The 57,671-nt window shown below is 72.9% G+C and carries 52 protein-coding genes, 1 tRNA gene, 2 pseudogenes and 2 riboswitches (1 of these 57 running past the window's edge); of the genes and pseudogenes, 28 read left to right on the forward strand and 27 right to left on the reverse strand.

The features are described from left to right. Positions 1-247, forward strand: a pseudogene (locus tag B056_RS0115895) (IS630 family transposase); the annotation flags it as partial. A gap of 54 nt (positions 248-301) precedes the next feature. Then, the gene (locus B056_RS40695) at positions 302-1,264 is read left to right on the forward strand and encodes a recombinase family protein (protein WP_268258373.1); all 963 of its coding nucleotides are present in this window, start codon (positions 302-304) and stop codon (positions 1,262-1,264) included. Here B056_RS40695 and B056_RS0115905 read toward each other — a convergent pair. The 4 genes from B056_RS0115905 to B056_RS0115920 form a co-directional block, all read right to left on the reverse strand. Further along, positions 1,229-1,313, reverse strand: a tRNA-Leu gene (locus tag B056_RS0115905). The genes B056_RS40695 and B056_RS0115905 overlap by 36 nt on opposite strands. Positions 1,314-1,642: 329 nt before the next feature. Next, positions 1,643-3,139, reverse strand: a complete 1,497-nt coding sequence (locus B056_RS0115910) for an MFS transporter (protein WP_018502855.1) — start codon at positions 3,137-3,139, stop codon at positions 1,643-1,645. Positions 3,140-3,329: 190 nt separating this feature from the next. After that, positions 3,330-4,196, reverse strand: coding sequence for a TauD/TfdA dioxygenase family protein (locus tag B056_RS0115915; RefSeq protein WP_018502856.1), 867 nt, complete (start codon positions 4,194-4,196; stop codon positions 3,330-3,332). Between the two features lie 56 nt (positions 4,197-4,252). Then, entirely contained in the window at positions 4,253-5,029 is a 777-nt protein-coding gene (locus B056_RS0115920) for an SDR family NAD(P)-dependent oxidoreductase (RefSeq protein ID WP_018502857.1), read from the reverse strand. A 1,145-nt stretch (positions 5,030-6,174) separates the two neighbouring features. Between B056_RS0115920 and B056_RS0115925 the strand changes: the two genes are divergently transcribed. The 4 genes from B056_RS0115925 to B056_RS0115940 all read left to right on the forward strand — a co-directional run bounded on the left by B056_RS0115925 (position 6,175) and on the right by B056_RS0115940 (position 10,349). Beyond that, positions 6,175-7,317 carry an LLM class flavin-dependent oxidoreductase gene (locus B056_RS0115925; protein ID WP_018502858.1) on the forward strand — a complete coding sequence of 381 codons (1,143 nt, stop codon included), beginning with the start codon at positions 6,175-6,177 and terminating at the stop codon, positions 7,315-7,317. A gap of 25 nt (positions 7,318-7,342) precedes the next feature. Continuing rightward, entirely contained in the window at positions 7,343-8,023 is a 681-nt protein-coding gene (locus B056_RS0115930; protein ID WP_018502859.1) for a peroxiredoxin-like family protein, read from the forward strand. A gap of 137 nt (positions 8,024-8,160) precedes the next feature. Next, positions 8,161-9,405 carry an acyl-CoA dehydrogenase family protein gene (locus B056_RS0115935; RefSeq protein ID WP_018502860.1) on the forward strand — a complete coding sequence of 415 codons (1,245 nt, stop codon included), beginning with the start codon at positions 8,161-8,163 and terminating at the stop codon, positions 9,403-9,405. Between the two features lie 44 nt (positions 9,406-9,449). Beyond that, positions 9,450-10,349, forward strand: a complete 900-nt coding sequence (locus B056_RS0115940; protein ID WP_018502861.1) for a class II aldolase/adducin family protein — start codon at positions 9,450-9,452, stop codon at positions 10,347-10,349. A 24-nt stretch (positions 10,350-10,373) separates the two neighbouring features. On the opposite strand, the gene B056_RS0115945 is transcribed toward B056_RS0115940, so the two are convergent. From B056_RS0115945 to B056_RS0115975, 7 genes are all read right to left on the reverse strand, one after another. After that, complete coding sequence (locus tag B056_RS0115945) at positions 10,374-12,761, reverse strand: molybdopterin-dependent oxidoreductase (protein WP_195905915.1); 2,388 nt, start codon at positions 12,759-12,761, stop codon at positions 10,374-10,376. A 66-nt stretch (positions 12,762-12,827) separates the two neighbouring features. Next, positions 12,828-13,907, reverse strand: coding sequence for an LLM class flavin-dependent oxidoreductase (locus B056_RS0115950; RefSeq protein ID WP_018502863.1), 1,080 nt, complete (start codon positions 13,905-13,907; stop codon positions 12,828-12,830). Then, positions 13,904-15,124, reverse strand: coding sequence for an ABC transporter ATP-binding protein (locus B056_RS0115955; RefSeq protein ID WP_018502864.1), 1,221 nt, complete (start codon positions 15,122-15,124; stop codon positions 13,904-13,906). The genes B056_RS0115950 and B056_RS0115955 overlap by 4 nt, the downstream gene beginning before the upstream one ends. After that, the gene (locus B056_RS0115960; protein ID WP_018502865.1) at positions 15,121-16,149 is read right to left on the reverse strand and encodes an ABC transporter ATP-binding protein; all 1,029 of its coding nucleotides are present in this window, start codon (positions 16,147-16,149) and stop codon (positions 15,121-15,123) included. The genes B056_RS0115955 and B056_RS0115960 overlap by 4 nt, the downstream gene beginning before the upstream one ends. Beyond that, entirely contained in the window at positions 16,142-17,110 is a 969-nt protein-coding gene (locus B056_RS0115965; RefSeq protein WP_020572524.1) for an ABC transporter permease, read from the reverse strand. Before B056_RS0115965 ends, B056_RS0115960 begins: the two co-directional genes overlap by 8 nt. Then, complete coding sequence (locus B056_RS0115970; protein ID WP_018502867.1) at positions 17,107-18,147, reverse strand: ABC transporter permease; 1,041 nt, start codon at positions 18,145-18,147, stop codon at positions 17,107-17,109. The genes B056_RS0115965 and B056_RS0115970 overlap by 4 nt, the downstream gene beginning before the upstream one ends. A 28-nt stretch (positions 18,148-18,175) precedes the next feature. Beyond that, complete coding sequence (locus tag B056_RS0115975) at positions 18,176-19,711, reverse strand: ABC transporter substrate-binding protein (RefSeq protein ID WP_018502868.1); 1,536 nt, start codon at positions 19,709-19,711, stop codon at positions 18,176-18,178. 737 nt (positions 19,712-20,448) lie between these two features. Next, positions 20,449-20,537: riboswitch (ZMP/ZTP riboswitch) on the forward strand. Positions 20,538-20,566: 29 nt separating this feature from the next. On the opposite strand from B056_RS0115975, the gene B056_RS0115980 reads away from it, so the two are divergent. From B056_RS0115980 to mce, 3 genes are all read left to right on the forward strand, one after another. Beyond that, positions 20,567-21,829 carry a serine hydroxymethyltransferase gene (locus B056_RS0115980; RefSeq protein WP_026239764.1) on the forward strand — a complete coding sequence of 421 codons (1,263 nt, stop codon included), beginning with the start codon at positions 20,567-20,569 and terminating at the stop codon, positions 21,827-21,829. A 427-nt stretch (positions 21,830-22,256) separates the two neighbouring features. After that, a riboswitch (cyclic di-AMP (ydaO/yuaA leader) is annotated at positions 22,257-22,424 on the forward strand. 280 nt (positions 22,425-22,704) lie between these two features. After that, entirely contained in the window at positions 22,705-23,472 is a 768-nt protein-coding gene (locus tag B056_RS0115985) for a peptidoglycan-binding protein (protein WP_018502870.1), read from the forward strand. A gap of 145 nt (positions 23,473-23,617) precedes the next feature. Further along, entirely contained in the window at positions 23,618-24,043 is a 426-nt protein-coding gene (gene mce, locus B056_RS0115990) for a methylmalonyl-CoA epimerase (protein ID WP_018502871.1), read from the forward strand. 127 nt (positions 24,044-24,170) lie between these two features. Here mce and B056_RS0115995 read toward each other — a convergent pair whose 3' ends face one another. The 4 genes from B056_RS0115995 to B056_RS0116010 form a co-directional block, all read right to left on the reverse strand. Then, positions 24,171-24,743, reverse strand: coding sequence for an LppP/LprE family lipoprotein (locus tag B056_RS0115995; protein ID WP_026239765.1), 573 nt, complete (start codon positions 24,741-24,743; stop codon positions 24,171-24,173). Between the two features lie 149 nt (positions 24,744-24,892). After that, positions 24,893-25,528 (reverse strand): DUF5134 domain-containing protein, encoded by a 636-nt coding sequence (locus tag B056_RS0116000; protein WP_230203026.1) that lies wholly within the window; start codon positions 25,526-25,528, stop codon positions 24,893-24,895. Between the two features lie 14 nt (positions 25,529-25,542). Continuing rightward, on the reverse strand, positions 25,543-25,776 hold the full coding sequence (locus tag B056_RS0116005) for a hypothetical protein (protein WP_018502874.1): 234 nt from the start codon (positions 25,774-25,776) through the stop codon (positions 25,543-25,545). 134 nt (positions 25,777-25,910) lie between these two features. Further along, positions 25,911-26,567 (reverse strand): response regulator transcription factor, encoded by a 657-nt coding sequence (locus B056_RS0116010; RefSeq protein WP_018502875.1) that lies wholly within the window; start codon positions 26,565-26,567, stop codon positions 25,911-25,913. A gap of 111 nt (positions 26,568-26,678) precedes the next feature. On the opposite strand from B056_RS0116010, the gene B056_RS0116015 reads away from it, so the two are divergent. Together B056_RS0116015 and B056_RS0116020 are read left to right on the forward strand one after the other, a co-directional pair. Next, positions 26,679-28,508, forward strand: a complete 1,830-nt coding sequence (locus B056_RS0116015; RefSeq protein WP_018502876.1) for a hypothetical protein — start codon at positions 26,679-26,681, stop codon at positions 28,506-28,508. Further along, entirely contained in the window at positions 28,499-29,245 is a 747-nt protein-coding gene (locus tag B056_RS0116020) for a response regulator (RefSeq protein ID WP_018502877.1), read from the forward strand. Before B056_RS0116015 ends, B056_RS0116020 begins: the two co-directional genes overlap by 10 nt. Here the strand turns inward: B056_RS0116020 and B056_RS0116025 are convergent. The 3 genes from B056_RS0116025 to B056_RS0116035 form a co-directional block, all read right to left on the reverse strand. Continuing rightward, a complete protein-coding gene (locus tag B056_RS0116025; protein ID WP_018502878.1) occupies positions 29,196-30,689 on the reverse strand; it encodes an aldehyde dehydrogenase family protein in 1,494 nt (497 codons plus the stop codon). The genes B056_RS0116020 and B056_RS0116025 overlap by 50 nt on opposite strands. 76 nt (positions 30,690-30,765) lie before the next feature. Further along, complete coding sequence (locus tag B056_RS0116030; protein WP_018502879.1) at positions 30,766-31,518, reverse strand: enoyl-CoA hydratase; 753 nt, start codon at positions 31,516-31,518, stop codon at positions 30,766-30,768. A 28-nt stretch (positions 31,519-31,546) separates the two neighbouring features. After that, positions 31,547-32,623, reverse strand: a complete 1,077-nt coding sequence (locus B056_RS0116035) for a thiamine pyrophosphate-dependent enzyme (protein WP_026239767.1) — start codon at positions 32,621-32,623, stop codon at positions 31,547-31,549. Positions 32,624-32,721: 98 nt separating this feature from the next. On the opposite strand from B056_RS0116035, the gene B056_RS40700 reads away from it, so the two are divergent. Continuing rightward, the gene (locus B056_RS40700) at positions 32,722-33,003 is read left to right on the forward strand and encodes a GlsB/YeaQ/YmgE family stress response membrane protein (protein WP_026239768.1); all 282 of its coding nucleotides are present in this window, start codon (positions 32,722-32,724) and stop codon (positions 33,001-33,003) included. Positions 33,004-33,102: 99 nt separating this feature from the next. On the opposite strand, the gene B056_RS40705 is transcribed toward B056_RS40700, so the two are convergent. The 4 genes and pseudogenes from B056_RS40705 to B056_RS0116050 form a co-directional block, all read right to left on the reverse strand. Further along, positions 33,103-33,366, reverse strand: coding sequence for a UBP-type zinc finger domain-containing protein (locus tag B056_RS40705; RefSeq protein WP_076784706.1), 264 nt, complete (start codon positions 33,364-33,366; stop codon positions 33,103-33,105). Positions 33,367-33,511: 145 nt separating this feature from the next. Next, positions 33,512-34,267, reverse strand: coding sequence for an alpha/beta fold hydrolase (locus B056_RS46060; protein ID WP_407672381.1), 756 nt, complete (start codon positions 34,265-34,267; stop codon positions 33,512-33,514). Further along, a pseudogene (locus B056_RS46065) lies at positions 34,250-34,834 on the reverse strand (GNAT family N-acetyltransferase); the annotation flags it as partial. The gene B056_RS46060 and the pseudogene B056_RS46065, both read right to left, overlap by 18 nt. Further along, positions 34,834-35,682, reverse strand: a complete 849-nt coding sequence (locus B056_RS0116050; protein ID WP_018502883.1) for an NAD-dependent protein deacetylase — start codon at positions 35,680-35,682, stop codon at positions 34,834-34,836. The gene B056_RS0116050 and the pseudogene B056_RS46065, both read right to left, overlap by 1 nt. Positions 35,683-35,787: 105 nt before the next feature. Here B056_RS0116050 and B056_RS0116055 point away from each other — a divergent pair, with 105 nt between their 5' ends. The 13 genes from B056_RS0116055 (at position 35,788) to hypB (ending at position 46,682) form a co-directional block, all read left to right on the forward strand. Next, the gene (locus B056_RS0116055; protein ID WP_020572527.1) at positions 35,788-36,081 is read left to right on the forward strand and encodes a HypC/HybG/HupF family hydrogenase formation chaperone; all 294 of its coding nucleotides are present in this window, start codon (positions 35,788-35,790) and stop codon (positions 36,079-36,081) included. Positions 36,082-36,116: 35 nt separating this feature from the next. Continuing rightward, the gene (locus B056_RS0116060; protein ID WP_018502885.1) at positions 36,117-37,178 is read left to right on the forward strand and encodes an NADH-quinone oxidoreductase subunit B family protein; all 1,062 of its coding nucleotides are present in this window, start codon (positions 36,117-36,119) and stop codon (positions 37,176-37,178) included. Then, on the forward strand, positions 37,175-38,965 hold the full coding sequence (locus B056_RS0116065; RefSeq protein ID WP_018502886.1) for a nickel-dependent hydrogenase large subunit: 1,791 nt from the start codon (positions 37,175-37,177) through the stop codon (positions 38,963-38,965). Before B056_RS0116060 ends, B056_RS0116065 begins: the two co-directional genes overlap by 4 nt. 5 nt (positions 38,966-38,970) lie before the next feature. Next, entirely contained in the window at positions 38,971-39,504 is a 534-nt protein-coding gene (locus tag B056_RS0116070) for a hypothetical protein (RefSeq protein WP_154677061.1), read from the forward strand. Beyond that, complete coding sequence (locus B056_RS0116075; RefSeq protein WP_018502888.1) at positions 39,501-40,187, forward strand: DUF5947 family protein; 687 nt, start codon at positions 39,501-39,503, stop codon at positions 40,185-40,187. Before B056_RS0116070 ends, B056_RS0116075 begins: the two co-directional genes overlap by 4 nt. Then, positions 40,180-40,821: a DUF6084 family protein gene (locus B056_RS0116080; protein WP_026239769.1), complete on the forward strand. Its 642-nt coding sequence runs from the start codon at positions 40,180-40,182 to the stop codon at positions 40,819-40,821. The genes B056_RS0116075 and B056_RS0116080 overlap by 8 nt, the downstream gene beginning before the upstream one ends. Beyond that, the gene (locus B056_RS0116085; protein WP_018502890.1) at positions 40,818-42,212 is read left to right on the forward strand and encodes a hypothetical protein; all 1,395 of its coding nucleotides are present in this window, start codon (positions 40,818-40,820) and stop codon (positions 42,210-42,212) included. Before B056_RS0116080 ends, B056_RS0116085 begins: the two co-directional genes overlap by 4 nt. 16 nt (positions 42,213-42,228) lie before the next feature. Next, positions 42,229-42,765, forward strand: a complete 537-nt coding sequence (locus tag B056_RS36740) for a hydrogenase maturation protease (protein ID WP_018502891.1) — start codon at positions 42,229-42,231, stop codon at positions 42,763-42,765. Between the two features lie 109 nt (positions 42,766-42,874). After that, a complete protein-coding gene (locus B056_RS0116100) occupies positions 42,875-43,147 on the forward strand; it encodes a HypC/HybG/HupF family hydrogenase formation chaperone (RefSeq protein WP_026239770.1) in 273 nt (90 codons plus the stop codon). Positions 43,148-43,216: 69 nt separating this feature from the next. Continuing rightward, positions 43,217-44,353: a hydrogenase formation protein HypD gene (hypD, locus tag B056_RS0116105; protein WP_018502894.1), complete on the forward strand. Its 1,137-nt coding sequence runs from the start codon at positions 43,217-43,219 to the stop codon at positions 44,351-44,353. Further along, positions 44,350-45,480 carry a hydrogenase expression/formation protein HypE gene (gene hypE, locus B056_RS0116110; protein ID WP_018502895.1) on the forward strand — a complete coding sequence of 377 codons (1,131 nt, stop codon included), beginning with the start codon at positions 44,350-44,352 and terminating at the stop codon, positions 45,478-45,480. The genes hypD and hypE overlap by 4 nt, the downstream gene beginning before the upstream one ends. A 17-nt stretch (positions 45,481-45,497) precedes the next feature. Continuing rightward, positions 45,498-45,830, forward strand: coding sequence for a hydrogenase maturation nickel metallochaperone HypA/HybF (locus tag B056_RS0116115; RefSeq protein ID WP_018502896.1), 333 nt, complete (start codon positions 45,498-45,500; stop codon positions 45,828-45,830). Positions 45,831-45,923: 93 nt separating this feature from the next. Beyond that, on the forward strand, positions 45,924-46,682 hold the full coding sequence (hypB, locus tag B056_RS0116120) for a hydrogenase nickel incorporation protein HypB (RefSeq protein WP_035751684.1): 759 nt from the start codon (positions 45,924-45,926) through the stop codon (positions 46,680-46,682). A 240-nt stretch (positions 46,683-46,922) separates the two neighbouring features. On the opposite strand, the gene hypF is transcribed toward hypB, so the two are convergent. The 4 genes from hypF to B056_RS0116135 all read right to left on the reverse strand — a co-directional run bounded on the left by hypF (position 46,923) and on the right by B056_RS0116135 (position 52,722). Then, entirely contained in the window at positions 46,923-49,352 is a 2,430-nt protein-coding gene (gene hypF / locus B056_RS36745; RefSeq protein WP_154677062.1) for a carbamoyltransferase HypF, read from the reverse strand. Further along, entirely contained in the window at positions 49,324-49,446 is a 123-nt protein-coding gene (locus B056_RS42785; protein ID WP_154677063.1) for an acylphosphatase, read from the reverse strand. The genes hypF and B056_RS42785 overlap by 29 nt, the downstream gene beginning before the upstream one ends. A gap of 18 nt (positions 49,447-49,464) precedes the next feature. Further along, positions 49,465-51,192, reverse strand: a complete 1,728-nt coding sequence (locus B056_RS39480; protein WP_018502899.1) for a YhjD/YihY/BrkB family envelope integrity protein — start codon at positions 51,190-51,192, stop codon at positions 49,465-49,467. A 141-nt stretch (positions 51,193-51,333) separates the two neighbouring features. After that, the gene (locus B056_RS0116135) at positions 51,334-52,722 is read right to left on the reverse strand and encodes an NAD(P)/FAD-dependent oxidoreductase (protein ID WP_018502900.1); all 1,389 of its coding nucleotides are present in this window, start codon (positions 52,720-52,722) and stop codon (positions 51,334-51,336) included. A gap of 30 nt (positions 52,723-52,752) precedes the next feature. On the opposite strand from B056_RS0116135, the gene B056_RS0116140 reads away from it, so the two are divergent. Then, entirely contained in the window at positions 52,753-54,528 is a 1,776-nt protein-coding gene (locus B056_RS0116140; protein WP_230203027.1) for a bis-aminopropyl spermidine synthase family protein, read from the forward strand. Positions 54,529-54,906: 378 nt separating this feature from the next. Here the strand turns inward: B056_RS0116140 and B056_RS0116145 are convergent, their stop codons facing one another. Continuing rightward, entirely contained in the window at positions 54,907-55,776 is an 870-nt protein-coding gene (locus B056_RS0116145; RefSeq protein WP_018502902.1) for an LLM class F420-dependent oxidoreductase, read from the reverse strand. A 183-nt stretch (positions 55,777-55,959) separates the two neighbouring features. Here B056_RS0116145 and B056_RS0116150 point away from each other — a divergent pair, with 183 nt between their 5' ends. Together B056_RS0116150 and B056_RS0116155 are read left to right on the forward strand one after the other, a co-directional pair. Beyond that, positions 55,960-56,586, forward strand: coding sequence for a copper resistance CopC family protein (locus tag B056_RS0116150; protein WP_018502903.1), 627 nt, complete (start codon positions 55,960-55,962; stop codon positions 56,584-56,586). Positions 56,587-56,592: 6 nt separating this feature from the next. After that, positions 56,593-57,671 carry the start of a cytochrome c oxidase assembly protein gene (locus tag B056_RS0116155; RefSeq protein WP_018502904.1) on the forward strand. 1,087 nt of this gene lie beyond the right edge of the window, so only the first 1,079 of its 2,166 coding nucleotides appear in the window; its start codon is at positions 56,593-56,595; its stop codon lies off the right edge, out of view.

Genomic DNA, 57,671 nt, shown 5'->3' on the forward strand with positions numbered 1-57,671 from the left:
CGATGGGCGGGTCGGGGTGTGGGCGGCGGCGAACAACGTCGAGATCGCCTACACCCCGACCAACAGTTCATGGCTGAACCGGATCGAGGCCCAGTTCACCGCCCTGCGCTACTTCGCGCTCGACGGCACCGACCACCGCAACCACCGGGCCCAGGCATCGATGATCCGCCGCTACCTCGGCTGGCGGAACCGCCACGCCGCGGACAAGAAACTCCGCACCATCGTCGCCAAGGCGAACGTTGCCTGATGCGGCACTAGCCCGTCAGCCCACGATCCGGTTCGTAACCCCCATCGCACCGGTATCGCATGGTCCAAAGCCGCGCTGCGTGTCATCCTGACCAACCCTCGGTACACCGGCCGGCAGGTCTGGAACCGCCAGCGCAAAGACGAAGTCCTCCTCGACGTCGAGGACGTCGCCCTCGGCTATGAGACCCGGATGCGGTGGAACGCCCCGGACGTTTGGATCTACTCGACGGCCGTCGTCCACCAGCCGCTCATCGACGATGAGACCTTCGCCCAGGTCCAGGCCCGCCTCGCTGCCAAGAAGCTCGACCCCAGCGGCCCTCGCGAACCCAAACGCACTCGACATCCCTACCAGCTGCGCGGCCGGATGCGCTGCGGAATCTGCCAGCGGCGGATGCAGGGCAGCTGGAACAACGGCAAGGCCCACTACCGCTGCGTCTACCCCGACCAGTACGCACTGGCCAACCACGTTGAACATCCCCGCAGCGTCTACGTCCGCGAGGAACTCATCGTCCCCCACCTCGACCGCTGGCTTGCCCGCGCCTTCACCCCACCCCAACTCCCCACCACCATCGCCGCCCTTACCGCCGCCCAAGACGACGACGCCGACATCGGTCAGGACGCCGATCGCGTCCAGGCCCGGCGGACCATCACCGACTGCGACGCCAAACTTGAGCGCTACCGGCTCGCCCTCGAAGCCGGCACCGACCCCACCCTCGTCGCCCGCTGGACCGCCAAGGCCAACACCGAACGCGCCGCAGCCCAAGCCCGCCTACGCACTGCTATCGGCCGCAGACGCATGACCGAGCAGGAGATCAGCGACATGGTCGCCGCTGCCGGCGACATCGTGGCCGTCCTTGCCGACGTCGACCCAGCCGACAAGGCTGAGATCTACACTCAACTCGGACTGGAACTTACCTACGAGCCAGGAGGTAACAGAGTGATCGCCGAGGCCAAGCCGTCGACGATCATGTACGAAAGAGAGTGTCCGAGGGGGGACTTGAACCCCCACGCCCCGTAAAGGGCACTAGCACCTCAAGCTAGCGCGTCTACCATTCCGCCACCCGGACAGGTGATGGTTCTGGGCTGCTCGCCCGCACCGGAGATGACTCTACACGGTCACGACGGCGACTGACGCTACGCCCGACCACCGGGCGATCAAGTGGCGACGTCAGACCCTCCGGTCCGCTCCCGCCCGCCTGTCGACCCGAGACGATCATCCTCACGGGGCCTGGGACTCGGCGGCTCGTGTGCCCCGCTCGGGCCGTCCGGGAGCCGCTCGCCGGGCTCGGTGCGGGGTCGACACCGCGTAGCCCCGAGTTCCGCGAGTGGGTGAACCGTACCGGTCGTGCGCGTACCCGCGGCCAGGAATCTCCCGTGGACGCAACCAGCACCCGCACTATTCCCGGCGGATTGATCGCGAGTTCCGGAGAGTCGTGAAGACAAGAGTAATACACACTCCGCTCACGACCGCCGCTACAGTGAACGCCAGCCTGAATCCGTTCTCCGCGCCAGTCCCCGGATAGGCGGTCACGACCTCCGACACCGCATCTGCCGGGATATCGATAGCCGGGCGGGAGCCGGGCGGACTGCCCGTGCCACCGATTTTCGCGGACGTCCCGAGCGCGGCACCGAGGACGGCGACTCCGAGTGCCGCCCCTAACTGTCTGACCGAGTTACTGAAAGCTCCGGCGGCGCCCGCCCTCGATCCCGGAACCTCGCTGAGCGTCATATGGACCGCGCAGGCCATCGTGAACCCGGTTCCCCAGCCGACGAGCAGAACGCCGACGCCCGTGACGAGATAACCCGAGGTCCAGGTACCGAGCAGGATTACCAGGAGGGCCGACCCCACCACCGAAAATCCGATGATCAGCGTGTCACGTTGGCCGATCAACAGGGCCGCGCGACGCGATGACACGCTGCCCAGTGTGAATCCCGCTCCCAGTGGGATTACCCGGAGTCCAGCCTGCAGCGGGCTGTAGCCCTCAAGTATCTGCAGGTACTGCGTGAGGACGAAGAGCAGCCCGTTGAACACGAACAACGAGGACGCGGTGACCATCGAGCCCACGGTGAACGAGCGCACGCGCAGCAGTCCCGGGTCGACCAACGGGTGGGTCGCGCGATGTTCCCAGACGAGGAAAGCGGCCAGTGCCCCCACGGCGGAACCGTAACAGGCGATTATGGTGCCCGAGAGCCATCCGAGGCGCGGGCCCTCGATGAGGCCGAATATCAGTGTCGCGGTTCCGAAGGTCGACAGGACTATACCGATGGGATCCCATCCACCCCTGTCACCGCCGGGCCTCCGGGGCCCGGGAGCCACCGCGTTGAGCAGGCCGGCCAGCAGCGAGGCGGCTCCACCCACCAGGAAGACGGATCCCCACCAGAAATCCGCGAGGAGCCACCCGCCCAGCAGTGGTCCCAGCGGTAGGCTCAGTCCGATCGCGGCGGTCCAGTATCCCAGCGCCCTGGAATGCTCGGCGACGGGAAATACCGCCATGACCAGTGCCCTGGAGGTCGGGAGAACAGCCGCGGCGCTGATGCCCAGGGTCGCGCGGCACACTACTACTTCCGTGAACGAGTCCGCGGAGGCGGCGGCGAACGAGGTCAGGGAGAACAGCAGGAGACCCGCCTCGAGTACCTTCCTGTGTCCGAAGCGGTCACCCAGCCGCCCCGCGACGAGCATGAAGCTCGCGAAGGAGAGAACGAAGGAGTCGACGATCCAGACCAGCTCGGCTGGATCGGCGTCGAGATCAGCCGCGATGGATGGGATCGCGACATTGAGAATACTCGCGTCGACCTCGACGACGACAAGTCCGAGACACAGGGCTGCCAGCGTCCACCAGCGCCGTGACCCCGCATCCGTTATCCGTGCGACGTCTACGGGTATGTCGTCCACGGGTATGTCGTCCGCCGATGCGCCGTCATGTCCCGAGTCTTTCATTTCCGTGGCTGGTTGGCCGCCACGCATGGCGGTTCAGTCCGCGGGGCGGGTCGAGGGTTGCCCCCGACCCGCCGCGTCCGAAGTGGGGCGTCGGCGGGGTTCCGCCTCGACGGCACCACGGGGAGCTGGTGTGGCAGAGCCTCTCCTACAGGTCGGCGTGGAGCGTTTCGTCGGCGATGAGGATGCGCTCCAACAGGCGCGGGAACGTTCCGTAGTTGCGTACCGCGTAGTGGACGGTGGCGCGGTTGTCCCAGAACGCGACCGAGCCCGGTCGCCACGAGAATCGCACCTGGTTCGCCGGCTTGCGGTACTGGTCGATGACCGCCGTCAGAAGTTCCTTGCTCTCGGCCCGGTCGAGCCCGAGGATCGTCGGCCGCTGGGTGAAGTTCACCCAGAGGATCTTCTCCCCGGTCTCCCGGTGCACGCGGACGACCGGATGGGCGACCACCGGATAGTCGTGTCCGGACTGGTGCAGCGCGGCACGGTAGTCATGGGCGACGTGCTGGCCCTCGAGCCGGGCCTTCACCTCGTCGGACAGGCCCTGGTAGGCGAGCGCGGCGTCGACCCAGATGGTGTCGCCGCCGACCTCGGGCAGGTGCACCGCCCGCAGCACCGCTCCCCAGGTCGGGACGAGCCGCCAGCTCGTGTCGGTGTGGTACGGGTCCCACGTGTCGTCGCCGGCCTGCGGGATGTGTGCCTTCTCGTACTTCTTGAAGTCCTCGCTGGCGATCCGGTGAATCGCCGGGGTGGGGCCGGAGTCGGGCCTCGAGGCACCCGGATGGGTGTAAAGGGGGCCGAACTGCCGGGCGAAGGCTTCGTGCTGCTCCTGGGTCAGCTCCTGGTCCCGGAAGAAGACGACCTTGTACTTCAGCAGGGTCACCCTGATCTCGTCACGGACCTCGGGCGTGAGCGGCTCCCGGAGGTCGACGCCGCTGATCTCCGCTCCGATGGTCGGTTGCAGCGGTTGGATGGCCAACGACGAGCGGACGGGCGGTTCGACGACAGTGGTCACTGGGTGTCCCTTCGATCGGTGCTGCCGGGTCGGGTGCTGCCGGTCAGCGGTGGATGTCAGTAGTGGATGGGGCCCTGGGTGCCGCCGCCGGCGGCGATCGACTCGCCGGTGATCGCGACCGCGAGCGGGGAGGCGAGGAAGGCCACGACCGAGGCCACCTCGTCGGCGGTGATGGCTCGCCCGATCGAGATGCGGGCGGCGGCGGCCTGGATGTACTCGTCGGCGAGAACGACTGTTCCGCCGTGGTCACCGGTGAGGGTCAGTCCGGGATGCACCACGTTCACCGTGACGCCGTGTGCCCCGAGCTCGTCGGCGAGGGTCTTGGTGAGGGCGGCGACCCCGACGTTGCGGATGGAGCCGGAGGCGAGGCCGACCTGACGGGCCGCCAGCCCGCCGATGTTGATGATCCGTCCCCAGTCCTGGGCGATGAAGTGCGGGGCGACAGCCTGGGCGGTGCGCAGGTAGCCGAGCACCTTGACGTTGAAGTCGGCGGCGACGTCCGCGGTGGACAGCGCCCGCGCGCCGCCGGGCCCGCCGGCGCCACCGGGTCTGGCCGCGTTGTTGACCAGAATGTCGACGCCGCCGAGCTCGCTGACGGTGGTCTCGACCAGCTCCTGGACGGACGTGTCGCTGCCGGTGTCGGCGACCACCGGCAGCACCGTCCCGCCGGTCGCGGCCGTCAGGTCGGCCGCGGCCGCTTTCAGCACGTCGGCGTCACGCGCGGCGATGACGACCTGCACACCCTCGGCGAGCAGCGCCAGGGCGATCGCCCGCCCGATACCACGGCTGCCGCCGGTGACGATCGCCCGTCGGTCGGAAAGTCGGAGATCCACTCGTGCTCCCTGTCATCTGTCCGGTGCCCCGGCCGCTCCGCCCACGCGGCGGAGTTCGGGGACCGCCGCCGGCCGGAACACCGGGGGCGGTGAACGTTTCAGTACGGACGTTTCTGTGCGGACGGCCCGTCCGTCAGCTCTCGTCGGCGGTGGACGGGGCACCATCGGCTCGACCGGATCCGGTGGTGGGCGGCACCGCGGTTGGTGGAGCGGGGTGCGCACGCCGGGCGCAGGTGACCGTTCGGGACGCGACGACCGACGCCCTACCGGGCGCGCCGCGAATCAGCCGTTCCGCGGACCAGCTACGCCAGGCGCGCCAGACGTGATCAGATCATGGGCGCCGGGTGGCCCCTTGGGGTCGGCGCGCGAGGGCGCCGCGGCCCGGTGACCGCGCCAGGTCAGCGTGGCCACCACGACCGTCGCCTGTCGGGCCGTTCAGGCCCGGACGCTGGGCGTCAGCGCCCGCTGCGGTGGTCCGGACAGCTCGCGGAGGTCACTCGCAGCAGGTCGATGTGCTGTCGCGTGACCAGGTACGCAGTCCTCAACACGGACCCAACATGACCAAAGTTTGTCGATCGGTCAAGTGCGGATTTAAAGTGATCTACATCACACACCTAGGCCGCCGAGACGACGGCGCTCCCGAATCGATCGCGCGGCCGTTCGGGCGGTCCACCCTTTCACCGCTATCTACACCGGAAAACTTGACAAGTGTCGAGGTCTGCCGCACTGTTGCTGCATGTACGTCCGCCCCGCGCTGACCCGCCGTCGGTGCGTGGACTTCGCGCGGGTGCGGTCCGGCCGCTGTCGCGGAACCTGACATCCCGCTGGCCGACCCACCCCGTTCGACGCGGGAAATCATTTTTTGTCTTTGCCGAATTCCCCGCCCCACAGCGGCTTTTCGCGTCCTCTCCTGCCCTTCGACCGGCTGAGGTGCCTGACGGCTCGGCCCACATTTCCCCGTTGACGGGCGGCGCGGTGGGCCGTGAGGCGCCGCCGGAGTGGCCGTGGACCCGCCACTCCGGCCGGGGCGCGCCGCCGGTGCGGCAGGAGACCGGCCCACGGTCGTCGGCCCGTCAATCCGCCAACCCGGTCCCGGCCGGCCGGAAATCCGGTCCCGGCCGGCCAGAAGTACTGAGGGAGATGACATGCCGGTCGAGTTCATCGGTCTGATCAGCACCACGGAGCAGTCGGAGATCCGGGACGGAGGTGGGCCGCTGATCGATCACCGGTATGTCCGCCGGTTCGCTCGAGCCCACGAGGACGCGGACTTCGACCGGGTGCTGATCGGCTACTCTTCGGGCTCGCCGGACGGAACACATGTCGCCGCCTACGCCGCGGCGCACACCGAGCGGTTGGGCTTCCTGGTCGCCCACCGGCCCGGTTTCGTGTCTCCCACCGTGGCGGCCCGCACCTTCGCCACGCTGGACCAGTTCACCGGCGGCCGGATAGCGCTGCACACCATCACGGGGGGCAGCGACGGGGAGCAGCGACGGGACGGCGACTACCTCCTCAAGGAGGACCGTTACGCGCGCAGCGGCGAGTACCTGCGGATCCTGAAGGCGGCGTGGACCTCGACCGAGCCGTTCTCCTTCGAGGGCAGGTTCTACCGCTTCGAGGACCACCTGAGTCACGTCCGCCCCGTGCAGCAGCCGCACATCCCGCTGTACTTCGGCGGGTCGTCCCCGGAGGCCTACCGGGTCGGCGGTGCGGAGGCGGACGTCCACGCGCTGTTCGCCCAGCCGCTGGAGGAGATCGCGGAGGAGATCGCGCAGGTCAACGCGGCGGCCACCGCGGCCGGGCGGGCCACGCCGCCGCGGATCAGCGTCTCCTTCCGGCCCATCCTCGGGCCCACCGAGGAGCTGGCGTGGGAGCGGGCCGAGCGCATCCTCGCGACGACCAGGCAGCGGATCACCGACGGCGCGCCCCTGCGCGGCTGGCGGCCACTGGGTGGCCAGGCGTCGGTGGGTTCCACCCGGCAGCTGGCGGCGGCGTCCCGCGGCGAGCGGCACGACCGTGCCCTGTGGACGGCGCTGGCGGCCGCGACGGGAGCCGGCGGCAACTCGACGGCTCTGGTCGGCACGCCCGAAACGGTGGCGCGGGCCCTGCTGGACTACGTCGACATCGGCGTCAGCACGCTGCTCATCCGCGGCTACGACCCCTATGACGACGCGGTGGACTACGGCCGGCAGCTCATTCCGCTGGTCCGGGACGAGGTGCGCCGACGCGACCTCGCCGCGGCGGCCGCCGGGCGAACCGAATCCCGGCAACCCGTACCGGCGACGGCGTAAAGCCCTGAAGAAGGAGAGCCCCCAGATGAGCCAGACCGGAACGGCGCCGGTGACCGTGCAGGGTTTCCTGGACGAGCTGCAGGCCACCCGGGACGCGGAATGGGCGCCGGAACAGCTCCGGGCCCACGCGGACCTGCGGCGGTCCCTCGAGGAGAACGCGGACCGCGGGCGCTTCGTCAGACCAGGCGACGTGGTGGCGCCGTTCACTCTGGCCGAGGTCGGTGGCGGCACCGTCGTCCTCGACGCCCTGCTGGCCGACGGGCCGGTGGTGCTCGTCTTCTTCCGGTTCGAGGGCTGCCCCGCGTGCAACGCGGCTCTGCGCGGCTACCGGCTCACCCTCGCGCCGGCCCTGCGTGAGCTGGGTGCGCACCTCGTCATCGTCAGCCCCCAGATCGCCGAGAAGCTGGCGGCGGTCAAGGAACGGCACGGTTTCGAGTTCCTGGTCGCCAGCGACCCCGACCGGATCCTGATCGACTCGTTCGGTATCGGGTTCGCGCCGGCGGAGGCGGCCCGCGACGAGTCCCGGGGCAGAGGCGTGGATCTCGGTGCGATTCTCGGCACCGGGGACTGGGTGCTGCCGTACCCGACGGTCGTCGTCATCGACCGTGACCGGACTGTCCGGTTCGCCGACGTCCATCCCGACTGGATGGTGCGCACCGAGGCCGCGGCCGTTCTCGCGGCGGTCCGGCCCCTCGTCGGTCAGTAGCCGCGGCCACGCCCGGTAGGCACGCTCGGTAGCCGCGGCGGTGCCCGCCGGGCAGGCTTCCCGTGAGGTCCGGCCCGTGTCCCCGTGTCACCGCCCGCGCCGGGAGTTCCCGGCGCCTGTTCATCGGGAGGTTCCGCATGGCCGATCCGACCGCGCGGTCGGCGACCGACCCCGGGCCGGCACGCCCGCAACCGCAACCGCGACCCCAGCCCCGCCTGGACCTGTTGCCCGAGCTCACCGCCCAGTTCGCGGCCACCGCCGCCGAGCACGACCGGACGGGCACCTTCCCGATCGCGAACATCCGGGCGCTGCACGCCGCCGGGCTGCTCTCGCTGACCATCCCGAGCCGGTACGGCGGGGCCGGGGCCGGGCTGACCACGGTGACCGAGGTGCTGGGCGCGGTGGCCCGGGGCGAACCGGCCACCGCCCTGGTCCTGGCGATGAACCTGCTGTTCCACGCGCATGCCGGCGATCCCCCCGGCTGGCCGGCGGGGACCTACGAAGGGGTGGTGGCCAGCTGCCTGGACGACGGTGCGCTGATCAACGCGCTGCGGGTGGAGCCGGACCTCGGCACGCCCGCCCGCGGCGGGGTACCGGCCACCACCGCCCGCTGGACCGGCGACGGCTGGGAGATCACCGGTCGCAAGATCTACTCGACGGGTGCGCCGGTGCTGCGCTGGATGCTGGTCTGGGCGGCCACCGACCCCGCCACCGACCCGCGGCCGCCGTCCTCGGGAGCGGCCCGGGTCGGCTCGTTCCTGGTCCCGGCCGACACGCCCGGCGTCACGATCGTGCGGACCTGGGACCACCTGGGCATGCGGGCCACCGAGAGCCACGACGTGGTGTTCGACCGGGCGCGGGTGGGTGCCGACGCGGCCGTCGGGCTGCCGGCCGAGGAGGCGCCCCTTTCGCTCGCTCCGGCCGCGGCGGCCTGGAACGCGCTGGCGATCGCCTCGATCTATCTGGGGGTGGCCGAGGCCGCGCGCGACTGGCTGGTCGGCTACCTGCACGAACGCACCCCGACGAACCTGGGCGCGCCGCTGTCGAGCCTGCCCCGGTTCCAGAGCGCCGTCGGTGAGATCGAGGTGGCGCTGACGAACGCCCGCGGCCTCGTCCGGGCGTTCGCGCAGCGCTCCGACGCGGCCGACCCGGACGTCGCGGCGCAGGTCAACGGGGTGAAGACAGCGGTGACGGCCGCCGCGGTCAAGGCCGTCACGGACGCCGTCGCGCTGATCGGCAACCCGGGGCTGACCAGGGCCAATCCGCTGGAACGCCACCTGCGCGACGTGCTGTGCAGCCGCGTTCACACCCCGCAGGACGACGTCGTCTACGCGACGGTCGGCCGGACGGCGCTCGGCCTGCCCACCGCCGGTCCGCGCTGAGGCCTGACGAGGCTGAGGCCCGATGAGGAAGGACAACCCCAGACATGACACTTTCCACCCATGACACCCCGGCCACCCATGACACCCCGGCACCGGCGATTCCGCCGGCGCCGACGCCGGACGTGGCCCCGGGAACGTCCGACGGTGAGCGGACGGGCCCGTGGGCCGGGCTGGTCGCGCCGGCCGAGGGCGGGCAGTGGCCTCGGCCGCTGCCCGTCCGGACGGTCGAGGAGGAGCGGCTGCACCGCAAGCGCAAGCTCGCCGCCTCCTACCGGCTGTTCGCCAAGTTCGGCATCGCCGAGGGACTGGCCGGCCACATCAGCGCCCGTGACCCCGAGCTGACCGACCATTTCTGGGTGAACCGGCTCGGCCTCGACTTCAGCCGGATCAAGGTCTCCAACCTGCTGCTGGTCAACGGCAGCGGGGAGATCGTCGAGGGGCAGCCGCCGCTGAACCGGGCGGCGTTCGCCATCCATTCGCAGATCCACGCCGCCCGGCCGGACGTCGTCGGCGCCGCGCACACCCACGCGCTCTACGGCCGGGCGCTCGCCGCGATCGGCGAGCCGCTGCATCCGATCTCCCAGGACGCCCTCGCGTTCTACGAGGATCACGTGATCTTCGATGAGTACAACGGGGTCGTGCTGGACGAGGAGGAGGGCCGCAAGATCGCCGCCGCGCTCGGCTCGCGCAAGCTGGCGATCCTGCGCAACCACGGTCTGCTCACCGTCGGCACCAGCGTCGAGGCGGCGGCGTACTGGTACATCGCCGCGGAGCGGGCGGCGCGAACCCAGCTCGTCGCGGCGGCGGCGGGGACGCTGCGGATCCTGGGCCACGAGATCGCCAGCGCCACCGCCGGTCAGGCGCGGGGTGACGAGGGTGCCCGCTGGGCCTTCGAGGCCCTCTACGAGATCATCGTCGAGGAACAGCCCGACCTGCTCGACTAGCCCACCAGACAGCCCGTCAGACGGTCAGGCGGTGCCGCCCCGGCCCGGTCGGGAGACCAGCCGGGGGGGCGCGTCGACGGTGAGCCGCGGTGGCTCGCCCGTCCAGCGTTCGACCTCGACGAGGGCGTGCTGGCCGACGCAGCCCTGCGACAGCCGGGAGGTCGGCACGTCGGCGGTGAGCACGTTCGGGTTCCCGTGCACGCACAGGCCCACTCCCGCCGCGGGCCCGTCCGCCGGATCCACACCGAAGGCCACCGGGTCCGCGTCGAGGGTCACCGGGTCCGCGTCGAGTGGGTCGAACCAGGCTCCGGTGGGCAGCTGGACGACCCCGGGGCGCACGTCGTCGGTCAGCACGGCGCCGGCGAGGCAGCCGCCGCGGTCGTTGAACACCCGGACGACGTCACCGGCGCTGATGCCGCGGGTGGCGGCGTCGGCGGGGTGCAGGCGCACCGCCTCCCGACCGGCGATCTTGGCGGCCTGGCTGACCGCGCCGCCGTCGAGCTGGCTGTGCAGTCGGGTGCTCGGCTGGTTGGCGATGAGGTGCAGCGGGTAGGCGGCGGCCCGGGGCGCGCCGGCCCACTCGGTCGGTTCCAGCCAGACCGCGTGGCCGGGGCAGTCCGGGTAGCCGAAGGACGCCACGGTCGCGGAGAAGAGCTCGATCCGGCCGCTGGGGGTGGCCAGCGGATGCGCGTCCGGGTCGGCGCGGAAGCGCGCGAACAGGGTGTGCCGGTCGGACCCGCCGGGCAGCCGGTACTCGCCGGCGGCCCAGAACTCCGCGAAGGCGGGCACGTCCGTCCCGCGCGCGACCAGGTCCGTCCGCCAGGCCGTGTAGAGGTGCTCGAGCCAGCCGCGGGCGTCCCGGCCGGCGGTGAAGGCGTCGGCGACACCGAGGCGGTCGGCCAGCCCGGCGAGGATGTCGTAGTCGTCGCGGGCCGCGCCGACCGGTGCCACCGCCCGGTGCATGGCGTGCAGATGGGTGTCACGCCGGCCGCCGCCGATGTCCTCGCGTTCCAGGGTGGTGGTGACCGGCAGCACGATGTCGGCGTGCCGGGCGGTGGACGTCCAGTGCGGCTCGTGCACGATGATCGTGTCCGGTCGGGCGAAGGCGCGGCGCAGCCGGAACAGGTCCTGGTGGTGGTGGAAGGGGTTGCCTCCCGCCCAGTGGACGAGGCGGATGTCGGGGTAGGTGTACCGCTCTCCGTCGTAGTCGTACCGCGCGCCGGGACGCAGCAGCATGTCGGCGATACGGGCGACCGGGATGAAGGTGCTGACCGGGTTGCGGCCCTGCGGCAGATAGGGGATACGCCCGGTCGGGCCGGGGTCGCCGACGTCGCCCATCGAGCCGTAGCCGTGCCCGAAGCCGCCGCCGGGCAGGCCGATCTGGCCGAGCAGGGCGGCCAGCGTGAGCGCCGCCCAGACCGGCTGCTCGCCGTGCTCGACGCGCTGCAGCGACCAGGTGACGGTGACCAGGGTGCGGCGGGTCGCCATCCGGCGGGCGAGCCCGACGATGTCGGCGGCCGGGATGCCGCAGATCGACGCCGCCCAGGCGGCGTCGCGGACGATCCCGTCGGCGCGGCCGAGCAGGTAGTTCTCGACCTCGCCGTAGCCGACCGTGTAGCGGTCGAGGAACGCCCGGTCGTGGCGGCCCTCGGCGACGAGGGTGTGGGCGAGCCCGAGCATGAGCGCGGTGTCGGTGGCCGGCACGACCGGGTACCAGCGGGTGTCGACGCCGGCCGGCAGGTCGTCCCGCAGCGGGCTGACCAGCGCCACCTCGACGCCGCGGGCCGCGAGCGCGTCGAGGTGGCCGGGCGTGCCGTGCCGGGTGACCCCGCCGGGGGTCACGAAGACGTTCTTCGCCGGGATGCCGCCGAAGGCGACGATCAGCTCGGTGTTCTCGACGATGGTCGGCCAGGTCGAGGCGGACCGCAGCACCTCGTCCGCGCTGCCGACGAGGTGCGGCAGCAGCACCAGCGACGTGCCCAGACTGTAGGAGTTCCGAGACGAGGTGAAGCCGCCGATGGTGTTCAGGAACCGGTGCAGCTGGCTCTGCGCGTGGTGGAAACGGCCGGCGCTCGCCCAGCCGTAGGAGCCGCCGAAGATCGCCTGGTTGCCGTGCTCGCGGCGGACCCGGTCCAGCTCGGCGGCGACCAGGTCGAGCGCCTCGTCCCAGTCGAGTTCGACGAACTCCTCCCGCCCGCGCGTGCCGGCCGGTCCCGGGCCGTGTTCCAGCCAGCCGCGGCGGACCGCGGGCCGCGCCACCCGGGTCGGATGGCGCAGCCCGCCGGGCACGTTGCCGAGCAGCGGTGACGGCGCGGGGTCGTCGGGATGCGGGATGACGGTGACCGCGCCGTCCGGGCCGACCCGGACACCGTAGGCACCCCAGTGCGACGTCGTCGGCCGCGGGTCGGTCACGGCACGGCCCACGGGTCGGTCACGGCGCGATCCACGGGTCGGTCACGGCGCGGTCCGGGCCCGTCGTCAGGCGGGGGCGCCGACGGTCTCGCGGTCGGCGGTCTGCTCGTGGACGAGGCGGATCAGGGTGCCGTAGTCCCGGGCGTCCTCCAGCGGCGCGAAGCCGCGGATGAGCAGGGTGGACACCCCGACGTTGACGTAGTCGACGAGTGACTCGGCGACCTGCTCGTAGCTGCCGACCAGCGCGGTGGAGTTGCCGACGGCGCCGGTGGCCTTCGCGAGCGCGGTCCACAGCCGCTTGTCGTGCACCTCCGCCTGGTCGGCGTAGCGCAGCAGCCGCTGGCTGCCGACCTGGGCTGCCCCGTCGAGGTTGAACACCTTCTTCAGCTCGCCGATCTGCTGCTGGGTGACCTCCAGGATGTCCGCGGCGCGCTGCCAGGCGGCCTGTTCGGTGTCCGCGGCGATGGGGCGCAGGCTGACACTGAACCGGGGATCGCGGCCGTACGGCGCGGCGGCGGCCCGCACCTCGCGGATCCGCTCGACGATCCCGGCGATCGGCTCGCCCCAGAAGGCGTACACGTCGGCGTGCCTGCCACCGACCCGGACGGCGTCGGCGGACGCGCCACCGAAGTAGATCGGGATGCGGCCGTCGGGCCGGACCGACGAGCGGGCGCCGCGGACCGTGTAGAACTCACCGTCGTAGTCGAACGGCTCGGCCGACTCCCACTCGCGGCGCAGCACGTCCAGGAACTCGTCGGTGCGCCGGTAGCGGGTCACCTTGTCGGTGAGGTCCCCGTCGCGGGCCTGGTCGGCGTCGTCGCCGCCGGTGATGACGTGCAGCGCCACCCGGCCCGGGTGGAAGGCGTCCAGCGTCGCGAACTGGCGGGCCGCGATCGTCGGCGCGGTGAAGCCGGGCCGGTGTGCCAGCAGCACCTTCAGCGTCGTCGTCCGGGACAGGATCTGGTCGGTGACGACGAAGCCGTCGGGCATGGCCGATGTGTGCGCGACGAGCACCCGGTCGAACCCGGCGTCCTCGTGCGTGCGCACCAGGCGCTCCAGGTAGTCCGGGTCGACGGCGGGACCGGACCACGCCTGCGACTCGCTGCCGGCGGAGGTGCTGGCGATGCCGATGAACTCGATGCTCACGCTGGTGACTCCTTCGGGATGGCGGTGGAGCCGGTGACCTGGTCCCGCCAGGTCTCGACGTGGTGGCAGGCCGCGGTCCAGTCGCCGGCCGCCCGGCCGGGGACGGCCTGCCGCGGCGGGGTCTCGGCGCAGGCCTCGGTGGCGAAGCGGCACCGGTGGGCGAACACGCAGCCGCCCGCCGACCGCCGCGCGGCGCCGGTGCCGTCGCGGTCGCCGGTCGGCCGCAGCGACGCCGGGTCGATCCGTTCCTGGCGGCGGATGCTGGGCGCGGAGGCGATCAGCAGCGCGGTGTACGGGTGCCGCGGCCGGCTGAACACGTCCGCGATCGGGCCGTCCTCGACCACCCTGCCGCGGTAGAGCACGACCACCCGGTCGGCGATGCCGGCGAGCGAGCTGAGATCGTGCGAGATCAGGACGATGCCGACCTCGAGCTGGCGGCGCAGCCCGTCGAGCAGCCGCAGGATGTGGTTGCGGTTGGAGGCGTCCAGCGCGCTGACCGGCTCGTCGCACAGCAGCAGCCGGGGACGTCCGATGATCGCGCGTGCGATCGAGGCGCGCTGGCGCTGGCCGCCGGAGATCTGCGCCGGGAGCCGGTCGGCGACGGCCGGGTCGAGGCCGACCTGGCGCAGCGCGTCACTCACCTGCTCGGTCCGGGACGCCCTGGTCCCGGTACCGGTGACCACCAGTCCCTCCGCGATGCTCGCCCCGACGGTGAGGTCCGGGTCGAGGGCGCGCAGCGGGTCCTGGAAGACGAACTGGAGCGCGCCGCCGCGCCGGAACTCCCGCCGGGCCCGGCCGCGTAGCCGGGAGATGTCCTGTCCGTCGAGGAGAACCCGGCCGGCGTCCGGGGAGCCCAGCCCGGCGATCGCCCGGGCCAGGGTCGTCTTGCCGGAGCCGGTCTCGCCGATGACACCGACGATCTCCCCGGCGCGCACGCTCAGGTCCACGTCGTCCAGCACGCGGACCCGACGGCCGCCGCCCGGCCGGGGGAAGGACAGCCCGAGGTCCTCGACCCGCAGCAGCTCCGCCTGCGGCGCCGCCCCGGTGTCGGTGTCGGCGTCGGCGGGGCCGGTGGCGGCGCGGCCGGTGCCCGCGGCGCCGTCACCGGGGCGGCCGGCGGCCACGCGATCGGCGGCCACGCGATCGGCGTCCGCGCGGCCGGTGGCGGCACGACCGCCGTCAGCCAGTTCGGTGTCGGCGAGATCGGTGTTGGTCATACGGCGGCTCCTGCTCCGGTAGCTCCTGCTCCGCTCAGCGCGATCTCGCCGGCCCGGACGCACCGGACGGCCCGCCCGGGCGCCTGCTCGGTCAGCGGCACCGGGCCGGAGCCGCACTCCGGGGCGGCGAAGGCGCACCGGTCCGCGAACCGGCAGCCGCGGATCTCGGCGCCGACCGGCGGCGGCTCGCCGTCGATGACGTCGAGGGTGCGCCGGTCCCAGTCACCGACCGAGGCGACCCGCAGAAGCGCCTCGGTGTACGGGTGGCGCGGGCTGTCGAGCACCTCGGCGGTCGGGCCGGTCTCGACGAGCTCGCCGGCGTAGAACACCAGCACCCGGTCGCAGAGTTCGGCGATGACGGCGAGGTCGTGCGAGACGGCCAGGACGGCCAGCCCGCGCTCGTCACGCAGCCGGGCCAGCAGTTCCAGCACCTCGGCCTGGATGGTGACGTCGAGGGCGGTCGTCGCCTCGTCGGCGACGAGGAGCTCCGGCTCGCCGGAGACCGCGATCGCCAGCACGACCCGCTGCAGCATGCCGCCGGACAGTTCGTGCGGGTACTGGTGGTAGACCCGCTCGGGCTCGTGCAGGCCCATCGCGTCGAACAGCGCCACCGCGGCGGTGCGGGCCTCCCGGCGCGGCTTGCCGACCTTCACCCGCAGCTGCTCGGCGAGCTGGTGGCCGACCGTCTGCGACGGGTTGAGGTAGGAGGCCGGGTCCTGGAACACCGCGGAGATCCGGGTGCCGCGCAGCTGCTCCCAGGCCCGCCGGGGCAGCCCGACCAGCGACGTGCCGGCGAAGTCGATCGTGCCGCCGGTCACCGAGCAGCCGGGCGCGAGCACCCCGAGTACCGACCGGCAGACCAGTGTCTTGCCGCTGCCGGACTCCCCGACGATCCCGACGGCCTCGCCGCGCCGCACCTCGAACGACACGCCGTGGACGGCCTCGGTCCGCCCGCCGCCGATGGAGACCCGGACGCCGTCGACCGTCAGCAGCTGGTCCCCCCGGCCGCTTCCCGACTCAGGCATGGACCCTCTCCTCCTGCTCGGGGATGGCCGCGCCCGGCGCACCCGGGACGGCCGTGGCTCCCGTGCCGGCCGGCACGGCCTCCGGCCGGGGCGCGCGGCGGCCGATCGGATCCACCGCGATGCCCGTGGTGTCCCGGATCGCGTCGGCGATGGCGTTCAGCGAACCGGCGGTCAGCATGATGGCCAGCGCCGGGAGCGCCGGCGCCCACGGCTGCTGGGCCAGGAACCCCAGGTCGCTGGAGAGCATCCCGCCCCAGGTCGGGGCCGGCGGCTTCACCCCGATCCCGAGGAACGACAGCGAGGACACGGCCAGCAGCGCGGCCGCGGACAGCTGCGCGGTGGTGACGGCGACCGTCGGGAGGACCTTCGACCAGATGTGGGTCCGGATGATCCAGCCGCGGGACGCGCCGAGCAGCTCGGCGACCTCGACGTACTGGGCCCGGGTGAAGCCGAGCGCCGCCGCCCGGGTGACCCGGAAGAACAGCGGTGCCAGCAGCACCCCGATGGCGAGCATCGCCTGGTCGCGGCCGTTGCCGATGATCCCGGTCACGGCGATCGCGAAGATGATGTAGGGCAGGGTCATCACCGCGTCCACCAGGCGCTGCGCCACCCATTCGAAGACCCGGCCGAAGACGACCGAGCCCAGTCCCGTCGGCACGCCGAGCAGGAACGCCACCGCGACCGCCTCCGCGGCGCCGACGACCGACCGGCCGGTGGCGTCCATCAGCCGGCTGAGCACGTCCCGGCCGAGGTAGTCGGTGCCGAGCCAGTGCGCCCCGCTCGGGCCGGCCAGCAGGTTGGAGGTGTCCTGGGCGAGCGGGTCGGACGGGGCCAGCGCCCCGCCGGCGAACCCGAGTACGACGACCACCCCGAGGATCGCCAGCGCGATCTTCGTGGACCGCAGCCGCACGGCCCGCCGCAACGGGCCCGCCGCCTTGCGCGTCGCTGCCTTGCGCGTCATTGTTCCTGCCTCTTCGCGTGCGGTGTCAGGCGCAGCAGCGCGGCGTTCACCAGGAGGTTGCAGACCACGACGAGCCCGATCATGGTGATCAGCACGCCCTGGATCACCGGGATGTCGCCCCGGCTCGCCGCCTCCAGCCCGAGCTTGCCCAGGCCCGGCAGGTTGAAGACGGCCTCGGCGACGACCATGGCCCCGATGACCTGGGGGATGTAGTAGCCCAGCAGGGTCAGGGCCGGTCCGGCGGCGTTGCGCAGGGCGTGCCCGAAGACGACCCGCCGTCTCGTCAGGCCGCGGACGTCCGCCCCGATGACGTAGTTCGCCCGCAGCTCCCCGACGAGGGAGGTGCGCAGCTGGCGGGCCAGGCCCGCGGCGGCCTCCACCGAGAGCGCGAACCCCGGCAGGATGGCGAACCGCAACCACTGGCCCGGATCCTCGGTGAACGGCACGTAGCCACCGGAGGGCAGGATCGGGACCGTCACCGCGAACAGCACGATCAGCCCGATGCCGATGACGAACGGCGGCACGGTGGCCACCGCCGAGCACAGCATGGTGACCGCCCGGTCGAACCAGCCGCCGGAGGACAGCGCCGCCCCGATGCCGAGCGCGCCGCCGATCAGGACGGCGAGCAGCACGGAGAGGAGGGCGATCGACACGTTCACCGGCAGCGCCTGGCTGATGCTGTCGGTGACCGGGAGCGTGGTGAAGTAGGACCGCCCGAGGTCGCCGGTGAGGGCGTGGCCGAGCCAGCTGACGTACTGGACGAGGAACGGCCGGTCGAGCCCGAAGTAGTGGTTCATCCGGTCGATGTCCGCCGGGGTCGCGGTCTCGCCGAGCACCTGGGCCGCCGGATTGGTGTCGCTGAGGGCCCCCATCGCGTAGGTGATGAAGGTGGAGAGCAGCACCACCGGGATGCCGACCGACAGCGCGCTGCGCAGCGGCCGGGCGAGCGCCCTGCCCCAACCGGCCCGCCGGCCGGCCGGCGGGTCAGCCGCCGCGCCGGCCGGCTCGACCGCCGGGCTGATCTCGAGTGTCGTCATCTGGAGCCCTCACCGTCGGTGGCTGGCATTACCCGACCCGAACGCCCTCGAAACGCTGCACCGCCAGGTAGCTGCCCAGCTCCGAGACGTTCTTCTTGCGGGCGAGAACGCGCGGCGTGGTGAAGAGGAAGATGTTCGGCATCTTCTCGACCGCGATCTTCGTGGCGGCCCGCAGCACCGTCGGGTACGACGGGTCGTCCAGCGGGGTCTCCCGCACCTTCTGCAGCGCCGCGGTCAGTTCCGGGGGCGTCTGCCGGCCGGGGTTCATCAGACCCTGGTCGCCGAACAGCACCTGGAACGCCTGGACGGCCGAGTCACGACCGGCGAAGCCGTCCGTGGCGAACGCCCGCGAGTGCTGGATGTACATGATCTGGGTGGCCTGCGCCGCCGGGATCGTCTCGATGGTGATCTTCACGCCGACCTTGGCGAGCTGGGCCTGCACCTGCTCGGCGAGCGCGGAGCTGGCGCCCGTGGTGGTCAGCGGCACCTCGACGCCGTCCGGGTGACCGGCCTCGGCGAGCAGCTTCTTCGCCTTCTCCGGGTCGTACGGGAAGGCGTTGTCCAGGCTCGGCTCGTGGCCGACGTAGCCCGGCGGGAACGGCTGGTAGTTGACCACACCGAGCCCGAAGGTCTGGGTGTCGGCGAGCGCCTTGCGGTCGAGGGCGTGCTTGAACGCCTCGACGACCTTCGGGTTGTCGAACGGCTTCATCGTGATGTTCACGTCGAGAACCGTCGTCACCAGCGAGGGGATGACCTGCACCTCGAGGCCGGCGGCCTTCGCCGCCTCGACCTGGCTGCCCGGGATCTGGGCGACGTCGAGCCGCCCGGACTGCAGCGCCGGGACCGCCGTCGCCGCCTCCGGCGCCGGGTACAGCTCGAAGGCGTCGAGGTGGATGTTCGCCTTGTCCCAGTACTCGGGGAACCGGACGAGCTTCGCCGACTGGTTCGGCACGTACTCCGTGAGCCGGAACGGCCCGGCCCCGACCGGCTTGAGGGCCAGCCCCTTGGCGTCCTTCTCGAAGGCGGTCGGGCTGACGATCATGCCGGTCTTGCCGGCGAGCAGGCTCGGGATCTGGTAGTCGACGGAGGCCAGTCCGATGGTGACGGTCCGGGCGTCGTCGTCCGCGGCCAACGTCTTCACGTTGGCCAGCTGCGCGGCGACGAGCGACCCGGCGAAGTCCCGGCCCCGGGCGAGGCTCTTGCTGACCGCGGTGGCGTTGAGCGGCGTGCCGTCACTGAAGGTCAGGCCGGCCCGCAGGTTGAAGGTGACCTGGGTGCCGTCCTCGTTGTACTTCCACGACTCGGCCAGCGCCGGTACCGGGTTGCCCTTCTCGTCCAGCTTGGTGAGGGCGGCGTAGGCCAGCGAGAGCGCGTGCACGTCCCAGCCCGCGGACGAGGTCACCGGGTCCCAGGAGGTGACCTCCGACCAGCCCCAGCGCAACGTCCCGCCCTCCTTGCCGGCGGACGAGACCGAACCACTGTCACCGCCGCCGCAGGCGGCGAGCAGCAGGGAGGAGCCAGCGAGTGCGCCGAGACCCAGGAAGCCACGGCGGCCCATCAGCATCGAATCGGCTCGGAGAGGTGCGTTCACGGGGGACGGTCGTCCTTTCACGGAAAACGTGGGCAGGCGGAATGACGGGCGTGGCCCGTCGTGACACGTGGGCAGGCCGCGATCAGCGGTCGCCGACGTGGTGAACTCAGGGCTCCGCCCGGGACATGTCTTCGGTAGACATGGACAGGAGGACGGAAGTGGAGAACGAGAGTGGGACACGTGGTCGGTGGCGCGGGGCACCGGAAAGTCGGCCGGGGCGGTCACGGTCACCTGGCACGGTCAGACTGCGGTCGGTATCTCCGGCTGGAGCCTTTCCGCCGAAGTGGTCGGTACGGAGGGGAGAATGTCAGCGACAGAGCGCGCTGGACGTCCGCCGGTAGTCCACGTAGCGACACGCCACGGGAAGGAATCTCGACCGCATAGGTGGACAATGCCCGATTGGCCGGGCCGGCGTCAACACCTGATCAGGGGCGATAGCCTTCGCCCGGACATCTCACATCCCAACTGTCTTGTATGTCCGAATCAAGAGTTTTCTTTTGGATGGCAGGCTTTCGGGCGCCCTCCGCGACCGCGACGGAGCGATCTCGGTGACTTCAACCGCCCTTCCGACTGCCATCCGTGACGAATTCGAACGACTGGACGTGACGAACGTCACCATTGCCGCGGGTGGTGTCGGCACCGTTCCGACCGACGCGTCCACCCCTGATCACCTGACGGTGTCCAGCGGGACCGAGCCACTACGATGTCGGGCGAAGGGTCGTGACTGGCGCGCTCGGGTGGAAGCAACCACCGGGAAGCGACGAAGCTGCTGGCGGCGCCGTGCGCCTGGGTGCCTCCGAGTAGACGTCTGTCCGCGTGGAGGTCCACATGCACGAGCCCGCGATGACCAACCTGTCCGCCGCCGACCCCGAGATCGGCGGCCTCGTCGAGGCCGAGGCCCGGCGCCAGTACGAGAAGATCCGCCTGATCGCGTCCGAGAACTACGTCTCCACCGCGGTGCTGGAGGCGTCCGGCTCGGTGCTGACGAACAAGTACTCCGAGGGCTACCCCGGCAAGCGCTACTACGAGGGTCAGCAGGTCATCGACCCGATCGAGACGCTGGCGATCGACCGGGCGAAGTCGCTGTTCGGCGTCGAGCACGCGAACGTCCAGCCGTACTCCGGGTCCCCCGCCAACCTCGCGGTCTACCTGGCCTTCCTGCAGCCCGGCGACCCGGTGATGGGCATGGGCCTGCCCTCGGGCGGCCACCTTACCCACGGCTGGACGGTGTCGGCGACCGGCCGCTGGTTCCGCGGGGTCCGCTACGGGGTCCGCCAGGACACCGGGCGGGTCGACCTGGACGAGGTCCGCGACCTCGCCCTCGAACACCGACCGAAGGTGATCTTCTGCGGTGGGACGGCGATCCCCCGCACCATCGACTTCCCCGGGTTCGCGGCGATCGCCCGCGAGATCGACGCCGTGCTCGTCGCGGACATCTCCCACATCGCCGGGCTGATCGCCGGTGGCGCCCACCCGTCGCCGGTCGGGCACGCTCCCGTCATCACGACCACCACGCACAAGACGCTGCGCGGCCCGCGCGGCGCCATGATCATGTCGGACGGCACGCACGCCGCGGCGCTGGACAAGGCTGTTTTCCCCGGCCTCCAGGGCGGCCCGCACAACCACACCACCGCCGCCGTCGCGGTCGCTCTTCGGGAGGCCGCGACACCGGATTTCCGGGAGTACGCGCACCGGGTCGTCGCGAATGCGAAGGCGCTCGCCGAGGCGCTTTCCGGGCGCGGCTTCGACCTCATCACCGGCGGCACCGACAACCATCTCATTCTCATTGACCTGACGAGCCGCGGAGTCGCCGGAAAGCCGGCCGCGAAGGCGCTCGACCGGGCCGGTATCGAGCTGAACTACAACACGGTTCCCTTCGACCCGCGCAAGCCGTTCGACCCGTCCGGGGTGCGCCTGGGAACCGCCGCGATCACGACCCGCGGGCTGCGCCCGGAGCAGATGCCCGCCCTCGCCGCCTGGATCGACGAGGCCGTCAAGGCCGCCGGTGACGCGGACGAGGCGACCATCGAGCGGATCTCGGGCGAGGTCAGGGACCTCATGTCGGCCTACCCGATGCCCGGCTGGGTCTGACCGACCGGCCGGTGGCACCGGTCGGCGGCACCGCCCACCGGCCCGCACCAGCACAGCAGACACACAGGCACATCCTCGGCCCGGGCGCCCACGCAGACGCCCGGGCCGAGGCGTGCCCGGACCCGCTCCTCCCACTCCCCCACCGCCCCCACCGCGCCACTCCCCGCCGTGCCACTCCCCGCCGTGCCGGTCGCCGTCCGCGCCGGGTGCGACGACGTCCGGACGGAGACCCGCTCCGCAGCGTCGCCGGTTACTGAACGGAGTGTCTCAATCTCGAATCTGTGTGCGCATCGTGACAAGGGTGCGCCGTCAGAACAGGAAAATTAGTACTTGCGACTACCCTTAGTAGTTCGTTACGGTGTCCTGGCTCGCAGCAAGCGACGGGCCGTACGCCGAGTTCTGCCCTAGGCCCGTCGTCCCCTCCTAGCGATCAACAGGGCAGAAGCGGGGGAACCACGTTCCTCCGGACGGCCACCCACGCACCGGCGGCCGTCCTCGGGGTGAAGTCGAACGCGCCGTGAACACGCTGGCGCGCCCGACCGGGCTTCCCGGCCCGAACCCGACAGCTAACCTCGCAGGCGTACGGGAAGGATCACCGTCGTGTACGCACGCATGTCTGGATCATCCAGGCGGGCCTTTCACCCGTCCCTCGGGCAGCCGCCGTGGCCGCACAGTGCCCGCATCCCGGGGTTGACGCAGGAAATCTAGACCCACCCAGGTCCGGAATACTTTTACGCCGACAGAACGCCGGCGCACTGAACCATGCTTCCCTCGCCGGGCGAATCGTTGCCGTAACTTTTTGATCCGTATACGGATCAATTCCCCATCCGGACATTCAGAAGCTCTGTTCTTCAAAGCAGAAACGAGATTCTTAGATGTCGCATGGAAAGCACCGCCTGTCCAGCCGTCCGAACACCTCCGCACGGCGGCGCGGGCGTGGGCGCGCCGCCGTGGTCACCGCGGCGAGCGTCATCGGCGCGTCAGCGGGCCTGATGTTCACCGCGGGACCGGCGAGCGCGGCCACCGTCTCCGACGTCACCATCGCGCAGGCGGCGCAGAACGCGGGCCTGCCCTCCTGCCGCGGGATTCCGCTGAGCACCTGGGTCGCGGTCGCGCTGGCCGAGTCGGGCGGCAACACGACGGCCCACGCGACGGTGGGTGAGGACTCCCGCGGCCTCTGGCAGATCAACATGCGCGCGCACGCGAGCTGGGTCGGCAGCCGCGACCTCTACGACCCGAACGTGAACGCCTGGGCCGCGCGGCAGGTGTGCGCCAGCCAGGGCATCGGCGCCTGGAGCGCCTACAAGAACGGCATGCACGTGAAGTACCTGTCCCGTGGCGCCGCGGCGGCCGCCGCGGTGAGCGGCGGCGCCGCCCGGACGATCTCGACCGTCGCGCCGGCCGCGGCGAGCGCGCCGGCACCGGCGACCGCCAGCTCGGGCTACATGCGGCTCGGGGTCGCCGGCGTCCGCTGGGACGTGGCGCTGGTGCAGAAGCGGCTCGCCGACATCGGCTACCCGATCACCATCGACGGCCGGTTCGGTCCGCAGACCAACCACATGGTCGTCGACTTCCAGAAGAAGAACGGTCTCGTCCCGGACGGCGTCGTGGGCCCGCTGACCCACGACAAGCTGTTCGGCTGATCCGCGCCGGGCGTGGCCGACACGCCCGACCGGACCGGCCCGGCGCTTCGGTGGACCGCCGGGCCGGTTCCGGGCAGGCTCGGAGGTTGGCCCACCAGGCAGGACGCGACCAGGGCCGACCGTCCACGACGCAGGAGCGATTTTTGTGCTGACCAGGATCGACCATGTCGGAATCGCCGTCGCCTCGCTGGAGGAGGCCATCCCCCGGTATGAGGCGGCGTTCGGCCTGAAGGTCGCGCATCAGGAGACGAACGAGGCGCAGGGCGTGCGCGAGGCGATGCTGCTGGTGCACGACGGCGACACGGGCGGTTCCTACGTCCAGCTACTGGAACCGGTGCGCCCGGACAGCCCGGTCGGCAAGTTCCTGACGAAGAAGGGCCCCGGCATCCACCACATCGCCTACGGGGTGGCGGACATCGACGCGGCGCTGGCGGCGCTCACCGTCACCGGGTTCGACCTGGTCAACAAGACCCCGGTGCACGGGACGTCCGGCAGCCGGATCGCGTTCATGCACCCGAAGGGCCTCGGCGGGGTGCTCACCGAGCTGGTCGAGGCGGCCGAGGGCCACTGATCCGCGGATCGGTGGCTCCGCCGGATCGGCGGGTGCGCCGATCCGGCGGGCGTGTGAACCCGCCGGATCGGCGGTGTGACCACCGCGGCCGGGTCCCGGGTTCAGCCCCGGGACCCGGCGTCGGTGGTCAGCGGCGGCTCTCGGCGGCGGACCACTGGCTGGTCGGGATCGGGTCGAGCGGCACGACCGCCGAGCCGTTCCACCGGAACCGTACGGTCGCCGCGCCCGCGCTCGGGCAGCACATCGGGTCCGCCGGACGGTACAGGTCGTACTGCAGCGCCACCACCTCGCTGGTCGACCACACCCACCGCACGCCCGCGCCGGCGACGGCGTCCGTCCCGACGAACCGGCCGCGGTGGAAGAGGAACGCCTGCTGCGGATGGCCGTCCACCGAGGTGGCGAGCCGGCCGACGATCACGCTGAGATTGTGGGTGGGCTCGTAACCGTCGGTGGTGATCGGTATGTAGCCACGGCCGCGGACCAGGCTCGCGGCCTCCGCCAGGCTCAGCGAACCGGCCGCGCCGGCCGAGCCCCCCGAACCGGCCGAGCCCCCCGAACCGGCCGAGCTCACCGCGGCCCCCGATGTGGCGGGTGGGGACGATGGCACCGTGGTCGGCGCGGCGGACGCGGACAGCGACGACGCCACCCCGCCCAACATGACCGCGGCGGCAAGCACGGAGATGAACACGACTCGACGCATGGCGACCGCCCCCTCTTTGGGCCTCGTGTCTGCCGGCCGGATATCTGCCGACCGGCCGACCGTAGGCGCACTTCGGGCCCGCCGCCTGCTCCGTGAGCGGAATGCGCGGTTTCGGAGCAGGTCACCCCGGGGGGTACGGGAGCGGGAGATCAGGTACGGGCGAGGAGCATCAGGATCATTCCCCCCGACATGACGAGTCGGGAGCCACGCGGGACGACCGGCTCCGGGAAGATCCCGATCAGTCGGGCCGCCAGCTCACGCACGGGCGGGCGGGCCGGCGGCGCGGCGAACCGGCGCGCCGGCAGGCCGGCCAGCGCCACCAGGGCCGCCCCGCCGAAGACGACGACGCACCAGACGCCGATCGCCCCGTCGGTGCGCAGCGGCCACCCGGCGACACTGGCCGCCCCGGACATGCACGCCATCGCGGCCGCCTCGACGACGAGAAGCGCACAGCAGGACCACATGCCCGGCGCGCTGCACCGGGGGTGGGCGACGAGCCCGACCAGCAGGGCCACCGTCAGCGCCAGGTACAGGGCGAGGAACGGCCAGGAGCCGACGAGCCGGCCGGGGCCGGTGAACATGACCGCCATCCCCGCCGCGACCAGCACGTGCCCGCCCTCGATCCAGCCGTCCACTGCGGACGCGTGCGTATGCGGCCCGCCCGCCGCCACCGGGCGACGGAACAGGGCCCGCATCCGCCACAGGTGGATCACCGCGACGAGGATGGAGGCCACGCCGGCGGCGAGGGCCAGCGGACCGGCCAGCGGAACCAGGCCCGCGGCCACCGGGTGGCGGTGGGTCACCCCCCAGCGGCGAGCTCGGCGGCCACCAGGGAGCTGATGCGGCCCGCCCGGGCCTCGTCGACGATGACTTCCAGCTGTTCGATGCTCATCTGGATCCGCTGGCCGAAGTCGTCGGTGAGGACGACCCGGCGGTCGGCCGCGGCGTCATGGTCGATGTAGAGCTCCGGGCAGCCGCAGCTGCACTTCCCGCAGAACGTGATGACGCGATTCAGGGCGTCCGACCCGCTCATGGCACCTCGCACGACGACGGTAAGATCATCTGAGTGTAAGCGGTCGAGCCCGCCGAGCCGACCGAATCCGCCCACCATCACGCCGCCGGCCGGGCGGCGCGGCGGAGCCGCCACGTCGCCCGGCCGGGGCCGGCTCAGCCGTGGCGCGCGGCGTCCGCCCAGGCCAGCACGGCGAGCACCCGGCGGTTCTCGGTGGGCTCCGGGCGCAGCTCCAGCTTGGCGAAGATGCTCGCGATGTGGGATTCGACCGTCTTCGGGCTCAGGTGCACCCGCTGGGCGATCCCACTGTTCGACAGGCCCTGGGCCATCAGTTCGAGGATGCGACGCTCACGCTCCGACAGCCCGCTCAGGCGCTGCGACTGCGGGTAGCCGGCGAGCAGCCGCGCGGCGATGTGCGAGTCGATGACCGGCTGCCCCTCGCAGAGCCGCTCGAGGGTGTCCTTCAGGGCCTGCCGGTTGGTGATGTTGTCCTTGCGCATGTAGCCGATACCGGCGGCGCCGCCGGCGAACAGGTCGGCGGCGAACGGGTCGTCGTCGTGCGCGGTGACCACCAGCACGCCCATCGACGGATGCGCCCGCCGCAGCGCACGGGCGGTCAGCAGCCCCTCGTTCGTCCTGGTGGGGGGCATCCGCATGTCGACGATCGCGACGTCGGGCGGGGCGTCCCGCACGACGGCGAGCAGTTCCGTCCCGGTCGGCACGGAGGCGGTGACCTCCACCCCGATCGTCGCCAGCAGGACGCTGAGCGCCTCCCGGATGAGCCCACTGTCCTCGGCGATCGCAACACGCACACCGGATCTTCTCACGCTCCCCGGACGGCCCTGTCACACACCGGGATAACCCGCGCCAGTTCCGGGGGACATCCGGTAGGAACCGCGCGATCACTCGGGTAGACCTGACGGATGCCGGTCGGCTCCGGGCGTTCCGCGACGGCGCGGCTCGCCGCCTCGACGACGGCCACGACGCTGCTCGTGGCCGCGGCGGCCGTTGCCGCCGGCTGGCCGTACTGGGCGGACCACCCCCTCGCCGCCGTCCCGAACGTCGGCGTGGCGGTGGCACTGGTCGTGGCCGGCCTGCTGCTGTGCGGTGACCCGGCGTCGTGGCGGTGCGGGGCGCTGCTGGCCCTCGGCGGCCTGTGCTGTCCGCTCACCTGGCTGATGAGCTGGGACACCGGGCCGCTGCCGCTGATCGCCGTCCTCGGTCAGTCCGCCTACTGGATGGTCTACGCCTGGGGGCTGCTGCTCTACCCGGGGAACACCCTGCGCGGCCGGGCCGACCGGTGGTGGGTCACGGCCACGGCGGTGATCCTGCTGGGCGGGCAGGCGCTGACGGTCGTCATCTCCCGGCCGTCCTGGAACGGGTTCACCGACGGCGTGCTGTGGCCCGCGCCGCTGCTGGTCGGCCGGGGCCGTTTCGAGGCGGTGCTGGACGTCCTGCTGGTGCTCTACGTGCTGGTCCCGGCCGCGTTCGTGCTGCTGGCGGTCGTCCGGATCCGGGCGGCGCGCGGCCTGGAGCGGATGGTCGCCGGCCCGGTGCTGCTCTCGGCGGGCTTCGTGGCGCTGGTCGCCGCGGTGACCTACCCGGGCCTGATGGCCGAGCCGGAGCTGGGCCGCATCGAGGACGCGGTCGCGCTGCAGGGGGCCGCCTCGATCGTCGCCCCCGTCGTGCTGCTCGCCGTCGGCGCCCACCGCCGGCTGCTGCTGGCGACGACCGCCGACCGGCTCGGGCGGGAGATCGGGTCACCGACGCCGGCCTCGGTGCGGGCGGCGCTGCGGACCGTGCTGCGCGACCCGACCCTCGAGGTCTACTACCGACAGCCGGACACGGAGGTGTTCGTGGATCTGCACGGCCGGGTGGTGGAGCTCCCCCCGGAGGACCACCGGGGGGAACGGGAGGACCGGGGGAGGCGGGAGGACCGGTCGGGCCCGGGGCGGCGCTGGTACGTCCCGGTGCGGCCGGTGGCCGGCGCCCCGGGGAGCGTCCCGGGCCCGGTCGCGGTCCTGAGCGTCGATCCCGTCCTGCGCCGCCACCGGCCGCAGGTGGCGGCGGCGGTGGTGGCGGCGGCCACGGTGCTGGAGCAGGCGCGGGCGCAGAGCCGCCTGCGCGCGCAGCTCGTCCGCCTGGGCGAGACGCGCCGGCGGGCCGCGCGCGTCCAGGCCCGCGAGTGGGCGCTCGTCGGGCGGGAGCTGGACGACGGCGTCCGCCGGCGCCTGGCCGAGCTCGCCGCGGCGGCGGGGGACGTCGCCCGGACGGTGTCCGAGCCGGCCACCGCGCGGGCCCTGGCGGAGATCGGCGCAGGGTTGCGCGCGGCGCACGGCGAGCTCGCGGACATCGTCCGGCCGGGGCATCCCGCCGTCCTGGAGCGGGACGGCCTGCTCCCGGCGCTGGAGAGTCTCGCCGCGGCGCTGGGGCTGTGCGGGCAGAACCTGCTGTGGGTGCCCGCCGGCCGCTTCGACGTGACGGCCGAGCGGGCGATGTACGCGGCGCTCGCCGCGGCGTTGCGCACCATCGCCGCCGCGACCGCGACCGGGGCCGCGACCGGGGCCGGGGCCGCCCGGGTCGAGGTGCGTGCCGAGGGCGCGATGCTCGTCGGCGAGATCACCTCGGCGGTGCCGGTGGCCGGCGGGGTGCGGGCCGCCGCCGACCACGCCCGGGCGCTGGGCGGTTCGGTCGCCGTCCACGGTGTCGCCGGCGGCACCACGACGACCCGGGTGACGGTCCCGTGCGGGTAGCGGTCGCCGACGACAGCCCGCACTTCCGCACGGGCCTGCGGGCGCTGCTGACCAGCCTCGACGTGGACGTCGTCGCCGTGGTGGAGCGCGGCGCCGACCTGGTCTCGGTGGTGCTGGCCGCACCCGCCACCGCCCCGGTGGACGTCGCCCTGGTGGACATGCGGATGCCGCCCACCGGCACCGACGAGGGGCTGCGCACCGCGCGGCGGATCAAGGCGTTCCGCCCGGACACGGCGGTGCTGGTGTTCTCCGCCGACGACGAGGCCCCCTATGCCGCCGAACTGCTCGGTGCGGCGTTGCCGGGAACCGGCTACGCGCTCAAGTCCAACATCACCCGGCGCGACGTCCTGCGCTCGACGCTGAGCCGGCTGGTGCGGGGCGAGATCGTCGTCGACGGTGACGTCGCCCGCCGGCTGGCGACCCGGCCCGAGCGCGCGCCGGACCTGCTCCGGCTGGACGAGCGGGAACGCGCGGCGCTGGTGCTGGCGCTGCGCGGGCAGCCGGTCGAGGCCGCCGCGCTGGCGGGCCTGCGGGCGAAGCTGGGGCTGCCGGCCGGCCCCGACCTCACCCGCCGGCTGCTCACCTGGCTGCTCGCGCCAGTCGCCAGCCCAGCCCCAGTCCCGGCCCCCGGCCCTCGTCCGAGCCCCGGGGCTGGGCCGAGCCCCGGGGCTGGGCCCCAGCCCCGGGCTAGCTCTCCCCCGCCCCGTGACCCCCCGCGGCGTGCCGGAGCCGGATGAGGCACCGCAGCACCGTGGACGTCCCCGGGGCGGGCCGGTACCGGGCCGCGTTGACCCAGGGCAGGCCCACCCGCCGGATGGCCACCGAGCGCGGCCGGGCGAACTCGCGCAGGCCGGCGGCACCATGGACCCGGCCGAACCCGCTGTCGCCGCTCCCGCCGAACGGCAGCGCCGGGATCGCGGCGAACGACAGCACCGCGTTGACCGAGACCATCCCGGCGTCCAGGCGCGCGGCGATCCGTTCGCCGTGGGCCCGGGAGAACACAGCCGCGCCCAGGCCGTAGGCGGTGCCGTTCGCCAGGGCGACGGCCTCGTCGACGTCGGCGACGGTGCGCACGGTCATCGTCGGCCCGAAGGTCTCCTCGCGCACGGCCGCGCTGTCCTCGGGGACGTCCACGAGCACGATCGGGTCGATGTACCGCGGGCGCACCGACTCCGGGCCGCCGAGCAGCGCCGACCCGCCGCGGGCGAGCGCGTCGTCGACGTGGCGGCGGACCACCTCGCTCTGCCGGGACAGCGTCATCGGGCCGTAGGCGGCGCCGGCGTCCGACCCGGGCCGGACGTCGGCGAGGACCCGGCGCAGCTGGGTGAGGAAGGCGTCCCGGACGCCGGCGACGACGTAGACCCGCTCCACCCCGGCGCAGGTCTGGCCGGCGTTCGCCGTGGCCCCCCAGGCCACCGCGCGCGCCGCGGCGGCCAGGTCGGCGTCCGGCGCGACGATCGCCGCGTCCTTGCCGCCGCACTCGACGACGACGGGGGTCAGGGTCTCGGCGCAGGTGGCCATGACCCGCCGTGCCGTCGCCGCCGAACCGGTGAAGGCGATCTTGTCGACACCGGCCGCGCACAGCGCCGCTCCGGTCTCGGCGAGCCCGGTCACCGTGGTGAAAACACCGGGGGGCAGGTCCGGGTTCGCGGCGGCGAACGTCTCGGCCAGGCGCACACCGAGGGCGGGCGTGAGCTCGCTGGGTTTGAACACGACGGTGTTGCCCGCGGCCAGCGCGTAGGCGATGGACCCCATCGGGGTCAGGATCGGGTAGTTCCACGGCCCGATCACGCCGACCACGCCGTAGGGCAGGTGGTCGACACGGGCGTGGTGGTTGGCCAGCACGAGCCCGGTGCGGACCCGCCGGGTGCGCAGGACGCGGTGTGCGTTGCGCGCCGCCCAGCGCAGGTGTTCGCAGGTCAGCAGGAGCTCGAGCCGGCAGTCGGCCTCCGGTTTCCCGTTCTCCAGGCGCATGAGTTCGATCAGGTCGCGGTCATGGGCGGCGAGGTGGGCGTTCCAGCGCAGCAGGGCGGCGCGGCGGCCCGCGAAGCCCGCGGCCCGCCACGCCCCGGCGGCGGCCCGGGCCGCCCGCACGCTCACCGCGACGTCGTCGGCGGACATGGCCAGGTAGGTCCCGATGACCTCGTCCGTCGCCGGATTGCGTGTCTCGAACTTCGTCATCCCAACCACCGTCCCGTCCCGCCTTCTCACCCGCCTGGCACCGGAACGACCCCGTCTGGCGCCGGCCGGCGTCCGGCTACTTGCCCTGGAAGACCGGCGCGCGCTTCTCGCTCCGGGCGCGGCGGCCCTCCTGGGCGTCCTCGCTGGTCCAGCATGCCTGGTAGGCGGCCATCACCTCACCGGGCCGCACCGCCTCGGGGTCGGCGGCCGCGTTGAACGCGCGCTTGGAGTAGGCGAGGGTCAGCGGTGCGAGGCCGGCGATCTCCCGGGCCCAGGCGAGGGCGGTGTCCAGCCCGCCGACCCGCTGGACCAGGCCCAGATCGAAGGCCCGGCGGGCCGGGACGCTCTCGCAGCCGAGCACGATCGCGCGGGCCGGGCCGCCGCCGGCCAGCTCGGCCAGCCGGCGCAGCGTCCACGGGTCCACCGACAGGCCCAGGCGCGCCGTCGGCACCGCGAACGAGGCCTCCTCGACGGCGACCCGCAGGTCGGCGGCGAGCGCGAGCTGCAGTCCGGCGCCGATCGCCGGGCCGTTGATGGCGGCGATCACCGGGACGGGCGCGCCGGTGAGGGCGTGCAGCGCCCCGTAGAGCGCGTCGGTGAAGGCCTCGCCGTAGACCTGGTCGAGATCCGCTCCGGCGCAGAAGCTCGTCCCGGAGCCGGTGAGGACCACGGCCCGGGCACCGGCGTCCAACGCCCGGCCGATGCCGGCGCGCAGGCCGAGGCAGTGCTCGGTGTCCAGCGCGTTGCGGCGCTCGGGCCGGTCGATCCGCACCACGGCGATCTGGGGGTCGGCGGGGCGCTCGTCAGCCCCGGGCTGGGAGTCGGACACGCCGCGGAGTTCAACGTCTATCACGGCGTCAACCCTCCCAGATCTCACCCCGCTGCTCCCGAAGTAGCGGGGAGCCACCCACGAGCACGTGATCCAACAGGGTGCGCGGGGCCGGGTCGGGCAGGGCCAGGCACTCCCGGCGCAGGGTGGCCGCGGCCTCCTCCGCCTCCGCCCGCACCCCGTCGAACCAGGCCGCGTCGTGCGTGCGGCCGAGCAGCAGCGCGACCCGGTCGATCGGGTCGCGCTCCCGCCACGCCGCGACCTCGGCGGCCTCCTGGTACCTGCTGGCGTCGTCGGACGTGGTGTGCGGCGCCATCCGGTAGGTGTTCGCCTCGATCAGGACGGGCCCGCGCCCGGAGCGGGCGTGCTCCAGGGCCCAGCTGGTCACCGCGTGCACCGCGAGCACGTCGTTGCCGTCCACCCGCACGCCGGGGAAGCCGAAGCCCGCCGCGCGGTGGGCCAGCGGGACGGGCGACTGGCGCGCGCTGGGCGTGGAGATCGCCCACTGGTTGTTCTGGCAGAAGAACACCACCGGCGCGCCGAAGCTCGCCGCCCAGACGAACGCCTCGTTCGCGTCCCCCTGGCTCATCGCGCCGTCGCCGAGGTAGACCATCACCGCCTGGTCGGCCGCCCCGTCGAGGCGGACCCCCAGGGCGTAGCCCACCGCGTGCAGGGTCTGCGACGCCAGCACCAGCACGTAGTTGGCCACGTTGTACGCCTCGGGATCCCAGCCACCGTGCGTGACGCCCCGCAGCAGGCGCAGCGCCTCGACCGGGGGGACGCCGCGGTGCCACACCACGGCGTGCTCGCGGTAGCTGGGGAAGAGGAAGTCGGCCCGGCCGGCGGCGGCCGCCGAGCCCACCTGCGCGGCCTCCTGGCCCCGCAGCGGAATCCACAGGACCAGCTCGCCCTGGCGCTGCAGCGCCGTGGCCTCCTCGTCGAGGCGGCGCGCCCGCACCATCTCCCGGTAGAACGACTCCGTCTGCCGGGAATCAGCACGCAGAGTGAAACGCGGGTCGTCGACGAGAGTGCCGTCCGGCGCAAGCAGCCGAACACCCGTGTCGAACGGCGCACCGTTCTCACTGCGTTCCGCCATCAACGTCATCCGCATGATTCCTGTCTGGTCGACGACACAGTTTGCGATGCCTGCGAGGAGGGGACACCCGAGGGGTAGTCATCACCCGACCCAGGGGGCAGTCCGTCGTGTTTCAAATTATTTGGATAGTGCTGGCAGGTCTAGTCATCGGTCTTCTCGCCCGGCTCATCCTGCGCGGGCGGCAGGATATCCCGATCTGGCTCACCGTAGTCCTCGGTATAGTCGGCGCCCTGATTGGAAATGTGATCGCCAGCGCCATCGGTGTTCGTAACACATCGGGCATCGACTGGATTCGACACGTTCTTCAGGTCGGTGTCGCCGTCGCCCTGGTCGCGCTCGTCGCACCGCTGTGGGCGAGCCGCCACCAGCATCACCCGGTCGGCCGGTAGCCCCTCCGCGGGTCGGTGGTCCGGACACCGGCGGGCGAGCGCCGGTGACCCGCTGTCCGCGGGCCGGGCCCGCTCCGCGAGGGGCGGGCCCGGAACTTCCTAGACATAGGCCTCGTCCACATAGCACCAGCGCCAGTCCTCGCCCGGTTCGTACGAGCGGACGATGGGGTGGTCGTGGGTGTGCGCGTGGGCCCGGGCGTGCCGCAACGGAGAGGAGTCGCAACACCCCACATTGCCACATGTGAGACACAGCCTCAGGTGCACCCATTGCGAACCGACCCGCAGACACTCGCCGCAGCCGTCCGGCGGGGTGGGCTCGACGGGTCGTACCGACGACAGATGCGGATCTTCCCCAGCGGCCATGAACCCATTGTCCATTGACCCAGGGCGGGCTGCCAAGCAGGCCACCATCCCGCCTCGAAATCTCAGTACGTCCTAAATTCTGTCGTACGAAGAACCCGTGACCGCGGACACTCCCACCCGGCCGGAAAATGAATGGCCGCGCTTCTCAGAAGGCGGCGTGACGCTCCATCGCGCTGAGCCAGCCCTGCGGGTGGCTGGCCTGCGGGTTGTGATCGGCGCCGGCGATCACCGCGAGCCGGGACCCGTCGATCGCGCCGGCCAGATCCCGCGCGGCCCCGCGCAGCAGGACGTCCCGCTCGCCGACGATGATCGTCGTGGGGCAGCGGATCTCACCCAGCCGGTCGATCATCGAGGGGTAGCCGTTGAGCTCGTGGCCGAAGGCGGCGAGGGCGGCCGGGTCGACGTGGTCCCCGTGCCCCAGCAGCGCGGTCGCGGCGGCGATGCCCTCCATGAGCGCGCCCATGCCCACCCGGGCCAGCAGGTGGTCACCGCCCGCCGGCGCCGCCGCGGTGTCCATCAGGATCAGCGACCGGACGGCCTCGGGATGGGCCAGGGCGTACCGGAGCGCGACCACACCGCCCATGGAATGCCCGAGCAGGTGCAGCGGCGCCAGTTCCAGCGTCGCGACGACCGTCTCCAGATCGCGCACGAGGTGGTCGAAGGTGTACTCCGAGCGGGCCGCACGCCCGCTGGTCCCGTGGCCGCGGTGGTCGTAGGCCACGACCCGGCTCGACACGACGCCGGCGAGCTGGCGGGACACCCCGGCCCAGTCCCGGGTGCTCCCGCCGATGCCGTGCAGGAGCAGCAGCGGGGTGGCCGTGGGCGCCTCACCCGTCCAGGTCTCCACGTGCAGCGCGAGGCCGCCGACGTCGACGCGGTGGCCGAGGTCCTTCTCCAGCACGGCGAAGGCCAGGTCGTCGCGCAGCGGCACACCGAACCGCGCGTCCCCGTAGGGGAAGGGCTCGTGGCGGTCCGTGCGCCGGTAGCCGCGCCGCTCGTACCAGGCGATCAGCTCGGCGCGCAGCGAGATGACGTACAGCTCCATCCGGGCCGCCGCCCACTCGTCGCGGGCGAACGCCTCCGCGGCGGTGAGCAGCCGGTCCCCGGTCCCCCGGCCCTGGAGGTCCGGCCGGACGGCGAACATGCCGAAGTAGGCCCCGTCGGGACGCCGCTGGAGCTGGCAGCAGCCGACCGGCTCCCCGGTCGGGTCGAGCGCGAGCAGCATCCGGATGTCGGGCTGGGCGAGCGCGGCGGCGAGCATCTCCGGGTCGGTGCGCTGGCCGCCCAGCAGGTCGGCCTCGGTGGTCCAGCCGGCGCGGCTGCGCTCGCCCCGGTAGGCGGACTCGATCAGCCCGACGAGCGCGGCGACGTCGCCCGGCCCGGCGGCACGCAGGGCGCGGCCGACGTCCGCCGGCACGGCGGCGTGCTCAGCCGCGTGCTCGGGGGCGTGCTCGGCGCTGGTGGCCATCAGGCGGCCGCGCCGAGCAGTTCGGTGGCGAGGCGGGGCAGGACGGCGCCGAGCGGGGCGTCGACGGTGAACTCCGCCCGCGCGTCGCCACGGGTCGGGCCCTGGTTCACGATCCCGACCGGGAGGCCGAGCTCGCCCGCCCGCAGCACGAACCGGTAGCCCGACATGACCATCAACGATGATCCGAGCACGAGCAGCCCCCGGGAGTTCTCGACCAGCCCGACCGCGGTCGCCAGCCGCGCCGGCGGGACCGTGGCACCGAAGAAGACCACGTCCGGTTCCAGGTCGCCGCCGCAGTCGGTGCACCCGACCACGACGAAGCCGTCGATCGCCTCGTCCGGGAGGGTGACGTCGCCGTCCGGGTTCACCTCGGCGCCCAGCGGCGACGCGGCGGCCACCCCGGCGGCGAAGCCCGGGTTCGCCGCGCGCAGGCGGCGATCCAGCTCGGCGCGCGCGCTCAGCGCCCCGCAGGACCGGCAGCGGACCCGGGCGAGCTCGCCGTGCAGGTCGATGACCCGGCGCGACCCGGCGGCCCGGTGCAGCCCGTCGACGTTCTGGGTGATGACGCCGTCGAGCAGGCCGGCGGCCTCCAGCTCCGCCAGGGCGCGGTGCCCGGCGTTGGGGCGCGCCCCGGCGACATGGCGCCAGCCGAGGTGGCTGCGCGCCCAGTACCGGCGCCGGGCCGCGGCGTCCCGGTTGAACTGCTGGTAGGTCATCGGCGTGTGCCGGCGCAGCGAGCCGTTCGGCCCCCGGTAGTCGGGAATCCCCGAGTCGGTCGACAGCCCCGCTCCGGTGAGCACCGCGACGCCACCGCCGGCGACAAGATCACGCAACCGGGCGAAGACCATGCCTCGAGGGTATGGCGCGCCGCCTCTCCGGGGTGGCCGGGAGGCCGGCGCGGAGCCCCGCGGCGCCCGGTGGTGCCGCTCACATCACAGACGTACCGTTAGGCTATGAACACGCGCTGCAAGGACCCTGCTGAGGTATCTGGTCCGAGCGCCCCGCCTTGCCACCCGGCCGGCGAGCTGACCGATCTGACCGCCGGCCACCCGTCCGCCGCGCCGACCGGCTCCTGCGTGACCTGTTCGGACGACGTGATCGAGATGGAGGTCGTCCGCCTGGAGGAGGGCGGGCTGGCCCTGGCACGGGCGTCGGCGGGCGTGACGGAGATCAGCATCGCGCTTGTGCAGGCGCGGGCCGGCGACACCGTCCTGGTGCACGCCGGGGAGGCGATCGCCGTCGTGTGAGTGACCGGCGAGTGACCGGAAGGGGTGGGGGAACCGTGTCCACAGTCGAGGATCCGATCCACATTCTCTGGATCAACGCCGGACTCAGCTGCGACGGAGACTCGGTGGCGCTCACCGCCGCCACCCAGCCCAGCATCGAGGACATCGTTCTGGGCACCCTGCCGGGCCTGCCGAAGGTCAGCGTCCACTGGCCGCTCATCGACTTCGAGTCCGGGCCGGAGCAGGGCGCCGACACCTTCATCGAATGGTTCCGTAAGGCCGACCACGGCGAGCTCGACCCGTTCGTGCTGGTCGTCGAGGGCTCCATCCCGAACGAGGACCTGATCACCGGCGACGGCTACTGGAGCGGTTTCGGGAACGACCCGGTGACCCGCCAGCCGGTGACCACGAGCACCTGGCTCGACCGCCTCGCGCCGAAGGCACTGGCGGTCCTCGCCGCGGGAACGTGCGCCACCTACGGCGGCATCCACGCGATGGCCGGGAATCCGACCGGGGCGATGGGGGTCCCCGACTATCTCGGCTGGGACTGGAAGTCGAAGGCGCGGATCCCGATCGTGTGCGTGCCGGGCTGCCCCGTCCAGCCGGACAACCTCTCGGAGACGATCACCTACCTGCTCTACCAGGCGAGCGGGCAGGCGCCGATGATCCCCCTCGACGAGCAGCTCCGCCCCCGGTGGCTGTTCGGCGCCACCGTGCACCAGGGCTGCGACCGGGCCGGGTACTACGAGGAAGGCCAGTTCACCACGGAGTACGGCACCCCGCAGTGCCTGGTGAAGATCGGCTGCTGGGGGCCGGTGGTGAAGTGCAACGTCCCCAAGCGTGGCTGGATCAACGGGGTGGGGGGCTGCCCGAACGTCGGCGGGATCTGCATCGCGTGCACCATGCCGGGCTTCCCCGACCGGTTCATGCCGTTCATGGACGAGCCACCCGGCGCCCACGTCTCGACCACCGCGAGCGGCCTGTACGGCGCGGTCATCCGCCGGCTGCGCGCCATCACGATGCGCAAGGCCGACACCGAGCCGCGCTGGCGGCACCGGGACGTCCACGCCGGTCACCCCGGCCAGACCGAGGATCAGCGGGAGAAGGTGCTGGCATGACGACCGCCTCGGAGCACACGGCGACCGACGCCCGGGACGCCCGCCTGCTCGAGATGTCCTGGGATCCGATCACCCGCATCGTCGGGAGCCTCGGCATCTACACGAAGATCGACTGGCCTGCCCGCCGGGTGGTCGAATGCCACAGCACGTCGTCCATCTTCCGCGGCTACAGCATCTTCATGAAGGACAAGGACCCCCGCGACGCCCACTTCATCACCAGCCGCATCTGCGGCATCTGCGGGGACAACCACGCCACCTGCTCCGTGTACGCGCAGAACATGGCCTACGGCGTGCGGCCGCCGCCGCTCGCCGAATGGATCATCAATCTGGGCGAGGCCGCCGAGTACATGTTCGACCACTGCATCTACCAGGAGAACCTGGTGGGAGTCGACTACTGCGAGAGGATGGTCGGCGAGACCAATCCCGAGGTGCTCGAGCTGGCCCGGGCCACCGAGTCGCCGCACGCCGACGAGCACGGCTACCGGACCATCGGCGACATCATGCACGCCCTCAACCCGATCGAGGGCGAGTTCTACCGCGAGGCGCTGGGGATGAGCCGGCTCACCCGCGAGATGTTCTGCCTGATGGAGGGGCGCCACGTCCATCCGTCCACGCTCTACCCGGGCGGCGTGGGCACGGTGGCCTCCGTCCAGCTGTTCACCGACTACCTCACCCGGCTGATGCGCTACATCGAGTTCCTCAAGCGCGTCGTCCCCATGCACGACGATCTCTTCGACTTCTTCTACAAGGCGCTGCCCGGCTACGAGGAGGTCGGCCGGCGGCGGATCCTGCTCGGCTGCTGGGGGGCGTTCAACGAGCCGGAACGCTGCGACTTCACCTACCGGAACATGGCCGACTGGGGCCGGAGCATGTTCGTCACCCCGGGCGTGGTCGTCGACGGTGAGCTGGTCACGAACAGCCTCGTCGACATCAACCTCGGCATCCGCGTCCTGCTCGGCAGTTCGTACTACGACGACTGGGACGACCAGCCGATGTTCGTCACCCGCGACCCGCTGGGGAACCTGGTCGACCGGCGGCACCCGTGGAACCAGACCACGATCCCGCGCCCCGGCCGGCGGGACTTCGACGACAGGTACTCGTGGGTGATGTCGCCGCGCTGGTTCGACGGCACCGACCATCTGCCCCTCGACACCGGCGGCGGCCCGATCGCCCGGCTGTGGAGCACGGCGCTGTCCGGGCTGGTCGACATCGGCCACGTCCGCGCGACCGGGCACAGCGTGCGGATCACGCTGCCGAGGTCGGCGACGGTCGGCGAGCGGACCTACGAGTGGACGATCCCCCGCTTCAGCAACACCCTGGAGCGCAACCGCGCCCGCACCTACTTCCAGGCGTACGCGGCGGCCTGCGCGCTGTACTTCGCCGAGCGGGCGCTGGCCGAGGTCCGGGCCGGCCACTCGAAGACGTGGGAGCCGTTCGACGTCCCCGACAACGCCGTGAGCTGCGGGTTCACCGAGGCCGTACGCGGGGTCCTGTCGCACCACATGGTCATCCGGGACGGCCGGATCGCGAACTACCACCCGTACCCGCCGACACCGTGGAACGCCAGCGTGCGCGACGTGTACGGCACCCCCGGCCCGTACGAGGACGCGGTGCAGAACACCCCGATCTTCGAGCGGAACCCGCCGGAGTCGTTCAAGGGGATCGACATCATGCGCACCGTCCGCAGCTTCGACCCGTGCCTGCCCTGCGGGGTGCACATGCACACCGGCGCCGGGCGCACGTTGGACGTCGTCCACACCCCGCACGCCTTCACCCCCGCCGGGTGATCACGATGACGGTGGGAACGGAGGCCGTGAGCACCGACCCGCGGGCGGCGGCGGCCCGGGTGGACGATCTGCTCACCCGGCTGGAGCGGCTGGGCGACAGCCGGACCAGGGTGCTCGCCGAAGAGATCGTCCGGGCACTGATGGAGTTCTACGGGGCGGGCCTGGCCCAGCTGACGGCGATCGCGGGTCCGGAGAAGGTACGGGACTTCACGGCGCAGCCCCATCTCGGGGCGCTGCTGGCGATGCACGGCCTGCACCCGGTGAGCACCCGGCGCCGGGTCGAGGAGGCCGTCGAGCGGCTCGGCGGGAGGGCCCACGCCCTCCGCCTGGAGATCAGCGGACCGGAGGGCGGGCAGACCGTCACCGTCCGCTCGTCGGGCCGGCCGCCGGGCCCGGCGCTGGTCGCCGCGGTCGAGGACGCCGTCGAAGCGGCCGCCCCCGAGGTGACCGTGCTGGTCGAGGGGACCGGGGCCACCTCGCCCGGCGACCTCGCCGCGGGGCGGGCCCTGCTCCCGGTGGTGGCGGTGAGCGCGTCGTGACCGCGACACTGCGCCGCTATCTCACGCCCGGCCCCGCCACCGCCGGCACCGGCACCGGCACCGCCGCGGCGCGCTGCGAGCTCTGCGGCGAGCGGATCACCGAGGGGCACGGGCACGTCGCGGACCTGGACGGCCGGTCCATCCTCTGCTCGTGTCCCGGCTGCCGGCTGCTGTTCACCCGCGCCGGCGCCGGCGGCGGCCGTTACCGGGCGGTGCCGACGAGATACCTGTTCGCCGCGACGTTCCCCGCCGGGGCCGAGCTGCTCGCGGCCGCGGGCATCCCCGTCGGGCTGGCCTTCTTCGTGATCCACGACGGGGCGGTGGGCGCGTTCTACCCGAGCCCGGCCGGAGCGACGCACTGCGAGCTGCCCGCCACCACGACGGCCGGCGGCTTCGGCGCCGACCTGGCCGCCGCGGTCGGCTGGCAGCTCACCCCCGAGGTCGAGGGCCTGCTCGTGCACACGACCCGGGACGGCCAGAGCGGCTACCTGCTGCCGATCGACGCCTGCTACCGGCTCGTCGGCGAGCTGCGGCTGCACTGGCACGGCTTCGACGGCGGCGCCCAGGCCCGGCAGCGCCTCGCCGACTTCCTCGCCGACGCCCGCCGCCGGGCCGGTTCGCCCGACGGCACTGGGTCACCCGCGCGTCCACGCGGCGGCAGTGCGGGGGCCCGCGATGGCTGACCTGAGCTTCGACTGCCTCGACGTCGCACCGCAGCGCCACGCGGCGGCCCCGACGCTGCTGTTCCGGCTCCGTGTCGGCGAACACGGCGGCGAACGGCTGCACGCGCTGGCGCTGCGCTGCCAGATCCGCATCGAGCCGGGAGCCCGGCGTTACGACCCCGCCGAGTCCCGCGCGCTCACCCACCTGTTCGGGACGGGCCCGGGGCCGCCGCACCCGATCCAGTTCGCCACGGTCTCCACGGTGGTCCCCGGCTTCACCGGCGCCACCGAGACCGACCTCGCCGTGCCCTGCGGTTACGACCTCGAGGTCGCCGCCGGCCGCTACTTCGGCTCGCTGCGCGACGGGGTGATCCCGCTGCGGCTGATGTTCAGCGGGACGGTGTTCGGGATCGGCCCGAACGGCCTGCGGGTCGAGCCGGTGCCCTGGCATCTGGAGGCCGGCTACCGGCTGCCGGTCGCGACCTGGCGGGAGCTGATCGACATGTACTTCCCCGGCGAGGCCTGGCTGCGACTGGACCGGCGCACCGTCGACGCGCTCGCGCGGTACCGGCTCGACCACGCGATCCCGACCGCGGACGCCGCGATCACCTCCCTGCTGTCCCAGGCGGCCCCGCTGTCCGGAGCGGCACGATGAGCCCGCACATCGCCGACGTCACCCACGGCACGGCCGGCAGCCCCGGTCAGGCCGACCCAGTCGGCTTCCTCGACGACGCGGCGCGCGCGGTGTCGGACACCGTCCTCTACGAGGGTTACCTCCTCTACCCCTACCGGGACGACGCGCTGAAGAACCGGCACCACTGGCAGTTCGGCGTGCTGATGCCCCCGGCGTTCGCCGCGTCCGGCGCCGGCGAGCACTCCACCGCCCGCACCGAGTTCCTCCTGGACGGCGGCCCGGGCACGACGCTTCGGATCGGTGCCCGATGGCTGTGGGAGGGCGGCGGTGCCCGCGGCAACGCGGCGGCCGCGCTGTCCGTGCGGGTCGGCGAGCTGACCGGCGCGCCCGTCCGGCGGGGTCTGGTGCTCGGCGGGCCGGGACCGGGACGCGGCGAGCTGCTGCTCGGCGCGCGGGCGCTGCCCGGCCCCTACGGCGGGTTCCGGATCCGCGCCACCATCCGCAACGTCTCCGCCTGGCCCTGCCAGCCACCCGCCGACCGCGGCAGCGAGCCCGGGCGGGACGGGCGGGACGGCCCGCTCCGGCCGGACCCGGCGGCCGACCGGGACGCGGCGCTGGGCCGGGCGTTCATCGCCGCCCAGGTGGTGGCCCGGGCGTACGGCGGGTGCTTCCTCTCGTTGTCCGACCCGCCGGAGTGGGCGGCGGACGCCGCGCGGGCCTGCGTCAACGAGCGGCTGTGGCCCACGCTCCTCGACCACCCGCACGGCTCGGGCCGCTCGGGCCGTCCGGACATGCTGCTCGCCGCGCCGATCATCCTGCCCGACCATCCCGAGATCGCGGCGGAGAGCCCGGCCACGTTCTGCGACGCCACCGAGATCGACGAGATGCTCGCGCTGCGGACGTCCACGCTCACCGACGCGGAGAAGCTGGCGGCGCGCGCGGGCGACCCACGGGCCGCCGAGCTGCTCGCGTCGGTCGCGGAGCTCGCCCCGGCGATGGCCGGGAAGCTGCACGGCCGCGGCCGGGTCGCCCCACCGCCCGACCCCCCGCCGCCCGGCGCACGGTCACCAGGCCCGCCGCCGTGGTTGGCGTCGGGCACGCCGGCGGCCACGGCCGACACGACGGCGGGCACGGCGCCGGAGGTGGGCAGCGCGGTGTGGCTGCGGCCCCGGCCCGGACGGATGCTTACCGGCCCCCTGACCGGTCTGGCGAGCGCGGGTACCGCCGCGAGCGGCAGCGACGCGCAGGACATGTTCGTCGACGGCCGCGCCGCCACCGTCGCCGCCGTCCTGCATGACGTGGACGGCCGGACCCACGTGGCGGTCACCCTGGACGACGACCCCGGCGCGGACCTGCGCCGCGAGTTCGGCCGGTTCCTGTACTTCACCCCCGACGAGCTGGAGCGACGATGAGCTGGATGGTGGACCGGTGAGCACGCTGGTGGCCGGCGTCGGCAACATCCTGCTCGGTGACGACGGCTTCGGCGTGCAGGTCGCCCGTCATCTGCGGCGCACCGGCCCACCGCCGCGGGTGACCGTCGCCGACTACGGGACCAGCGGGCTGCACCTCGCCTTCGACCTGTGCTCCGGCGGTTACTCGGCGGTGGTGCTCGTCGACACGCTCGGGCGCGGGTACGAACCGGGAACGGTGTCCCTCGTGGACCTGACCGACGTGCGGGCGCCGTCCGACGTCGACGCGCACGGGATGCGCCCGGACGCCGTCCTCGACCTGGTCGGCACGCTCGGCGGGCATCTCGACCGAGTGCTGCTGGTCGGTTGCGAGCCGGCCTCGGTGGATCACCGGGTCGGGCTCTCGCCGCCGGTGGCGGCGGCCGTCGAGCCGGCGGCGCGCCTCGTCCGGTCGGTCGTCTCCGGTCACCCGCCGACGGGCGCCGGCGACCGGCCCGGACCTGACGGCCCGCCCGAGATCGCGGTCGGGCGGATCGAAACCCGACGGGAGGAATGATCATGTCGCACTGGATGGTGTTCACAGCGGTCGTGCTGGGAGCCGGCGCCGCCGCCGTCATCGCCCCCGATCTCCGCCGGTATCTCGAGTTCAGCAGGATGTGATCGGAGTGTGTCTCGGCATTCCGGGTGAGGTCGTGGAGATCCGACCGGACCGCCCGGACATCGCGACGGTGGACGTCAGCGGGGTGCGACGGGCGATCAACATCGGGCTGCTCGACGAGCGTCCGCCGCACCCCGGGGACTGGGTCCTCATCCACGTCGGGTTCGCCCTCTCCCTGATCGACGAGGCCGAGGCGCGCGCGGCGCTGGACTTCCTCACCGGAATCGGGCGCGCCTACGACGACGAGCTGGCCGCGCTGCGCGCCTCATCCATCGACTAGCACGGTCCATCGGCCGGCACGGGCGACGGGCCACGCGGGGCGGCGATCGACCACGGAGAGGCGGAGGAGATGCGCTTCGTCGACGAGTACCGGGACGCGGGCACCGCACGGGCGCTGTCCGCCCGGATCGCCGGGCTCTGCGAGCCGGGCCGGGCCTACGCGTTCATGGAGGTGTGCGGCGGGCACACGCACACGATCTACAAGCACGGACTGGAGGACCACCTGCCACCGGCGGTCTCGCTGGTGCACGGGCCGGGCTGCCCGGTGTGCGTCATCCCGATGGGACGGGTCGACGACGCCATGCACATCGCCCGCCAGGACGGCGTCATCATGACCTCGTTCGGCGACATGATGCGGGTGCCCGGCAGCCACGGCTCGTTCTTCGACGCCAACGCCGAGGGCACCGACATCCGGATGGTCTACTCGCCGCTGGACTCGCTGAAGATCGCGCGGGCGAACCCGGACCGGCGGGTCGTGTTCATGGCGATCGGCTTCGAGACGACGACGCCGTCCACCGCGCTGACGGTGCGGCGGGCGGCGGCCGAGGGGCTGCGGAACTTCTCGGTCTTCTGCAACCACATCACGATCGTGCCGGCGCTGCGGGCGATCCTGGACTCCCCCGACGTGCGCATCGACGGGTTCGTCGGCCCGGGACACGTCTCGACGGTGATCGGCTGCCGGCCGTACGACTTCATCCCCCGCGACTACGGCCGGCCGCTGGTGGTCTCCGGGTTCGAGCCGCTGGACATCCTGCAGTCCATCCACCAGCTGCTGCGGCAGCTGCGCGACGGGCGTTGCGAGGTGGAGAACCAGTACACCCGGGTGGTGGCGGCCGCGGGCAACCCGGTCGCGCTCGCCGTGATCGACGAGGTGCTGGAGCCACGGCCGGACTTCGAGTGGCGCGGGCTGGGACGCATCCCGTGGTCGGCGATGCGGGTGCGGGAGCGGTACGCCGCCTTCGACGCCGAGCGGATCTTCGCCCCGCCGGGCGCCCGGGTCGAGGACCCGAAGGCCTGCCAGTGCGGCGAGGTGCTGACCGGGGTCATCAAGCCATGGGAGTGCAAGGTCTTCGGCACCGGCTGCACCCCGGAGACGCCGATCGGCGCCTGCATGGTCTCCCCGGAGGGCGCCTGCGCGGCCTACTACAACTTCGGCCGCGCCCGGCACCGCGCCACCGGGCCCGCGAAGGAGCTGAGTCGCTCATGACCACGACGAGGACGGCGGCCGGGACGAGAACCGCGGCCGATCGGAGCGAGAGCGGTGTCCTGGGCCGGGTCGAGGCCGCGCGGCGGCGCCGGCCGAAGCTGCGCGACACCCACATCACCTCGGCGCACGGCGCCGGCGGCAAGGCCACCGCGACCCTCGTCGACGCCGTGTTCCTGGAAGAGCTGCGCAACCCGCTGCTGGAGCCGCTCGAGGACGCGGCGGTGTTCAGCGCCGACGGGACGCGCCTGGCGCTGACGACCGACTCGTTCGTCGTGACCCCGCTGTTCTTCCCCGGTGGTGACATCGGTGACCTCGCCGTGAACGGCACGGTCAACGACCTGGCGGTCGCCGGGGCGTGTCCGCTGCACCTGGCCTGCGCGGTCATCCTCGAGGAGGGGCTGGCCGTCGACGACCTGCGCCGGATCGTGGCGTCGATGGCCCGCGCGGCCACCGACGCGGGGGTGTCGATCGTCACCGGGGACACGAAGGTCGTCCAGCGCGGGCGCGCCGACGGCTGCTACGTCACGACCACCGGGGTCGGGCTCGTGCCGGCGGACGTCCACCTGGGAGCCGCGCGGGCCCGACCGGGCGACACCGTCCTGGTCACCGGGCCGATCGGCGACCACGGGATCACGGTGCTGCTGGCCCGCGGTGAGCTCGACATCAGCGCGGACGTCACCTCCGACACCGCCTCGCTGGCCGGGCTGACGTCCCGGCTGCTGACCGCGGTCGGCGCGCCGGCGGACGGTCCGGGGGTGCGGGCGATGCGCGACGCGACCCGCGGCGGGGTGGCGACGATCCTCAACGAGGTCGCGACCGCCGCCGGTGTCGGGGTGATCGTCGACGAGGACGCGGTGCCGGTGCGGCCCACCGTGCGCGGCGCCTGCGAGCTGCTCGGTCTCGACCCGCTGTACGTGGCCTGCGAGGGCCGGATGGTGGTCGTCGTCGCCGCGGAGGCGACGGAGGCGGCGCTGGCGGCGCTGCGCTCGCACCCGCTGGGCGTGGACGCGGCGGTGATCGGGCGGATCGCCGACGACCCACCGGGCATGGTGCTGCTCAACACCGCGTTCGGCGGGACCCGCATCGTCGACCTGCTGGTCGGCGACCCGCTGCCGCGGATCTGCTGACCGGGCCGGCGGCAGCGGTGCACGAGCTCTCGGTCACCGTCGAACTGGTCGACATGGTCGCCCGGCGGGTCCCGGACGACGTCCGGGTGACCCGGGTGGCCCTCGAGGTCGGGCGGCTGTCCGGGGTGATGACCTCGCCGCTGCGCTTCTGCTTCGACCTGGTCGCCGCCGGGACGTCGCTCGACGGCGCCCGGCTCGACATCGCCGAGCCGCCCGGGCGGGGCCACTGCCGGCGGTGCGGGGCGGACGTCGACCTGCCGGACCTGCTCACGCCGTGTGGCTGCGGGAGCCGCGAGATCGAGCTGACCGGCGGTGAGCAGGTCCGGATCACCGCCGTCGAGGTGCGCTGACGCCCGGTGGCAGCGGTGGCCGAGCGGGTCGGACGGGAGCCGCTGGCGGGAGCCCTGATCGAGCGGGAGGACTGTGGGAGCGGAGGTGGCCTGATGTGCGGTACCTGCGGCTGTGGCAGCCAGGAGGCGACCGTCTCCTCGGCGACGGCGGCACCGGCGAGAACCACGGAGCCGGCCGGAACGCGGACGCTGCGGCTGGAGCTGGACGTGCTGGCGCGCAACACTGAGTCAGCGGAGGACAACCGGGCATGGCTGGCGGCCCGGCGGGTGTCGGCCGTCAACCTGATGAGCTCGCCGGGCGCGGGCAAGACGACGCTGCTGGAGCACACGATCCGCGCCGTCGCGGGGACTGTCACCTGCGCCGTCATCGAAGGCGACCAGGAGACACCGCTGGACGCCGAGCGCATCCGCGCCACCGGTGCCCGCGCCGTCCAGGTGAACACCGGCACCGGCTGTCATCTGGAGGCGGCGACGGTCGGGCGGGCCCTGCGGGAGCTGGACCCGCCGCCCGGGGCGGTGGTGCTGATCGAGAACGTCGGCAACCTGGTCTGCCCGGGGCTGTTCGACCTCGGGGAGTCCGCCCGGGTGGTGCTCGCCTCGGTCACCGAGGGCGAGGACAAGCCCAGCAAGTACCCGCACATGTACCGGGTCGCCGACCTGGTCCTGCTCACCAAGGTCGACCTGCTGCCCTACCTGGCCTTCGACGGCGACCTGTTCGCCGGGTCCGTACGGCTGGTCAACCCGTCCGCCCCGGTGCTGCCGGTGTCGGCGACCGCCGGCACCGGGCTCACCGACTGGTACGACTGGCTGCGCGCGCGATCAGGCCCGCCGGCCACCGGCGGCCCGTCCTGATTCACCCCGCTCCCTGTTCTCGCCGCCCAGCCCTGGAGCCCGCCGCTTCTGGAGCTCGGCTCCTCGCCGTTTGATTTCCTTCTCGCCGTTTCAGGCAGAGTTTCCCGCCAATTTCGCCCAGAAACGGCGAGCAGGATGCCAAATGGCGAGTAGACCGGCCCGGCGCGCGGGACTTTTGTTCCGGTGCGCACGGCTTTGTTCGGTGCGGTTTCGTCCGGTTCCGTGCGCACCGCCGGTCGGTCAGGTGCGCCGCTGGCCGCGGGCGTTCGCGACCACCGCCTGACCGAGGCTGATCCCGCCGTCGTTGCAGGGCACCCGGGAGTGGGTCAGGACGGTGAAGCCCCGGTCGACCAGCCCGTCCACGATCTCACCGAGCAGCCGCAGGTTGCCGAAGACCCCGCCGGAGAGCGCCACCGTTCCCGCCGTTCCCGCCGTTCCCGCCGGGAGCCCCGGAATGCCCGGGCCGCTCGGCGCCGCGGGGAGTCGGTCGTACAGGGCGACGCAGGTGTCGACGGTGAGCCCGGCCAGCGTGCTGTGGAAGCGGGCGGCGATCACCGCGGGGTCGACGCGCTCACGCAGGTCGTCCACGACGCCACGGATGAGATCGGCCCCCGGCAGTCGCAGCCCGCCCCCTGACGGCCCAGCACCACCCTCGGACGGCATGGCACCACCCTCGGACGGCGGCCCGGCACCACCGCCTGGCGGCACAGCACCGCCGCCCGGCGACAGAAGGCCGGCGCCCGGCGCCGGGATGCTCGCCGGGTAGCGGCCGTAGTCGCCGGGGGCGGCGATCCGCTCCAGCTCGACGGCGGCCTGGCCCTCGTAAGTGATCGTGTCCCGGACGCCGACGAGGGCGGCGACCGCGTCGAAGAGCCGTCCGACGCTGCTGGTCAGCGGGGCGCCCACCGGGGACGGGGCGGTACCGGCGCCGGCCAGGGCGGTGACCGCGGCCCAGCGGTCGGCGTTGCGGCGGGCGACCGCGAGGCGCTCCTGGTCGTCGACGCCGGCGGCGAGCAGGTGGGCGGCGGCCATCCGCCACGGGGCCCGGACCGCGGCCGCGCCCCCGGGCATCGGGACGGGCGCGAGATGCGCGAGCCGGGTGAAGCCGGCCAGGTCGGCCCACAGGAACTCGCCGCCCCACAGGGTGCCGTCCGGGCCGTAGCCGAGGCCGTCGAAGGCGACACCGAGCACCGGGCCGGGCTGGCCGTTGTCCGCCAGGCAGGAGGCGATGTGCGCGTGGTGGTGCTGCACGCCGACGACCGGCAGGTCCTGCTCCAGCGCCCACTTCGTGGACAGGTACTCCGGGTGCAGGTCGTGCGCGACCAACTCGGGCGAGATGTCGAACAGCCGGCGCAGATGGTCGATCCCGCCGACGAACGACCGCAGCGTCTCGTGGTTCTCCAGGTCCCCGATGTGGCCGGACAGGTACGCCCGCCGCCCCGCCGCCAGGCACACGGTGTTCTTCAGCTCGGCCCCGCAGGCCAGCACCGGCCGGTGGACGTCCCAGGGCAGCGCCAGCGGTTCCGGGGCGTAGCCGCGGGAGCGGCGCACGAGGGTCTCCCGGCCGCGCACCGACCGGGCCACCGAGTCGTCGAGCCTGGTGTGGATGGCGCGGTCGTGGGTGAGGAAGCCGTCCGCGACCGGGCGCAGCGCGGCGAACGCCTCGTCGTCGCGGTACACGATCGGCTCGTCGGAGATGTTGCCGCTGGTCAGCACGATCGGACCGGGCAGCAGGCCGAGCAGGAGGTGATGCAGCGGCGTGTAGGGCAGCATCAGGCCGAGCGTCTCGGTGCCCGGTGCCACCGACGGGGCGACCCGCCCGGCGCGCCGACAGCGCTCGACCAGGACGATCGGCCGGCGCCGTCCGGTGAGCAGGACGCGGGCGGTGGGGTCGAGGCAGCACATCTCCTCGACGGTCGCCAGGTCGCGCACCATGACGGCGAACGGCTTGGCGTCCCGGTGCTTGCGCCGGCGCAGGGCCGCCACCGCGGACTCGTCCGCGGCGAGCACGGCCAGGTGGTAGCCGCCCAGTCCCTTCACCGCGAGGATCCCGCCGGCCCGCAGCAGCCCCGCGGCCCGCTCCAGCGGCCCGGCGGACGCCGGCGCCGCGGCGCCGGGGGGCTCGAACACGGCGGACTCGAACACGGTGGGCGCGCAGGCGGTGGGCTGGAAGCTGAGGGTGGGGCCGCAGTCCGGGCAGCACACCGGCTGGGCGTGGAAGCGGCGGTCGGCCGGGTCCTCGTACTCCGCCCGGCAGCGCGCGCACATCCGGAACCCCGCCATCGTCGTGGCCGGCCGGTCGTAGGGGACGTCCCGGATGATCGTGAACCGGGGGCCGCAGTTGGTGCAGTTGATGAACGGGTAGCGGTAGCGCCGGTCGGCCGGGTCGGCGAGCTCGGCCAGGCAGTCCGCGCAGGTGGCGCTGTCCGCGCAGACCCGCGTCCGCGGCCCGGCTCCGCCGCGGGCCGGGTCGCTGGGGGCGATCCGGAACCCCGGCGCCACCGGCCCGGCTCCGGGCGGCGCGGGACCGCCGGAGACGTCCACGCTGTCGATCTGGGCGAGCAGCGGCGCCTCCTCGCGCAGCGCGGCCAGGAACGCGGCGATGTCCGGGGCGGCGCCGTCCAGCGCGATGTGGACGCCCTCAGCGTCGTTGGCGACCTGGCCGCTCAGACCGAGCCGGGTGGCCAGCCCGTAGACGAAAGGGCCGGAAACCGACGCCCTGCACGATTCCGGTCACCTCGACCTCGACCTGCTCTCGCGTCATCCATCCAGTCTCGTCTATTCAGCCGGACTCGCCCACTCGTCCGGTCTCACCCACGGTCTCGCCCAGCGGACGGCCGAAGGCGTCCCCGAAGACGAGTTCCTCGACCGGACGGCGCCGCAGGCTGCTCGGGAAACCACGCTCGGGATAGCCCACCGCGAGGTGCGCGGCGGTGGCGTAGCCGTCCGGGATGTCGAGCAGCTCGGCGATCTTCGGCTCGTCGGCGACCAGCAGCGTCGTCAGCGCGGTGGCCACCCCGGCGCCGCGCAGCGCGAGGCAGAGGTTCTGCACGATCGGGTAGACCGACGCCCCGCCGACGATGCTCAGCCGGTCGAGCTCGGTGTCGGTGGGATGCAGCGCCGTGAGCTTCGCGCACACCACGACCAGCACCGGGACGTCCGCCAGGGTGCGCGCGAAATGGTCGGCCTCGGTCGGCGTACCGATCCCGCGCTCGTCGAGGTAGGGCTGCCAGCGGGCCAGGTAGAGGTCGGCGAGCACCCGCCGGCGCTCCGGGTCGCGGACCACCACGAACCGGACCGGCTGCCGGTTCCCGCCCTGCGGGCCGAACCGGGCCGCGTCGAACGCGGCGACGAGGACGTCGTCGGGCACCGGGTCGGGCCGGAACCGCCGGCAGGTGCCCGTCGTGCGCATCGCGTGTGTCAGCTCCATGGGTCGATCCTGGTCGACGGCGCCGCCGGCGGCAGCGCCGTCAGCGGCGGTGGCGGGACCATCGCCGGCGGGATCGGCGGGATCGGCGGGATCGGCGGGATCGGCGGGGGCGGCGTCGAAGGAGACGTCGACCTGCTGGAAGCTCTTGAACTGCTCCGCCTGGGCGTACGCGGTGTACACCCGCCGGTCGGAGTCGGTGAGGACGACATCGTCCACGAACGGGGTGAGCAGCGCCCGGGGGTAGAGCCGACCGGCGCGCACCGTGTTGATCTCCATCGCGAACACGATCACCGCGGAGAGGAGATACAACCAGGTGACGAGGCCCAGCACCAACGCGAACAGGCCGTACACCTGCGTACGTCCCTGCAGCTGGTACTGGAGGAGGTAGGTGCCGGCCGACTGGAGCAGCTGCCAGCCCAGGGCGGCGAGCGTGGCCCCGGGCAGGATCTGGCCGAACGACACCGACTTGACCGTCAGCAGCCGGAAGGCGACCAGGATCAGCCCGGTGTTCCCGGCGATACCCAGCACCACCGCGAGGATCTGCGCCCCGATGCCGAGGCCGGTACCCAGGTCGCCGGCCCGGGTGGTGATGGCCGACAGCAGCGTCGTCAGCACCACACCGAGCCCGAGCAGGCCGATGAGGCCGAAGCTGCGCACCCGGGCGAAGAACGGGTTCGGCCGGGAGCGCCGCGGCACCGCCCAGACCGTGTCCAGCGCGTTCCCGATCGCGCGGGCCACCCCCAGGCTGCCCCAGATGCTGCCGGCCACCCCGATCGCCACCGCCGCGGCGCTCCCGCGCAGCGCCTGGACGTCGCTGCGAAGCTGGTCACCGATGATCGGGAACTGGCTGAGCGCGGAGCTGACCACCTGCTCCTGGAGGTCGGGGTGCCCGGCGAGGACGAACCCGAGGCCGGTCGTGAGCAGCAGGAGCAGCGGGAACAGGGAGAGGAATCCGTAGAACGCGATCAGTGCGGCCAAGTAGCCGCCCTGGTCCTCCGCGAACTTGTAGATCACCGCGAGCGGGAACGCGATCCTCGGCCTGCTCTGCTGCGCCCGGTCCAGCCGAGCGCCGAGCGCCATCCCGCGCCTCCTCGTCTCGGCGCGCCGCGCCTCGCGACACACCGGTAAGAACACGACCTACTTCCGCGATCGTAGGGATGTATTCCACCGAAGCGGCGCGACGCACTCTGGATCTCCGGCCGGCGGCGGCCCGGCGGCCTGTCAGCGTGTGGGCTGGTAGATCCGGGTGTGCTCCGACGTGGCGATCTCCGCCCGTTCCGGGACGGACGCGTCGAAGTGGGTGATCTCCGGACCCAGCACGCCGTTGAGCACCCAGTCGGTCGCCACCCTGACCCGGTTCGCGCCCGCGGGGAGCGCGGCCAGGTGGTACGCCCGGGTCAGCAGGGCCGCCGGCGGCCCGCTCAGAGTGAGGCCGAACGGGTTCGCCACCGCGGCCCGGCCGCCGAGATCCACCACGAAGCCCAGGTCACGGTGCCGGTACCGGCGCGGCGAGCCGTACCCGAGCGAGGCGGCCACGTTGCGGGCCGCCACCCGGCCCTGGCGGATCGCGTGCTGCGCGGTCTGCCCGGCCGGCGCTCCCCCACGCGTCACGTCGGGGACGGCGGCGGCGTCCCCGAGCGCGAACACCCCGTCCACGGAGGGGACGCGGAAGAACTCGTCCACGATCAGCCGGCCGTGCGCGGTGGGCAGCCCGAGCGCGCCGACGAGCGGGCTGGGGCTCACCCCGGCGCACCAGACGACGGTGTGGGTCGGCACGCTCGTCCGGGTGCGCAACGTCGGCCTGCCGGCGCTGAGCGTGACCGACTCGGCGCCGATCTCCACCACCGAGGTGCTCAGGTGGACTTCGACCCCGCGCCCGGCGAGTACCCGGGCCGCCCGGATCCCCAGCGCCGGTGACAGCTCGTGCAGCACCCGCGGCGCGTGGTCGACCAGCAGCCAGCGCACGTCGGACGGCCGCAGCCGCTGGTAGGCCGCGGCGGCGTGCCGGGTGAACCCGACCATCTGCGCGGCGAGCTCCGTCCCGGTGTAGCCGCCGCCGACCACGACGAACGTGCACAGCGCGGCGCGGCGGCGCGGGTCGTCGGCGGCGTCGGCCAGCTCCAGCCGGCGCAGGACGTGGTCGCGCAGCGCCACGGCCTCGTCGAGGTTCTTCAGCCCGAGGGCGTGCTCGTCGAGGCCGGGCACGTCCAGGGTGCGGGTGACCGAGCCGGGCGCGAGGACCAATCTGTCCCAGCCGGCGGTCCTGGTCGCGGCGTCCGCGGAGCGCACCGTGACCGTGCGCGCGGCCAGGTCGGCGGCGACGACGTCACCGAGCCGCAGCAGCGTGCGGCGCAGCACGGCGCGCAGCGCCACGGCCAGGTGGCGCGGCTCCACCGTGCTGGCGCAGACCTGCGGCACCAGCGAGGTGTACAGCAGGTGGTCGACCGGCGAGACCACGGCGAGTTCCGCGCGGGCGGCCGGCAGCGCGGATTCCAACCGCCGCAGCAGACTCACCCCGGCGAAGCCGCCGCCGACGACCACCACCCGGGACACCCCCGGCCGGTCGCCGCCCGCCGACCTCCACGGCACGTCCGGGACCGACCCGACCACGGCAACTCCCCCGATGATATGAATGTCAACATGACCGGCGAAAAATCCTCGACGGACGAGTCCTTGGCCGGTAAGGCCCCGATGGACAACGCCGCCGCCTATGTCGCCGGCTACGGTGTGCGTTCCCGCCCACTGCGCGAAATTCTCGCGCTGTTGACCCGCGGCAGCCAGCCGATCGAGGTTCTGATAACACGGACCGCGACACCGCGGCGGGCGGTCGAGGAGCTTCTGCGCAGCCTTGGCCCGGATCTCACCGAAAACAACTACGGTCATCGCCTACGGCCGGAGGTCATCGCCGAATATCGCACCCGATTCGCCCTGGACTCCCTGGGTGGCATGGATGCCTTGGGCGGCCCGGAGCCGGCCGGCACCGCGGGCGACGACCGCGACGGCGACGAGCTCGGCACCCTGGCCCTGCTGATCAAGGACGCCCCCGCGCCCCGCCGGGATCTCGACCACGTGGCCGCGACAGCCGGAACGCTCGCCCGCCGCGCGGCCTGGCTCGACACCAGCTACGACCTGGCCGGCCGGCGGGTGCTGTTCGTCGGCGACCACGACCTGACCTCGGTGGCGCTGGCCCGCCGGCAGCCCGGCGCCGAGATCACCGTGGTCGACCTGGACGAGCGGACGCTGGACTACATCGACGCCACGGCGCGGGCCGAGGGGCTGGCGATCCGCACGCTGTTCGGCGACCTGCGATTCACGCTGCCTCCCGCGGCACGGGAGTGGGCGGATCTCGTCCTCACCGATCCGCCGTACACCCCCGAAGGGGTCGGCCTTTTCCTGGGGCGGGCACTCGCCGGGCTGCGAGACCGGAAGAACGGGGTGGTGGCGGTGGCTTACGGCCACAGTCACCTTCATCCCACACTGGGATTTCAGGTACAGCAGTCCATGCAGCAGTTCGGTGTCGTCTTCGAGGCCATCCTGCCGGCATTCAACCGCTATGACGGCGCGCAGGCGGTGGGCAGCGCGAGCGATCTGTACGTGTGCGCGCCGACCACCCGCACCTGGAAGGTCCTCGACCGGCTGGTCGAGAACTTCGGCCTGCGTATCTACACGCACGGGTCGCAGTCTTTGGAGAGTAAGGCCGAACTCGGGCTCGAACTCGGGCCGGCCACGACCGTGGTCGGCGACGCCATCTCGACCAGGTCCCCAGACGCACGCAGGCTGGGGCTGCGCGCGCTGTTCACCGGTTCGGACTACCTTCGGGCCCTCGACGACGACGCGAACGTCGTCGTCGATCTCACCGCCGACCCGGGGCCGCTGCTGCTACGCGGCCTGCTCGCCGTGACAGCGCGGACGGTCCGATTTGTCGTGCCGGTCGACCATCCCGATGTGTCGACCCCCGGCGCCAGGGCCGCTCTCGCAAGCCTGATCGCCCCGAAGTACCGCCTCACGTTCCCACCGACCTCGGTAGGAGGTCCCCGCGGGGCGAGCGGGAACGAGAGCGGCGGGCATGCGGTCGTCCGTGCGGACCTGGTCGCCACCGGGATGGGCACCGGTGCCGAGGAAGACGCCGAAGGGGCAACCGAAGGTCAGACCCGGCCGGCCGCTGCGGATTTCACCGCGCGCTGGCTGCTCGAGCGGGCCCACGGCCGGCTCGGGAACGTGCTACGCGAGGGCGTGATCCGCGGGGCCGCCCGGGACGGACGGACACTGTCCAAGAACGACGCCCGCGTGCTCGTCCGAGCCCAGGTGGGCACAGCCGATCTCGACATGCTGGACCTGACCGCGATCGAGGTCCCCCGCGCCCGCTTGCAGCGGATACTCCAGGCCGTCCGCATGTCAGAGGAAATCCGACCGTGATCTCGCGGATCTTCGGCCGTAAAAATTGATCATTTCTGGACGCGAAAGTAAGACCGGATTCGGGGGTTCCAGCCACGCTCACCTCGTCCTCGTCCTCGTCCTGAGCCAGGACATCATTCGTCCCGCGGCAGCGCCCTGGCCAGCCCGTGGGTCGGCCATCGATCACCGGTCGATGACCGCGCAGCCGAGTCGGCGTTGATCCGGCCTCGAACGTTGCCCGCCCGGATTAACCCAGAAACGTACCCTGGGCTCGCCGACAGCATCACCCGACCTAATCCGAATTTCGAAGGCAGCAAGCTGAGGACGGCTCACACGGCTCGTCACGGTTGACTGTCGCACCCGCCGACCCACCTATCGTCGGCGACCTTGCCGTACTCGTCACGACAGGTTGAGCGCCGCCGCGACCGTGGCGAGGAAGTCGACGTGGCCGTCGGCGGAGTCCAGGCCGCGGCCCATCGTGGCGATGGAGACGTGGGTTCCGCCGGCCGCGCGCCAGGCGTCGATCTCCGCCGTCAGGTCGCCTGTTCCGCCACTGGCGATGACCACGTAGTTGCCGCCGAACTCCTCGACCGGGCGGCCGAGGCCGTGCACCTTCTCGCGGAGCCGCTTCCAGCCGTCCAGGGCCTGCTCGACACCGTGACTGCCGGAGAAGATGAAGCCGTCCGCGAGCCGGGCCGCCCGGTCGAAGGCCTTCTCACCGGACCCGCCGAGCCAGATCGGGACGGGCCGGGACGGCTTCGGCACGAGCGCGGCCCGGTCGATCCGGTCGAAGCGGCCGGAGAAGTCGACGACGGGCTCGGTGAACAACCGGCGGAGCAGCGTGATCTGCTCTTCCTCTCGGGCACCCCGGGTGCGGAAATCCTGACCGAGGGCCTCGTACTCGACGTGGTTCCAGCCGATGCCCACACCGAGGCGCAGCCGGCCGCCGGACAGGAGATCGACGTCGGCGGCCTGCCGGGCCACCAGTGCGGTCTGGCGCTGCGGAAGGATCAGGATGCCGGTCGCGAAGCCGATGCGCTCGGTGATGCCGGCCAGGTAACCGAACATGACGAACGGGTCGTGGAACGGGTCGCGTTCGGTGTACGGGCCGGTCAGCGCGGGCGTCCTGTCGACGTGCACGGCGCCTAGCACATGGTCGTAGGCGAGCAGGTGGTCGAAGCCCAGCTCCTCGACGGCGGTCCCGATCCGCCGGACGGCCGCCGGGTCGCCGCGAAGCTCGATCTGCGGGTACACGACACCGATCTGCATGGATGTCATTGTGCGCCAACGATCTTGCGGATGTTGACCGCCACCTCCGGACACGCCGGCCGGGGCCGCCCGACCGGCCCGGGGCGCTCGACCGGTCCGGGCCACTCGAACGGTCCAGGCCGCTCGGGCGGGACCACACCGCGGCCGATTCTTCTACGGTGCGTAGAAAGTAGACTGGACCCGGTGCAACGAAGATCGCTCGCCGCGACGTCGACCGCCGCGCTCACGACCCTGACCGCAGTCGTCGTGATGATGCTGGCCGTCATATTCGTCACGCCCCGTCCCGCATGGGCGCACTCAACGCTACGCGGCACCGACCCGGCGGACGGGTCGACCCTGGACGCGCCACCGTCCCGGATCTCGCTGGTGTTCAGCGAGGCCGTCTGGGCGGACTACGCGACGGTCGCGGTCACCCGCGACGGCGGCGGCCAGATCCCGGCCGATCCGCCGCAGGTCACCGACACGACTCTCTCGGTCGCGGTACGGGACGTCACCGCTGGTGACTACCACGTGGCCTGGCGGGTGGTCTCGGCCGACGGGCATCCGATCAGCGGCGAGTTCTCCTTCACGGTGGCCGCGCCCCCCGCCACCGTCGCCACGACGGCACCGGCGGCACCGGCCGGCGGCACCAGCACCGCCCCGAGCACGGCGACGACCGCCGCGCCGCGGCCCACGGACCCCGCTCCGACGCCGCCGGCCACCTCGGAACCCGCCGAGGGCGGCGGCAACGGCTGGGTCATCGGGGTGGTCATCGCCGGGCTGGCCGTCCTCGGCGGCACGGTACTGCTGATCCGACGGAACCGGGAGTAGAAAGCCATGGCCGTTCCCGTTGTCGCGCTCGCCGCACTGCTGGCGCTGCTGGCACTGGTGGCTGTCGTCGCCACCGGCCCCGCGGCGGTGGCCCTGCCGGGGCTGCCCGACCCCGGCTCGCTCACCCACTGGGGGCTGCCGGTGGCCCGGGTGGTCAGCGAGGTGGCCGCCGTCGGGACGGTCGGCTGGCTGCTCGCCGCCGCCGTGCTCATCCCGACCCAGAAGGGCCGGCTCGGCGCGGCGGCCCGCCGCCACGGACGGGCCGCCGCGGCCTCGGCGGCGGTGTGGGCGGTGGCGGCGCTCGCCGAACTGGTCTTCACGGCCTCCGACATCACCGCGCGCCCACCCGGCGAGGTGCTGGACCCGACGGCGCTGCGTTCCTTCGTCTCCGCCGCCCCGCAGGGCCGGGCCCTGCTCGTCGTGGCCGGCGCCGCGCTGGTCGTCGCGCTGGTCGGCGCGACGCTGATGTCGACCGTGGCCGCCGGCTGGCTGCTCGCGCTCGCCTGCGCGGCGCTGCTCCCCCCGGTGGTCACCGGGCACGCGGCCGGGTCGTCCCAGCACGCGCTCGCCGTGATCGCGCTCGGTCTGCACATCATGGCGGCCGTGGTCTGGATGGGCGGCCTGCTCGCCCTGCTGACCATGCGGGCGCTGCCGGACGCCACCTTCTCCGCCGCGTTGCGCCGCTACTCGCGGCTGGCGGCCTGGGCCGCGGGCGCGACCGCGGTCGGGGGTGTGGCCAGCGCCGCCGTCCGGCTCGGCGGGTTCGGCCCGCTGTTCGAGGACCGGTACGGCCTGCTGGTCCTCGGCAAGGCCGCCGGCCTGCTCACCGCCGTCGCGCTCGGCGGACTGGTACGCCGCCGAGTGATCTCCACCGCCGCGGCTCACGACCGCGCGGGCACGGGCGCGAGCACGGGTGCAGCCAGCGCCGCGGGCGCGGAAGCGGGGACCGGCACGGTCGCCGCCACGGACGTGCCGTCCCGGCTGAACACGGACGTGCCATCCCGGCTGGGCGCGTTCCGACGGCTCGCCGTCGTCGAGATCTGCGTCCTGGCGGCGACGTTCGGCCTGGCCGCGGGCCTGTCGCA

Source organism: Parafrankia discariae (genome assembly GCF_000373365.1).
GTDB lineage: Bacteria > Actinomycetota > Actinomycetes > Frankiales > Frankiaceae > Parafrankia > Parafrankia discariae.

Coding starts and splice junctions, on each gene's coding strand:
- B056_RS0116050 (WP_018502883.1), bottom strand. CDS start 35,682: ATGGTCTTCGCCCGGTTGCGTGATCTTGTCGCCGGCGGTGGCGTCGCG.
- B056_RS40705 (WP_076784706.1), bottom strand. CDS start 33,366: ATGGCCGCTGGGGAAGATCCGCATCTGTCGTCGGTACGACCCGTCGAG.
- B056_RS0116065 (WP_018502886.1), top strand. CDS start 37,175: ATGACGACCGCCTCGGAGCACACGGCGACCGACGCCCGGGACGCCCGC.
- hypE (WP_018502895.1), top strand. CDS start 44,350: ATGACCACGACGAGGACGGCGGCCGGGACGAGAACCGCGGCCGATCGG.
- B056_RS0115935 (WP_018502860.1), top strand. CDS start 8,161: ATGGCCGATCCGACCGCGCGGTCGGCGACCGACCCCGGGCCGGCACGC.
- B056_RS0115980 (WP_026239764.1), top strand. CDS start 20,567: ATGCACGAGCCCGCGATGACCAACCTGTCCGCCGCCGACCCCGAGATC.
- B056_RS0116080 (WP_026239769.1), top strand. CDS start 40,180: ATGGCTGACCTGAGCTTCGACTGCCTCGACGTCGCACCGCAGCGCCAC.
- B056_RS0115940 (WP_018502861.1), top strand. CDS start 9,450: ATGACACTTTCCACCCATGACACCCCGGCCACCCATGACACCCCGGCA.
- hypD (WP_018502894.1), top strand. CDS start 43,217: ATGCGCTTCGTCGACGAGTACCGGGACGCGGGCACCGCACGGGCGCTG.
- B056_RS0115930 (WP_018502859.1), top strand. CDS start 7,343: ATGAGCCAGACCGGAACGGCGCCGGTGACCGTGCAGGGTTTCCTGGAC.
- B056_RS0115970 (WP_018502867.1), bottom strand. CDS start 18,147: ATGACGACACTCGAGATCAGCCCGGCGGTCGAGCCGGCCGGCGCGGCG.
- B056_RS0115995 (WP_026239765.1), bottom strand. CDS start 24,743: ATGCGTCGAGTCGTGTTCATCTCCGTGCTTGCCGCCGCGGTCATGTTG.
- B056_RS0115955 (WP_018502864.1), bottom strand. CDS start 15,124: ATGACCAACACCGATCTCGCCGACACCGAACTGGCTGACGGCGGTCGT.
- B056_RS0116035 (WP_026239767.1), bottom strand. CDS start 32,623: ATGACGTTGATGGCGGAACGCAGTGAGAACGGTGCGCCGTTCGACACG.
- B056_RS0115960 (WP_018502865.1), bottom strand. CDS start 16,149: ATGCCTGAGTCGGGAAGCGGCCGGGGGGACCAGCTGCTGACGGTCGAC.
- B056_RS0115965 (WP_020572524.1), bottom strand. CDS start 17,110: ATGACGCGCAAGGCAGCGACGCGCAAGGCGGCGGGCCCGTTGCGGCGG.
- B056_RS0116005 (WP_018502874.1), bottom strand. CDS start 25,776: ATGAGCGGGTCGGACGCCCTGAATCGCGTCATCACGTTCTGCGGGAAG.
- B056_RS0115975 (WP_018502868.1), bottom strand. CDS start 19,711: ATGCTGATGGGCCGCCGTGGCTTCCTGGGTCTCGGCGCACTCGCTGGC.
- B056_RS0116025 (WP_018502878.1), bottom strand. CDS start 30,689: ATGACGAAGTTCGAGACACGCAATCCGGCGACGGACGAGGTCATCGGG.
- B056_RS0116055 (WP_020572527.1), top strand. CDS start 35,788: ATGAACACGCGCTGCAAGGACCCTGCTGAGGTATCTGGTCCGAGCGCC.
- B056_RS0116085 (WP_018502890.1), top strand. CDS start 40,818: ATGAGCCCGCACATCGCCGACGTCACCCACGGCACGGCCGGCAGCCCC.
- B056_RS0116015 (WP_018502876.1), top strand. CDS start 26,679: ATGCCGGTCGGCTCCGGGCGTTCCGCGACGGCGCGGCTCGCCGCCTCG.
- hypB (WP_035751684.1), top strand. CDS start 45,924: ATGTGCGGTACCTGCGGCTGTGGCAGCCAGGAGGCGACCGTCTCCTCG.
- B056_RS0115925 (WP_018502858.1), top strand. CDS start 6,175: ATGCCGGTCGAGTTCATCGGTCTGATCAGCACCACGGAGCAGTCGGAG.
- B056_RS0116145 (WP_018502902.1), bottom strand. CDS start 55,776: ATGCAGATCGGTGTCGTGTACCCGCAGATCGAGCTTCGCGGCGACCCG.
- B056_RS0116070 (WP_154677061.1), top strand. CDS start 38,971: ATGACGGTGGGAACGGAGGCCGTGAGCACCGACCCGCGGGCGGCGGCG.
- B056_RS0116140 (WP_230203027.1), top strand. CDS start 52,753: ATGACCGGCGAAAAATCCTCGACGGACGAGTCCTTGGCCGGTAAGGCC.
- B056_RS39480 (WP_018502899.1), bottom strand. CDS start 51,192: ATGGCGCTCGGCGCTCGGCTGGACCGGGCGCAGCAGAGCAGGCCGAGG.
- B056_RS0115985 (WP_018502870.1), top strand. CDS start 22,705: ATGTCGCATGGAAAGCACCGCCTGTCCAGCCGTCCGAACACCTCCGCA.
- B056_RS42785 (WP_154677063.1), bottom strand. CDS start 49,446: ATGACGCGAGAGCAGGTCGAGGTCGAGGTGACCGGAATCGTGCAGGGC.